Source organism: Alkalihalobacillus sp. R86527 (assembly GCF_042466185.1).
In the GTDB taxonomy this organism is placed as follows: domain Bacteria; phylum Bacillota; class Bacilli; order Bacillales; family Guptibacillaceae; genus Guptibacillus.
Genome location: NZ_JAXHBW010000001.1, coordinates 1,381,964 through 1,438,936 on the forward strand (window position 1 = coordinate 1,381,964; position 56,973 = coordinate 1,438,936).

Genomic DNA, 56,973 nt, shown 5'->3' on the forward strand with positions numbered 1-56,973 from the left:
AAATGAAGTTCGCTACCATGATGTGGATGCGACCATATTTGGTTATGAATATGGGCAAGTTCCACAGATGCCGGCTCTTTATGAACCTGAAAGAATGCTTGTGGAAGCAGCTGAGCGTAGTGCAGAAAAAGTAACGGAGCATCAAGTAGTGAAAGGACTAATCGCAACTGGAGATTCCTTCATGAATGATGCAGTAAGAGTTGATTACGTAAGATCGCGTCTTAAGAATTTGGATGCAGCTGAAATGGAGGCTGGCGCAATCGCTCAGGTTTGTTACCAATTTAACACACCATTTGTTGTGATCCGTTCTCTCTCTGACATCGCTGGAAAAGAATCAAATGTTTCCTTCGAACAATTTCTTGAGACAGCATCGATCAATTCAGCCAACTTGGTATTAAATCTTGTAGAGGAGTTGAAGAATATTGGCTAACAAAATGAACGTAGAAAGTTTCAACCTTGACCACACGAAAGTTGCAGCACCATATGTAAGACTAGTAGGTGTCACAAAAGGGCCTAAAGGCGATGAGATTTATAAGTACGATATAAGGTTCAAACAACCGAATAAAGCACATATGGAAATGGCAGGTCTTCACTCAATCGAACACTTGATGGCAGAAAACATTCGTAACCACTTAGATAACGTTGTAGATATTGGACCGATGGGCTGCCAAACAGGTTTCTATCTAGCTGTACTAAATCATTCTGATTACGATGAAGTACTAGATGTATTAGAAAAGACGTTGAATGATGTGCTCGCAGCTGATGAAGTTCCAGCATGCAATGAAGTTCAATGTGGATGGGCTGCAAATCATAGCCTTGAAGGAGCAAAAGAAATTGCAAACGAAATGCTGTCACATCGAAACGAATGGCATGTCGTTTTTGCTGAATAGAGAGGCATTTTATGGATATTTATAATAATATTCACGAGCTCGTCGGCCGTACGCCGGTCATCGAGCTCCATCATTTTGATATTCCAAAAGGTGTTCGCTTGTTCGCAAAACTTGAGTTTTATAATCCTGGAGGGAGCATCAAAGACCGTCTAGGCCAAGAGCTTCTTCAAGATGCGATTGAAAATAAAAGAGTTGAGCCTGGCGGAACATTTATTGAACCTACCGCAGGAAATACTGGGATAGGACTTGCACTTGCGGCTGTTAACAAAGGGTACACCGTCATGTTTGTGGTTCCAGAGAAATTCAGTATCGAAAAACAAGATTTAATGAGTGCTTTAGGAGCACAAATTGTTCATACTCCAACTGAGTTAGGTATGAAAGGTGCAATTGCAAAAGCAAAGGAACTGCATGATGAGATCCCAAATTCGTATATGCCACAACAGTTCGGTAATCCTGCGAACCCAAAAACATACTACAAAACATTGGGACCAGAGCTTTGGCGTCAGCTTGATTGTGAACTCAACGTGTTTGTAGCAGGGGCAGGTACAGGTGGAACGTTCATGGGAACTGCTCGTTATTTAAAAGAACAGAATCCTAATGTTAAGACTGTAATCGTCGAGCCTGAAGGATCTATCCTTAATGGTGGGGAATCAGGTCCTCATAAAACAGAAGGCATTGGTATGGAGTTTCTCCCAGGGTACATGGACGATGCATATTTTGATAGCATTCATACGATATCTGATGAAATTGCCTTTCAACGAGTTAAAGAACTAGCTGAAAAGGAAGGTTTGCTTGTAGGAAGTTCTTCGGGAGCAGCTTTAGAAGCAGCACTTATTGAAGCAAGAAAAGCAGAAGCTGGAACGAACATTGCAACTATTTTTCCAGATAGTAGTGAACGATACTTAAGTAAAAAGATATACCAGGGAGGCATTTAGAAATGAAGCCGAAAACGAAACTAATACATGGTGGGATAACAGGCGATCCCCAAACTGGTGCAGTGTCTGTACCAATTTATCAAGTAAGTACGTATAAGCAGGAAGCAGTTGGAAAGTTCAATGGATATGAGTATTCTCGTACTGGAAATCCAACTCGTCATGCTCTAGAAGAGCTTATCAAAGACTTAGAGAATGGATATGCAGGATTTGCATTCGGATCAGGGATGGCTGCTATCACATCTGTTATGATGCTTTTCAATTCAGGTGATCATGTCGTCATGACTGACGATGTGTATGGTGGTACCTACCGCGTGATGACAAAAGTATTGAATCGTTTAGGCATTGATTCTACATTTGTTGATACAACGGATATTACTGCTGTTGAACAAGCGATCAAACCTAACACGAGAGCTGTTTTCATCGAAACACCTACAAACCCATTACTAAAAGTAACAGATATTAGTAAGGTTTCAAAGAAGGCAAAAGAGCATAATCTTCTTACGATCGTTGATAACACATTCAATACACCCTATTGGCAAAATCCAATCGAGCATGGTGCTGATATTGTCCTTCATTCTGCTACAAAATATTTAGGCGGACACAGTGACGTGGTTGCTGGATTAGTTGTTGTTAATTCTCAAAGCTTAGCTGAAGAATTGCACTTTGTTCAGAATTCAGCGGGTGGAATCTTAGGACCTCAAGATTCTTGGTTATTGATTAGAGGCTTAAAAACATTAGGCGTGCGTATGGAAGAACACGAGAAAAACACAGCGAAGATCGTTCAATTCCTTAGCGAGCACCCTGATGTGGAGAAAATTTATTATCCTGGATTGAGCACTCATCCTGGGAATAACATCGCAGTTAATCAATCAAGAGGTTTCGGAGGCATGGTTTCTTTCGATATCGGAAGTGCTGAGAAAGCGGATGAGCTGCTTAGTAAAGTAAAATACTTTACACTTGCAGAAAGTCTTGGTGCTGTCGAAAGTTTAATTTCAGTGCCAGCACGGATGACACATGCATCCATTCCGAAAGATCGTCGTGATGAACTCGGGATTACTGAAGGACTAGTACGTATTTCTGTTGGTCTAGAAGATGCTGAGGATTTGATTGAAGATCTTAAGAATGCATTGAGCTAATGTTGAAATCCCCTTATTAAAGGGGATTTCCTTTTATATGGAAATAGTTACATCCCTCTTTATATGCACTTCTATGCTAGAATAGTAGTGTGAGAGGTGATCGCAACATGAAAGAACTTCAAAATAAGATGACAGATTATAAGCGTTTTGCATTTATTTTATTGAGTTTAAGTGTCTTTCTGTATATCGGTTCCTTTCTTCCAATGGAAGGGAAAACTGATGAACGAGTCTTGATATTGACAGGTGGAGGATTTCTATTAGTAGGAATCGCGCTATTTTTCTATTCTCGTGCGATTGCCATACAGAAAAAGCTAAATGATTCTGATACAACAAATGATTAATGAAAAGACCATTCTTATTTGAATGGTCTCAGAGTATCGAGGAAATTTTAAGGACCATCCGCCACGGTAGGGTGGTGATTTCCGCTCCAGGATGCTCGCTTTCCTCGGGGCGGGCGGTGAGCCTTCTCAGCGCACAAAACCATTGCGCCTCCGGGGTCTCACCTGTCCCGCACATCCCGCTGGAGTCGAGCATCCTTCCGCTCCAATCTACATTTAAGTGTATGATTACGAGATAAAAGCAAAGCTTTTAAAAAACGTAGAGAGAATGAAAGCAAATGCCTACTTAATCATTATAGGTGGGAAAGCAAGCGGTGTTCTCCTACGGTATAGGGAGCTCAATAACCAGGGTTTTCTTACAAACCGAGACCATTCTTATTTGAATGGTCTTTTTTAGGTTCTTTTATTCATTAATACGTCATGATTTCTTTTAGACGTCCCTGCCATTTTTCGTCATCAAGGATGATTTGGAAAGAGATGCGTCTGTTTTTTCTGAATGCATCATTAGATGTTCCTTCTACCACAGGTTTAAATTCAGAGTACCCTGTTGCACCAAGGTATTTAGCATAATCCGTTGTTGCGAGCTTTGGATTAGCTTTCATAAGCTCTTTTACTACTGCGACAGATCGATCTGCAGATAACGTCCAATTATCATAAGGGACTTTATCTGTGTGACCTTCGATTAGAATAATATATAGGTACTGACTAATATCTTCTTCTTCTATTAAGCTTGCAAACACGTCTGCAAGTTCATTCAACACTTTTTTGCCCTCTGGACTGACTTCAGCACTTCCTGTATCAAACAATATGTCTCCTTCAACAGAAATCGTATTGTTAGGACCTCTTACAATCTTGTCTTTTCCTACATCTTCTTCTAGTTGTTGTTCAATTAGATCACTAATATGTTTTTTAACATCCGCGACTTTTGCTAGTTCCTGCTTCATGACGGTTTGGTCATAGGCATCATAGATCATTTGGACAAACGCAATGATGGCTACAAAAAGCATGACTAACACAATCATCGCCATCATATCAGCAAAACTGGGCCAGTAATGTTCTTCTCCGTTTTCCGATTGAAAACGCCTCTTTCTGCTTTTCATCGATTATCACCAATGATGCGAGAATGGATTTGTTGTTGAGCAGCAGTTTGTCTTCGAAGGTGATCCTCATATGATCGCAGTTGAAGCTGATAAGACTCAGATAAGTGGTGCTGGATGTCTTTTAATTCACGCGCGAGACCCTGATACAGGGAGTCCATACTAGTTGAAAGTGCTCGTAATTCATGCTGAAGCGGTTGATCTTTTTGCTCTCTTTCCATTTTATACATAATCGGCTCTAGCGCTTCACGCTTAATCTTATCGATTGCCGTAAACCATGCTTTTTCAAGCTGTGACACCGACTCTGCAAAATCCTGTGATGCTCTTCCGTACTGGTTTTGTTTATCTTGATAGCGATAGTACCATTCATCTTGCATCTGGTTGATCCTTCGTTCGAGATCTTCTTGAGATGATTGGTACCTTTGCATCTGCTCATCTAGTCCTCTTAAGTAATGTTGCCCAGTTTCTTCTGCTTTCTTCTGTGTTTCTTTAATTAAGTGATCTGACCGTTGGACTAGTTGTTCGAACTTGCGTTGCCCATTTTCGTGATGCCTCGATAGTGCTTGGAGCTGGGAATCTAATGTTTTTAACTGACCAGATAGCTCTAAAATGCTCTGGTTCACCTTTTCTTGGACACTATCAAGCTGTGTGAAAGACCCTTGTAACTTATCAGAAAATACTTCTAATGTGGATGTGCTTTCTGCAAATTGGTCGGTATATTTTCGTTGTGATGTAAGGATTCCATTAACATCCTGCATAGCTTTTTCTAAACCTGCTGTGAAATGAACCATGTTAGAAGAGAAGTCGCCTAGTGTTTCCTGGAAACTGTCCTCGATTCGACCAGCAAGTCTATCTAAAATACGTTCCATTTCATCATGAGGTTTTTCCTTGCTTAAACTTGCATGTAAATTATGATCTAGCAAAGCTTCACAATCAGATATGATTTTATCAAGGTAATATGCGGTAGTTCTACCACCTGTTAACACACCATTTTGAATCAATGTAAGAAACAAAGCATTTCCGATACCAGCTATACTCGTAACAAAAGCTACGCTCATTCCTTGAAAGGGGCTTGAAATGGCAGCAATGACAGAAGCAAGATCTAAATTTGCATCCTCTGGTTTTTGTGATAAAAAGAGCAGCGTCTCTTGCATTGAAGCGATGGCGATCGTTAAACCAATGAAGGTTCCGAGAATTCCCATGATAATAGAAGTAGGAGGAAGTTGCTGCATAAATCTCATCATTCCACCTGCAGGTACTTTTACTAATCCAAAGATAGCAACAGATTCTTTGTAAAAATGCTTTTCAATTAACGCCTGAGTATTGATAGGAGATATACCAGCCAGATGGTACGCTTTATATTCTTCGATTACCTTCTGAATCCACGGAGCCGCATACGTATTTTCATCGAGCTTCATCTCAGAATTTTCAATATCTCGCAACCACTTTTTCATTTGAATAGCAATTTGAATCGTTGCCGTCACACCAAGAACAGCTAAAAAAATAATGATAGCGAGGACAACAGTCGTCACATTGAGCATGTACTCACCTCCGCTTTGTATAAGTGTATGTCCGGAAAAAGAGAACTTTCATGCTTTCTTCGTTCGTTTTAAATGTCGAAATGAAAAGATAAATGTCACAATATAATATATTTCCGAAATTATCAGGTAATTTAGTAGAAAAGGTTTACAAACCCAAAAGACATCGATATACTAACCTTTGAAATCACTACAATAAAAGGAGGTCGATCCAAATGATGGAAATCACAAAAGCATCTGCAGAAACGAAAATTGAATATTGTAAAATGGTTCGACCGGCGCCTAATTTATAGGCATCCTTTATTATTAATTGGATATAATGCCGCAGGTCGATCTCCTGCGGTATTTTTGATTTGTGCCGTAGGTATATTACCTGCGGCTTTTTTGTGTCCAAAATTCGAGAGGAGGATGAACGATGATTAATATTGGAGTGACGAAAGGAAAAGTGAGGAAAAAGTGGGTCCCCTGAACTATCGAATGAAAGGAGGTCGTTAGCATGGTACCATTCCATTTACTGATCATTACTAGAGTAAAGAGCCTGTTTGAACCAACTCTTTCTTCAGAATGCCATCACCGTAATATCAAAAAGCAACTATCTGAAAACAAGATGAAAGCGAATCTATCTGGTTCAATGTGGTTTTAATCGTAGAAGATAAGGAGAAATGATCATGTTAACGATAAATTTATTATTTATTAGAGTAGGAATTACAATTCAAGAGAAAACAATGGAGGAAGAACTTCATTATCAAAAGGTTAAAGAGAACATGACTAATCGTGTAACTGGCGTAATGGAATAGCAGCCTTGGCTATTCTAACTAGTACAGAAAGGGTCGATTAAATATGATGCATGCTTCAGGAAGAACGATTCAAAAATGGATGGCAGTAGAGAAAGGCTTAACCTGACAATGCTTGAGAAAAGAGGAGGGGTATTAAATGACGATAAATTTATTATTTATCACAATTACCGTCAGATTATCAAAAAATAATAGATCGCTTTACCAAGAGTTAGACGCGAAAAGAAAACGCGAACTAATCGAGGACATAGAGTATAAGAAAAGCGACAATATCCATTATTAAGCAACGAAAGGCAGAACGTTTTAGTTCTGTCTTTTTGGTAATATTATAGAGAAAGAAAGCAATTTCGTTTTGAAACTAAGACAGTGGGTATTGATAAGTACAAGACATTGTATAAGAATAAGGATACTGGATGAAAAAACGGTTTAACTTTACGCCAATTATCAAATTTAGGAGTGAGATACTTGAGAGAACTACAGAAACAGATCGTTAACGAATTAGGTGTTCAACCTTCAATCGATGTTAAAGAAGAATTAGAAAAGCGAATTTCGTTTTTAAAGAATTACATAAAGAAGAGTGGTACGACTGGTTTTGTGCTCGGCATATCTGGAGGACAAGATTCTTCTCTAGCAGGGCGTCTCGCTCAGCTTGCAGTAGAACAACTGAGAGAAGAAGGTACGGATGCATCGTTTATTGCAGTTCGTCTTCCGTACGGAGAACAAAAAGACGAAGATGATGCCCAGGCGGCACTTAAATTTATACAGCCCGACAAAACCGTTACGATTAATATAAAACCAGCCGTTGATGCTTCTGTTTCAGCTTATTTAGAGGCGACAGGAAACGATCTAACTGACTTCACGAAAGGTAACAACAAAGCTCGTGAGCGTATGATATCCCAATATAACATTGCTGGTGACGAGAAAAAACTAGTCATCGGAACAGACCATGCTGCTGAGGCAGTAACAGGCTTTTATACTAAGTTTGGTGATGGTGCATGTGATATCGCACCGCTGTTTGGTCTTAATAAAAGACAAGGACGTGACATGCTTGAACACTTGGGTATGCCAGACCACCTTGTTGATAAGGTACCAACAGCAGATTTAGAAGATGATCGTCCTGCACTTCCTGACGAAGAAGCGCTAGGTATTAGCTATAAACATATCGATGAATACTTAGAAGGAAGAGAAATTCCTGAAGATGCGGCAAAAACGTTAGAAAGTCACTACTTAAAGACAAAACATAAGAGAAACCTACCACCTACTATTCATGATAATTGGTGGAAGTAATTTATAAGGAAAGAGACCTGAATAAGGTCTCTTTTTTTTCATATAACTATTTAATAATAGGACGGCTTTGTATCGTATAAAGTGTTATATGAAAGGCAAGTATGTACATGAAAACACTCCATCATAAGTGTGATTGAAGGTAACCATCTGTAAATCACGTAAGATAGTCAATTTTGATTAAAAAAGATAAAGGGGTAAAGAAATTGGGGGTATCAGAAGATTACTATTACGCACTCGTAGAAAGTATCTTAAATGACCTTTCTTTAACAATTAACGTTAAAATTGAAAGGCATTTCCCAGGCAACAGAAATATTGGTGGCAAATATTCTTTGAAGACGAAAACGATTACGATGTATCTTGAGGAAATTAAAGAACAGTGTAGAGGTGTGCTTGGTACTGAAGAGAGAGTGATTGATTACTTTAAGGTTATTTTAGCGCATGAGATTGGGCATTCGGAAGATAGAGAATTAGAAGAACTTGCTATACGGAAAGAACACACAAAAAGTAACTATGCAAAACACCAGCTAGCATTAAGAATTGAGGAGAATGCTTGGAACTATGCAAAACAAGCTTTACCAGAACTTTCACCATTAATCCAAGTGATCCAAAACCACTCGATGAAGATTTATATGAACAGATCTACCGGATAATTTGACGGAATATTCTGTGTACAAAGTTGTGATAAGCTGATAAAATAAAACAAACTAATAATGATTTCATTGCCTTAGCCAACATTTGTAAAGGTGTGAAGGACATGAAAATAATCAAGACATATTATCCTAGAGTTAAGATAATCGAGGTATTTATGGTTCTTGTTTATTGTGTTGTTGTCGCATTTGGTACGGTACTACTGTGGGTGAAGGGTGATTTATCTATTGAAAGATGGCGGACATTTATGTTGATCGGTCTCATTTACATTGCATTCTGCATTTTGTTGAGTTTCTGTATACGTACTCAACGAATCGAGCTTACTGAGAAAGGAATGCAACACAAACTTTTTGGATTAAATCGAAGAGTTGTGTCTTTTTCTTCTGTGAAAAGAGTGACATTTGGAAAAGTAAATGGTTCCATTGTAATCGCGATCGAAAAACATTACGATAAGAAATTAACGTATGTTCCATATCTTCCATTTGAAGAAGATTGGGACGAAATCAGCTCATATATTAAACAAAAGAATAGTGAAGCCATAATTGCTATATAAACGTCCAGGAGGGCGTTTTTTGTTATATGCACTATAACACGGTAACACGTTATGATCTCCACGAATACACTGCCATAAGTGAGGTGGGGCATGGATGGAATGGTTTGAGATTGTTGGTGTGGCTTCAATAGTAACCGGACTTACGTTTATTCGTATTAAATATGGACGGAATTCTAGACATTATCGTTACATGAGAGAAGAATATATGTCAGAGAAATGGCCAAAAGAAAGAAAAGCTCATCGAGATTAGTGAATTTATGCTAATCAGGTGAGCTTTTTACTTTTTTAGGTATATAGAAATGGACAGACACAGTAGCCTCGCCTCACACATAAACTTAAGTTAAGGTGTAAGCCCACCATATGGGAGGTGAGTATGTGTCGTTACTGGCAGCACTTGCTTACTTGTGTAAGGAAGTTCTTTTCTTTGTCTCTTTTGTGAAAAACAATGCTTTCCCACAACCCTTATCCAAAAAGGATGAAAGAATGTATTTAGAATTGATGGCAAAGGGAGATGAAGAAGCTAGAAATCGATTAATCGAGCACAATTTACGTCTTGTAGCCCATATTGTAAAGAAGTTTGAGAATACTGGGGAAGACCCTGAGGATCTCATCTCCATCGGAACAATCGGTTTGATCAAAGCGATCGAAAGCTATTCGACCGATAAAGGAACAAAGCTTGCAACCTATGCTGCTAGGTGTATTGAAAATGAAATCTTAATGCATCTACGCGCTCTTAAGAAAACGAAAAAGGATGTTTCCCTACATGACCCAATTGGTCAGGACAAAGAAGGGAATGAAATTTCTTTAATCGATGTATTGAAGGCAGAAACAGAAGATATCGTCGACCTGATACAATTAAATATGGAAAAACAAAAGATTTATGATTATATCCATATATTGGATGAAAGAGAAAAGGAAGTTATTGTAGGCAGGTTTGGATTAAACCTCGAAAAAGAGCTAACCCAACGAGAGATTGCAAAAAAGCTAGGTATCTCAAGAAGTTATGTGTCAAGGATTGAAAAGCGAGCGTTAATGAAGCTCTTCCATGAGTTTTATCGCAATCGTAAAGAAAAAGGAAACGGAGCATAGGCCTGCCATTTGGCGGGTTTTTCTTATGTTTCAAAAGTTGGAAGGGGAATAGAGACGATAAGAATACGAGCTTTACCTATAATGTGAGCAAAGGGAGAAGGGTGGGAGTGGTAAGTCAAAGGTGTTGGAATACCATACTCTCAGTCGAGGTGCTAAGGGAAAGCGTATAGATAAAAGAAAAGTCTCAGATTATAAATCCGAGACTATCCGACAAAATCGAATAATTGAAGTTTATTCGACTGGTTCACTATTTGTGTTGTATGTGGTCAAAACTTTTCTAGTCCAAATTTTATATCCTTCCCCATTCAAATGAAGTCCGTCATACGTATAATTCTTGTTTAGCTGACCATACTTCAAAAACTCAGGGTGTAAGTCTATATAATGATAGTCGTGTAACAAAGCAAGGTTCTTGATCTGCTCATTTAACTTACTAATATCTTTGTTGCGAACGTTGTGATTCGTCAGTTTTTTATTAATCGGAAGAAGACTCTGTACGTAAACAGTGGTATTTGGAGAATTTTTTTTGAGCGTATCAAGAATATACTTATAGTTGGTTTCGATTTTATCGATGGATTGACCAGCAATCATGTCATTGATTCCAATCATCAAGTACAAACGATCTGGATTAGCATTTGTGATTTCTTCTATCCTATTGATAACTCCAGTGGTCGTATCTCCAGCTATCCCTCTGTTTAATACCTGGTGATCACTTAATGCTTCTCCCCATTCGTAATAATCCGTTAAGCTATCTCCTAGAAAAATTGTTTCGCTTTCCTCATGTTTATAAGAATCATATATACTTTTTTTCGTTTGATAATATTTTGTGTAGTAAGTTATATTCTTCTTCTTAGATTCTGAATCGTTTTCTGGCATCTCATTCGCATTCGTTCGAATGAAATTCGTTTGATTTTCTGCGATTAGAAGTAGTATCGCTAATGTGCAAGTAATCAAGGTAAGGATTACAATTCTTTTCTTCAACGTCATCACGCTCCTATTGAGTACGATAGCCATTATACCCTTTCTTCATCCAACTGAAAGGAAAAAGTATTATTTTTTAATAAAATAGTAAAAAAAACCCCCATATAGGGGTTTTATAAAGTAATATTTGATTCTCTTTTTAGAAAATCGACTTCTTTGTAATACGAATCTTTAACGAGAAGATTAGGACCGAGGCATTTAACAGCTGGGCAATGACAGCTTACTGATTCAGCAATCTTACTGTCTTGCCATTTCCTATAAGCGTCGTTTAAGTTTGTATGTTGAATGTTTCCTAGAGGAGGTGTGTCTCCGAAATCTGTAACGATAATATCACCATCAAAAATATTCATATTGAGGCGTGAGCGGCCATCTGGATCGTTTCGAACCGTAACATTAGGTTCAGCATATAAACGCTCCAAAAGCTTTAAATCCTCAGGATTCGAACTACAAGGATAGAAGGGTAGTGTTCCGAATAGTAACCATACGTTTGGATCTCTATGATCCAACAGTCTATGGATACCTTCTCGAATCTCTTCTAGCGAGGCTATGTCAAGGTCCGAAGCAAAGTCTGAAGGATACATGGGGTGAATCTCATGTCTTTGACACCCCATCTCAACGATTTGTTGGTGGATCGCTTCTATATTTGGTAATGTTCGTCGGTTTATCATTGTTTCGGCAGAAACCAAAACACCATTTGAAGTTAGGTCCTTTGCATTTTCAACCATTCGGTGGAAATATGCCTCACGTTGTTGTAACGTTGGCTTCTTTTCCATTACTGCAAACCCTATGTCTGTGAAATCATCTATGCTTCCATAGTTATGAGAGATATGTAATACATCAAGATATGGCAATATTTTATCATATCGTTTTCGATCTAAAGTTAGGTTCGAATTAATTTGTGTTTTTGCTCCTCTTTCATGTGCGTACTTGAGAAGAGGGGCAACGTAGTTTTTAACTGATTTCATCGATAGCATAGGCTCTCCACCGGTGATACTTAAGGCTCTAAGATGTTCTACTTCATCTAAACGCTCCGTTAAGAGCTGAAGAGGTAAAGGATCTGGATCTTTTGGTTGCAGGGTATATCCTACAGCGCAGTGCTCACATCTCATATTACAAAGTGTTGTTGTAGTTAATTCGATGTTTGAAAGGACCTGTGTCCCGTGTTCTTCTACGTCCATATAAGCTTCCCACGGGTCATTAGTGGGGGTAATGGTTGTTCTCATCATAATCGACCCCTTTATTAAATAGATAGCTATTATGCCTTCTTTCATTGTAGAACAAGATGGTATATAAAAATAGCCACATCAAGGAATTCAGAAAACTCCGCTAATCCCTATACAACAATGACAAACTCTACATAAACTATCTTATCTAGGGGGAGTAGGTATAAATGAGAGAAGGAGGGGGAACATGAGTTACGGTTATGGTTGCGGATACCCGGGGTACGGATACCCATATCCACCGTATCCTTATCCAGGCTACGGCGGGTACTTTGCATTAATTGTTGTTCTTCTTGTATTGCTACTTGTTATTGGCGGCGGTTATTACTACTACACGAATTTTTACGGCAGAAGATACTAATAAAGTAGACCTATCTTTTTATAACAAAAAAACAAACACCTGAGGTTACCCTCTTGTGTTTGTTTTTTTTGCTGATGAACGCAAATCATCTCTTGTAGTTTTCTCCCAAAGTGGAACTCCTTTTTGATAGGCTGCTCTAGAAATCATATGACCTGAAACTGGAGCTGTCATTAGGATGAAAATAATACCTAGCACCAATTTCCCACTTACCATATGCTGTTCTGTTAAAAAGTAGAGAAAAGCAGCAATCAAAATACCGGCAACGCCTAAAGTAGCACTTTTTGAAGCTGCATGAAGGCGTGTATATACGTCAGGTAGACGAAAGATACCAAGGGCCCCAGAGAAAAGAAAAAACGTTCCGATGATCAATATGATACTAATCACGATTTCTTTCAATGATAACACCCTTTTCTAAGAATTTGGCGATTGCAACAGTACCAATGAAAGCAAGAATACCTATTAGAAGGATAATATCATTGAAATACTGCGTTTCAAGTTTTATAGCCAGAATACCTGCGATCGCCATCAGGTTGATTCCAATCGTATCCAACGCTACCGCACGATCGGGATTAGATGGTCCTTTAATGGCTCTGTATAACAAGAAAAGTGTTGAGATGGCAATTACGACTATACATAGAGTAGATACCGTTGATAAAAGTGATGTCATCTCGTCACCTCCATGATCGCTTTTTCAAAGGTGCCTTTAATTTCCTCGATGACCTCGTCAGCATCAGGTGCATCCATAGCATGTACGTATATGAACATATTGTCTGGTGCAACGGAAACAGAAAGAGTTCCTGGCGTCAAAGTGATTAAATTAGCAAGCATTGTAATTTCCCAATTCGTTCTCACTTCGATTGGAACAGCGATGATTCCTGGTTCCATATTAAGTTTCGGGCTATAGACAAGTTTCACAACTTGTATGTTTGCCATAATAAGTTCTTTCATAAATAAAAACAATAGCTTGATGATCGACCACAGTCGGTAGAAATAGAATCGATCTGGAATAAAACGTTCCATAAGTAACAACAGGACGATTCCTGATAGATACCCGATGAAGAATGTGCTGAATGAATAACTCTCAAACAAAAACATCCATAATACAGCAATAATCAGATTGATTATAATTTGAATTGACATGCCATCTACTCCTTCATCACCGAATCAATATAGTTGATTGGATCAATAATCTGATCTCCAATCGATTGAATGGTTGGGTAAAAGAATTCTGCACCAATTCCAAGCAGTACAGTAAAGAACAGTAGAAATGCAGCGGGCATGACCTTATTTCGAATAGAAATGTTCGGGACCTTTTCGAGTTTGTCTTCTCCCCAGAACCCTTTGATAAAGATTTTCATAATCGATATAAGAATAAGTAAACTGGTTAAAAGGCCAATGACAGCAACTGTATAATGTCCTTCTTCAAACGCTCCTCTTAAAATAAGTAGCTTTCCTACGAATCCGCTGAACGGAGGTAGACCCGCTAGTGCAAGGGCAGCGATAAAGAATAGCCAGCCCAGTAAAGGTTGATGTTTGATTAATCCACCCATTTTTCTTAAGTCAGATGTACCACTGTACGCAGCCATAGCACCCACTAGTAAAAATAATGCTGCTTTAATGATCATATCGTGAACGAGATAGTAAATAGATCCTGCAAGCGCAGTAGTCGAAAACACGCCAATACCGAGGATCATATAGCCTACTGCTGGAATGATGTTATAGGCTACTATCAGTTGAATATTGTTTGTTGATAAAGCACCCACAACACCGAAGATCAATGTAACCGCAGCTAATATAATGAATAGCTGATGTGTAAACGTAAGCTCATACACGAAAATAAGTGAAAACACTCTTAATATTGAATATACCCCTACTTTTGTTAATAAAGCCCCAAATAAAGCTGAGATAACGGTTGGGGGTACAGTATACGATTTTGGGAGCCAGAAATATAACGGAAATAACGCTCCTTTTGTTGCAAAAACAACTAATAACAAAATAGCGATCGTTGTAAGAATTCCGCCCTGTTCGACTTCACCAACTCTTTCCGCTAATTGAGCCATGTTCACGGTTCCAACCACTGCATAGAGGAAGGATACGGTCGTGACAAACAATATTGATGAAAATAAATTGATAATAATGTATTTAAAAGACTCTCTAAACTGTTCTTTCGTTCCTCCAAGAACAATTAATCCATAAGAAGCGATGAGTAAAACCTCAAAGAACACAAACAGGTTAAACAAATCACCAGTAAGGAAGGCACCACTCACACCAGCAATTAAAAGCTGGAAGAGTGGATAGAAGTAAAACCGCTCGCGTTGTTCATCAAGTGAATGAAACGCATAAAAAGCGCAGGCAGTTGCAACGATATTTGCCGTTACGACAAGTACCATTGCAAGAGGGTCTGCAACAAGAACGATCCCATAAGGGACTGTCCAGTCACCTGCTTTTAATACCATCGTTCCATTTTGAACGACTTCATAGGCGATTGTCGACACAGCGATTAAGTTTACAATTACCATCACTTTCGTAATCATTCTTACGACAGGAAGCTTACTGTTGAAAAACACAAGAAATATTCCGGTCAAAAGTGGAAGTAATATTGGCAATATGACTAAGTTACTCATGGTCGTTTCCCCTTAATTTCTCCATATTATCTGTTCCGTTAGTTTGATAAGCTCGATACGCTAGCACAAGAAGAAATGAAGTTACGCCGAAACTGATAACAATTGAAGTTAAGATTAACGCCTGTGGTAGCGGGTCGACATAATTTGTTACGCCTTCAGCTAAAATGGGGGGGTTTCCGCGATTAAGCTTCCCCATCGTAATAATGAAAAGGTGAGCACCGTGTGACAATAACGCAGTTCCTATGACGATTTTGAGTATTTGTTTTTGAAGCATCATATAGATTCCTGCTGTGAATAGTAATCCAGCCAGCACGGACATAATTATTTCCATTATTCATTTCCTCCCTTCTTGCCGGGACGTAGTTTAATCATAGTGAAAATACCGATAGCAGCGAGTCCGAGTACGAGAATTTCAAGCATTGTATCAAGACCACGGAAATCCACTAGTATGACGTTAACAATGTTGTCTCCTCCGCCAAGTTTGTATGAATTCTTGATGAAGTAGTCGGAAATTGGCTCGAACATTTTCGAACTGTGAGAAGCAATTCCAATTAGTGTTACGATCAGGCCAACCGATATTGAAATAACCCAGTTCACAACATTCGTTCTTGGAGAAGATTTCTCTTTATCAAGGTCAGGAAGGTGATAGAAGCAAAGTAAAAACAATGCTACTGTAACCGTTTCTACAATGAGTTGAGTTAAAGCTAAATCAGGAGCTCTGAAGAACACAAACAATAGTGACAATCCATATCCTACGATCCCTAATACAAGAATAGCAGCTATACGATTATTCATAAATATTGTTCCGAAAGCTGCAACCGCCATAACGACCGCAATCATTACTTCAGGAAGTGCAATCGGTGCAAGATCATCCAACGATAGTTTAAAACCACCTGTCACACTCATCGTGATCACTAGAAGTGCAACGAAGAAGGTAAGGATGTATACGAGATAATGTCTTAATGAGCCAGTCATATAAGCGTTGGTAACTTTCTCAGATCCTTTAACCATACCGTTCATTAGAGCATCAAAAACTTTTGCCGCAGACATTTTACCTGGTAAAACATCATATACGCGCTCCCACTTTGTTCTAGTCAAGTAGAGGAGGGTTCCAATGATCAACACAGCTAAACTCATGTACAACTCAGGATTATCGATTCCATGCCAGAATTTGATATGAGGGTCGACTACTAAATTTGTAATCGAATCAACCATTGGTGCTAATAGCGTGTGTCCAAAGAAATTAGGAACAATTGCAATGATAATGATTAATGCAACTAAAATCATCGGCGAGATCAACATACCGATTGGTGCTTCATGAGGCTGTTTCTCTAGTGTATCCCTTTGCTTTCCGGTGAAGGTACGGAAAAATATCATAACAGAATAGATAAACGTAAATATACTTCCTCCAACTGCAAAATAAGGGAAGAAAGGTGATACGGCCTCAACGATAGGTGAAGCATGTTCAAAGTGAAGAGAAGATTTGAAAAACATCTCTTTACTCAAGAATCCGTTCAATATTGGTAACGGGAAACCTGCCATTGAGAAAGTTCCAAAGAGTGCAAGAGTAGCGGTAATAGGCATGAAAGTAAATAATCCACCAAGTCGGCGAATATCACGCGTTCCCGTTTCATGATCAATAATACCTGCCACCATGAACAGACTTCCTTTAAAAGTAGCATGGTTAAGAATATGAAATACTGCAGCTAAGATAGCGGCTTTTGTACCGAATCCAAGCATAGCCATGATCATACCTAGCTGGCTAATCGTTGAATAAGCAAGAATTGCTTTAAGGTCCGTTTTGCGCACCGCCATATAAGATCCCCAACATAAAGTCAGTAAACCAAATCCACTAACAATGAGAAAGAAGAGGTCAGTACCTGCAAACACAAGGCTTAATCTTGCGACAAGATAGATACCTGCTTTTACCATTGTTGCAGAGTGTAGAAAAGCACTTACTGGAGTTGGTGCTTCCATCGCATCAGGAAGCCAGGTGTGAAATGGAAATTGAGCAGACTTCGTAAAGGCTCCTAATAAGACTAGGATTAAAATAAATGTAAATAGTGGGGAATTGACAATGAGATCAGCATTTTCGATGATTCCTCTTATGCTAGTCGTCCCCGTTATGTCTGCCATAAGTATAAATCCGCCAAGCATCGCAAGGCCACCAAACACTGTAATGACCATTGACTTCAAAGCACCAGAAGTTGATTTTTCACGCTGGTACCAGTAACCGATTAATAGGAATGATGAAATACTTGTGAGCTCCCAGAATGTGTATAACACAAACAAATTATCTGAAAGAACCACACCAAGCATAGCGCCCATAAATAAAAGAAGATAAACATAAAAATGGCCAAGTTTTTCCGCTTTACTTAAGTAATAGATGGAATACAGAACAACGAGCGATCCGATTCCAGTAATCAGAAGCGCGAAAAATAGGCCAAGACCGTCAATATAAAATGTCACATTGACACCGAGTGAAGGAATCCACTCAAATGTTTTAAGCGTATGTACTCCCTTTAAAACATTATGAATAAAAGTTGAAAAATACCCGAATAACACAATCGGAACTGCTAGAACAAACCATCCTAAGTGGACCTGTTTGACGCCCCGATAAATAAACGGGATGAAAAACGCTGCCAGAAAAGGAAGCAAGACAGCTGCATGAAGCATTCTATAAAACCCTCCCTAATTAAAGCTCAATATGAAAAAGTTCAAATGAACTTATTTTGCAATATCTCAATTGTAATCAAAAATCGACTCATTTTTCAACTTTTCATGCTCGAAAAATAACTTTACCGTATAAGTTTTCCAAACAACGCCAATTCTATTTGCGAAAGGAGACATCTAATGATAAAATCCATATTTATTCTTATACTCATTATGATTGGCGTAGCAGGTTGCGAATCGATATACAAAAGTAAGGATCTTTCCCCTTATGGTTCGAGAGAATATTATCGAGTAGTTGAAATGGAGCCTATAGGAGCGGCAATTTGGGAGGATACGAATTTATCTAATACGTTAGAATCCATTAAGGGACAATTGAAGAACGAAACAATGGTCAAGGACGTCATTGTATTAACGCATAACGAACAAGTTGTTGTTGCTCTTAAGCCTTACGCTTATGATAGAAGAACAATAGGAGATGTGCTTTCTAAATACAATGGTTGGTTTGAAGATCAAGGATTGAATGTGGCACTACTCACAGCTCCAAGTCATTATCGCAAAGCAAAACAAATGAAGAGAATTGACGAGATGAATAGTGATATGTGGGAATCAGAGTGGGGAAGTTTTTTTAGTGAGTGATCAAACAAAAAACCAACCTCACATAGTCAAGGTTGGTACATTTACATTCTAATAAGAGATATCTTTTCATTCAGGCTTCTTCTTTCGATCTCTTTTTGTATTAATTTAATAAAGTCGCTGCTAAGTTTAAGCTCTCTCGCTTTTACATAGGACTCGATCAATAAATCGTCTGATAATTTCTCCAACAAAGCACCTCCTAATAAATAGGTTATTTTAACCGGTCATTCCGCATATAGTGTATGTGGATCTTTTATTTGCAGTTAGCTTACCATGTATGCAGAATCAGAACAACCGTTCCGTTATCCACAGTTAATAGTGGATAAATTGTGGGTATATTGTTTATATACTTCAAATATTCAATAAACTTGTGGTGGATTATGTGCATAAGGTTATCCACAGGTGAATGAGTTAACAAATTTTGTCGAAAAGTTTTAGTGCTCATTCAATATTTCTTACAACTGGTATGTAAATAAGGTAGTTGTACCTCTTGAAAATATTGATACAATAGGAATGTCATAAATACTAGGAGTGTTGCAATTGTTGAATTCTTTGTTACCTAATGAACATGTAGAAGATATATACCATATTAAACCTGAAGTTCTTAAAGAACGAGGGGTCAAAGGTATCATTACTGATTTGGATAATACGCTTGTCGAATGGGACAGGCCTGATGCTACACCAGAATTACTAAAGTGGTTTAGGCAGATGAGTGACGAAGGCATCATGGTGACGATTGTTTCAAATAATAATAAAAACCGTGTAGAGAAGTTTGCTTCTCCTACAGAGATCCCATTCATCTACGAAGCAAAAAAGCCGATGACTAAGGCGTTTCGTAAGGCTTTAAAAGATATGAAGATCGAAGCTGATGATGCTGTGGTAATCGGAGATCAAATATTTACCGATGTACTTGGTGGTAATAGAATGGGTCTTCATACTATACTTGTTGTTCCGGTAGCTAAAACTGATGGTGTTTTCACAAGATTTAACCGAAAAATGGAAAGTGCCTTTCTTTCTTGGATGAAACGCAAAGGGAAGATAAAGTGGGAGGAATAAGGTTGGAAAACAATAGAATTATTTGTGCCGGATGCGGTGTCAATATACAAACGGAAAATAAAAATGAATTGGGATATGCCCCTCCATCAGCTTTAAAACGCGACGTTGTGATTTGTCAACGTTGTTTTCGATTAAAGCACTATAATGAAATACAGGATGTATCTTTGACCGATGATGATTTCTTGAAGATACTCAACGAAATCAGTCAAACTGATGCCCTAATCGTGAAGATTGTTGATATCTTCGACTTTAACGGTAGTTGGTTACCGGGTATTCAGCGATTTGCAGGTAATAATCCGGTATTACTTGTAGGAAACAAAGTAGATCTCTTACCAAAGTCAACAAACAAAACAAAGTTGATTAAGTGGATGCAAGGCAGTTCAAGAGAGAATGGTTTAAAGCCTGCCAATGTGAAATTGATGAGTGCATCGAAGGGTGACGGGGTAATGGAAGTTGCAACTGAAATCGATCAGTTACGACAAGGAAGAGATGTTTATATCATTGGTTGTACAAATGTAGGTAAATCTACTTTCGTAAACAGATTAATCCAGGAATTTGGCGGTGATGCTGATCAAATGATTACAACGAGCCAATTCCCTGGAACAACTCTTGATCTCATCGATATTCCTCTTGATGATGGTAACACGTTGTATGATACTCCAGGCATCATTAATCACCATCAGATGGCTCATTATGTTGATGCTGAAGAATTAAAGCTTATCAGCCCTAAGAAAGAAATCAAGCCAAAAGTATTTCAATTGAATGAAGGACAAACGCTGTTCTTTGGTGGGTTGTCCCGATTAGATTTTGTTGAAGGCGGACGTGAGTCGTTCATTTGTCATGTTTCAAATGATTTATATATTCATCGAACCAAAACCGAGAAAGCAGACAACCTTTATCAAGATCAACTTGGAGAGATCCTATATCCACCAGGAGAAAAAACAAAGTTAGAGCTTCCTAAACTAGTTGGTCACGAATTTAAAATTAAGGAAGATAAGATGGATATTGTTTTCTCAGGTCTAGGATGGGTAACCGTTTCTGGTAAAGGATCAACGGTGAAAGCTTATGCTCCGGAAGGGGTAGGCATTTCAATTCGAAACTCACTAATATAGGAGGATTGCTATGGGGAAGCTTTTTGGACTAGTTGGCCAACCTCTTGGCCACTCGATGTCTCCTATCATGCATAATACTGAATTTAAAGAGCTTGGCCTACCTCATCACTATCAACCATTTGAGTTGCGTGAAGATGAGCTTGAAGAAGGTATTAAAGCATTGAGGTTGCTCGGAGTAGAAGGATTTAACGTAACGATCCCTCACAAAGTGTCAATCATACCTATGTTAGACGAAGTCGAACAAGAAGCGATGGAAATTGGCGCTGTAAATACGGTTTATCGTAGAGGAGACCTTTTAATTGGAGCTAATACCGATGGACAGGGGTACCTTCAATCATTGCTGAAGCTAACGGGTGAAGATAGTCTTATAAACAAAAAAGTATTGGTTGTTGGTGCAGGAGGAGCAGCGAGGGCTGTGGCAGTCTCTATTTCTAGATCTGGGGTAGGTTCATTGACGATTGCGAACAGGACCTTAGATAAAGCTGAAAAGCTAAGTAGCGTTTGCCGTCCTTATGCCACAGTTGACGCAATTTCTCTTGAAATACTGAATTCGTCACTTGAATCCTACGATATTGTTATTAATACAACATCAATCGGGATGAGCCCTGAAATAAACAATGTGCCTTTGCCTGTTCAAAATGTAAGAGAGGGTGTAGTAATGAGTGATTTAATTTATAATCCACTCGAAACGCTCTGGCTTAAACAAGGAAGAGAGCAAGGTGCGATTACGTCGAATGGCCTCTCGATGTTCGTGGAGCAAGGTGCGCTTGCATTTGAAAAATGGTTAGGGATCAAACCTGATCGATCTAGAATGAAAGAAACGGTGTTAAAAAAGTTAGGAGGACAACAATGTTAACAGGTAAGCAAAAAAGATTTTTACGTTCAAAAGCCCATCATTTAAACCCGATTTTTCAAGTTGGTAAGAGTGGTGTGAATGAAAATATGGTGCAGCAAATCGAGGAAGCTTTAGAAGCTAGGGAACTAATTAAGGTAAGCATTCTGCAGAATTGTGATGAGGATCGCAATACAGTAGGACAAGAACTTTCTAGTGAGACTGGCTCTGAGCTCGTTCAGATTATCGGTAATACGATCGTCCTTTATAAAGAATCAACAGAGAACAAAGAAATCATTCTTCCATAATGGTAGCAAATAAGATGAGAGTTGGTCTCTTAGGAGGAACGTTTGATCCACCGCATATCGGGCATTTAACACTAGCTCAGGGAGTTCTTGAAGAATGTCAGTTGGATGAAGTGTGGTTCATGCCTACTCACCTTCCCCCTCATAAAAATGGGAAAGTGAGCGATAATCATCATAGAGCTGAAATGGTGCAGCGAGCAATAGAAGGAAACCCTTCATTTAAAATCTCGTTGGTTGAGTTTGAAAGAAGTGGGCGTTCTTACACGGTAGATACAATTGAAATATTAAAGAAGAGTTATCCCGACATTGATTTTCATTTCATTGTTGGAGGCGATATGATCGAGGATTTACCGAACTGGCATCGTATTGAAGACCTTTCGCGTATGATCTCTTTCATTGGTGTCAACCGCCCTGGTTATAAGCCAGGGAGAGAAACTAAGAATGTAAGTTTAGTTGATGTACCTCAGATTGACGTTTCCTCCAGTATAATTAGGAACGCAATAAAGTTTGGTAGGAGTGGACGGTACTTGCTAACTGATTCAGTCCGAAATTATATTGTGGAGAAGGGATTGTATGATGAATAGAGACGAGGCACTCCAGTTGGTTAAGCCACACCTAACTGATCATCGGTATGAACACACAATCGGTGTTACCGATACAGCTATCGATCTTGCGAAAATGTATGGCGCGGATGTTAAGAAAACAGAAATTGCTGCTATTTTTCATGACTATGCTAAATTTCGTCCAAAAGATGAAATGAGGAAGATTGTGAAGGAGTATGGTTTATCTGAAGACCTGCTAGATTACTCTACAGAGCTTCTTCATGCCCCTGTGGGTGCGATTCTTGTGAAAAATGAAATTGGTATTAACGATGAAGATATACTTAATGCGATTCATTATCATACCTCCGGACGTCCTAACATGACAATCATTGAAAAATGTGTTTTTCTAGCTGACTATATTGAGCCAGGAAGAAAGTTTCCAGGTGTAGAAGAAGTTAGAGAATTATCAACAGTAGATCTTGATAAAGCAATCGTTCAATCACTAAAAAATACGGTGAACTTTTTGATGAAGAAAAATCAACCTGTTTATCCGGCAACGTTCGATACGTACAATGATCTTGTAAAAGCTTAGGTGAAGAGAGAAGGGAGAAACAAATGGAAGAAACGAACATGATTACGATGGCCGCCAAAGCAGCCGATGATAAACGAGCAGAAGACATAATCGCATTAAACATGAACGGTGTTTCTTTAATCGCAGATTATTTCTTAATCTGTCACGGTAATTCAGAGAAACAAGTCCAAGCGATCGCTACAGAAGTGAAAAAGCAGGCTCTTGAACAGGGGATGGATGTTAAACGACTTGAAGGCTATGATCAAGCACGTTGGGTGCTAGTCGATTTAGGTTCTGTTATTGTCCATATCTTCCATAAAGACGAGCGAAATTATTATAATTTAGAAAAGCTATGGGGAGATGCTCCACATCTACCTTTAAATGAAATATTAGCGTAAAATGGATTCTTACGAACAGTTTTCATATGTCTATGATCGGCTTATGGCTGATGCACCTTATGATAAGTGGACGGAACTAGTTTTGAACGAGTGCTCTTCAGGAAAAGTATTAGACTTAGGTTGTGGTACTGGTGAGTGCTCTTTAAAGCTTGCTGATAAAGGATTTGATGTTACTGCTGTAGATCTTTCAGAACAAATGCTGTCCGTTGCATACGAAAAAGCAACCAGAAATAATTTGAATGTGCGGTTTATTCAACAAGATATGCGTGAGTTAGAGACGGCTGATCAATATGATGTGGTAACAATCTTTTGTGATTCGTTAAACTATATTACGGACGAGCAAGGCGTTAAATCCACATTTACTAGAATATATGACCACCTAAAACCTGGTGGTGTTTTGCTCTTTGATGTACACTCAATGCATAAAATCACTAATCTTTTCGTAGGACATACATTCGCTAGCAACGATGATGATATCTCATATATTTGGAATAGCTTCTCTGGGCAGGAAAGGGGCTCTGTGGAACATGACTTAAGCTTCTTTCTTGAGAACGAGGAAGGATTGTATGAGCGGTTTGATGAAGTGCATCTACAGAGAACATTTGTTGTTGAGGAGTACTCTGCATGGTTAAGTGACTTAGGATTCAGGAACATTTGCATTACTGCTGATTTTTCGGATCATTCTCCGACGGAAACCTCTGAAAGAATATTCTTTAAGGCATGTAAAAAAGGTTGATTTCAATTGAAATCAACCTTTTTTGTGTTCTATAAAAGGAGTTATCCAACAGAAGGCGAATATATGCTTACTGTCGTCACCACTTAATTTTGTCTAGTTTCTTCTTTGAACTGGGTTTTGATCCCTTTTCGGTCTTCATCGAACTTTCTGTGCGTACTTTGTATCACATGATTAAACATGTCTCCAGTTTCGTTTTCGAGCACCTTTAATCCTTCTCCAGTTACTCCTCCTTTTACTGTAACCTTCTTCTGAAGAGTTTCCAACGAGAAATAATCTTTTTCTAACAGTTTGCCCATCCCAATTAGCATTTCTGTAGTTAGTATTGTGGCCTGTTCTCTAGAAATTTCTGTTTCAGAAACTGCGCCATCAATAAACTTCTTAATTAAGTAACTTAAGAAGGCTGGACCGCAGCTTGCGAGGTCAGAAGAAACTCTAGTAACTTCCTCTTCTGTTTCAATGGGGGTCGAGATCTGTGACATCAGATACATTAGTTTTTCTTTATTCACTTCTGAGCATCGATTGCTAAATGTTACAAGTGAAGCACCACTCAGAGCTCGATTGGTGATACTTGGGATTGCTCTCGCGACATCACATGATACAAACGTTTCTAGCTCCCTGACTTGTATAGGGCTCGTTATGGATACCACAAGTTGATCTTCTTTCAACTCATTTCGGATGCTTTTTAGCAAGGGAAAATATTCATGCGGCTTAACACAAATAAAGATGATTTCCGAGTTTCGAATGATTTCTTCTGCGTTTTGAGCTACTTGTATTCCTTTATACTGCTTCTTTAAAGAATGCGCTTTTTTACTTGTGCGATTAATGATAATAAGCTGTGAAGGCTTTACTGCGCATGAGTCAATAAAGGAAGATATTAGGATCGTGCCCATATTTCCGGTCCCAATCACCCCGATTTTCAATTCGCTTCCCCTCCTTCCACACGCATTTCTCCTAAATAGATATGTCGCTGTAACACATTTTATGTTTCTTGATCATTTTTTCGAAAGGAATGTGAATTAGTTTGGAGTTCCTGAAAAGCCTCTCTTCTCGTGAAAAAGCAATTATTGGAATAGGATTATTAGCAGTAGTTGTTTGTATTTGTGTAATCTATCTATCTTCTCAAAAGGCAAAGGACGATTTATTTATAGAAGAGGCAGTGGTTGAAGAAAGTGTTGAAGGTGAAGAAGAGATTCAGAAGGTCGAACCTGAATACATTTTGATTGATGTGAAAGGAGCAGTCGTTAAACCAGGTGTCTATGAGCTTAAAAGTGATGCTAGGGTAAAGGATATTATCACTAGAGCAGGTGGTTTTTTGGAAGAAGCTGACCAAACCCAGCTAAACTTAGCAGGTAAATTGGTAGATGAAATGATGATATATGTTCCTGTTAAAGGAGAAGGAGGGGAAGGTTCTCAACTTTCTCCCATTGATTCAAATGATGGCTTGATTTCCATTAACAAAGCCACTCTTTCTGAGCTACAGGAGCTTCCTGGAATAGGTCCAGCAAAAGCTGAAGCGATACTTGCCTATCGAGAGGAAAAAGGTGGATTTACTTCGATAGAAGACCTAACAGAAATAAGTGGTATAGGAGAAAAGACCTTTGAGAAATTAAAGGATTTAATTACGGTAGAATAAGGTGGATTGACGACAGAGAGCAAATCGCTCAAACTTAGCAATAGAATAAAGAACTTAGGGGGTATAAAATGGACCGAATTTCGTGGGACCAGTATTTCATGGCTCAGAGTCATTTGCTTGCATTACGAAGTACGTGTACGCGATTAACAGTAGGCGCTACCATCGTTAGGGACAAGCGGATGATCGCAGGTGGATACAATGGATCTGTATCAGGAGGAGTTCATTGTATCGATGAGGGCTGCTATGTTATAGATAATCATTGTGTAAGGACGATTCACGCAGAAATGAATGCAATTATTCAATGTGCAAAATTCGGTGTTCCAACAACCGGGGCAGAAATTTATGTTACCCATTTCCCTTGTATTAATTGCTGCAAGGCAATCATCCAAGCTGGAATTAAGTCTGTTATTTATGCAACAGATTATAAAAACCATCCATATGCGATTGAATTATTTGAAGATACAGGAGTGCAAGTTCGTCAGGTGGAATTAGAAGAAATGATCCTTGATACGAACAGTCAAGAAAAACTTGATCTAACTGCGGAATTGCTTGCAAAATTAGCTGATGCAGGGGTAGCTTCTGATGAAGTAAGACCTTTATATGAAAAAGCTTCAAGCCTCTATAGTAAGATGTGAGAGGTAAACTTTGGCTGATTTCAGCAGCTGCGTTAATCGGAATAACGACTAGAGAATCAATTTATTCATTGTTAATGTTAATCATTCTTGTCATTTGGTGTGCGAGGAAAGCTCCTCGCCTAACCTTTTACGTTCTTGTAACGTTTTGTTGTGCCTACTTCTACATGGGTATTATCGATAATGAATACAAAACAGGCTTGTCTGGTGAAGAGAGCATTTTAAAAGGTGAAATCGATTCGATTCCCGTCCTGGATGGCTCTAAGCTGACATTCGAATATAAAACGGTTTCTAATGAGAAAGTAATGGTGAATTATTTTATAAGCTCAAAAAGTGAAAAGGAAACCCTGAACACTCTGTCGGTAGGTTCTTTTTGTACCCTTTCTGGAGCATTAGAGCCTCCTGCATTGCCAGGTGCTTCATCACAGTTTAATTATCCACGATACCTTAAACAAAAACATATAGTTTGGGTTTATCAGCTTAATAAAAAACCCCAATGTAAGCCCCCTGCTAACCTCGGTATAAAACAAATAAGACAGAAAGTATTGTTTGACATTAAAAACCACTACCCTGATGAATTAAAAGGAATTGCATCCTCGTTATTAATCGGAGAAAAGAACTTAATGGATTCTGAAGTGGAAAAGGCATATAGAGAGCTTGGATTAAGCCATGTACTAGCTGTTTCAGGCTTGCACGTTGGTGTCATCAGTGGAATTGTTTTCTGGGGATTTATTCGTCTCGGTGTGACGAGGCAACGTGCCTATGAGGTACTATTCTTCCTGTGCCCTATTTATATGGTTTTCGCAGGAGCGGCACCATCAGTGATTAGAGCGTCACTCATGATGATGATGATCTTTTTCCTTCTTAGACTACGCCTCATGCCAAATCCTCTAGATGGTATTTCTGTTGCATGCTTACTTATCTTAATCCAAAACCCCTATGTCGCTTATCATATTGGATTTCAACTATCATTTCTTGTCTCATATGCTCTGATTATTTCTTCGAGCCTTCTTCTTAAACGGTTAACTACACCCTTCTCACAATTGTTAGGCGTATCATTGATCGCCCAGCTCATTTCACTTCCACTCGTTTTGTATCACTTTTATGAAATATCTCCTCTTAGCTTACCTTTAAATATTTTATATGTTCCAGTAATATCTGCTGTCATTCTTCCGGCTGTTTTTATATTGGCTATCCTGCGATTATTACACCTTACACCTCTTTTTTATGTGCTTTCAGAAATGCTTGCAGCGATTGTCGACACCATTCATACGATATTGGTTTGGTTAAATCATTTGAACTTCACCCTGATTTTTGGTAGTCCGTCAACCTGTGCATTAATTTTGTTTTTTGGTTCTTCCTATACTGTCCTTTTGTTATGGGAGAAAAATAAATTCATTAAAGGAATTTTCATATGGATAGTAATTATGTTCGTTTTATATATGCTGCCTTTCTTAAATCCATATGGAACTGTAACGTTCTTAGATGTTGGGCAAGGAGATTGTATCATCATCAAGTTACCTTTCCAAAGGCAAGTCATTATGATTGATACGGGAGGAACCCCGGTCTTTGGAGAAATCCAAGAATGGGAGGAAAAGAAAGATCCTTTTGAAGTAGGTGCAGACCTTGTTGTGCCGTATTTGAAATCGAAAGGCATCCGCACAATCGATATTCTTTTGTTAACTCATGGCGATTTCGATCATGTAGGGGGCGCAAGAGGGGTTTTGAATGAAATGAACGTAAAGAACGTGATTGTAGACCGAAGTGATGAACAAACGATTTCGGAACAAGAAATCATCTCCGTAGTGAAAGAAAATGGAGGTAACATTATAAAAGCAAAACAGGGAATTTCATGGCGATCTGGAGATGCGTTTTTTTCCATACGGCAGGTCCTGGATACAAAAGAAGAAAACGATGGGAGTATCGTCTTGTTTGCAAAAATAGGTGAATACAGATGGCTATTTATGGGTGATTTAGAGGGAGAGGGAGAATATGAATTGGTCAAATCCAATCACAAGAAAAAAGCTGACGTCCTCAAAGTTGGCCATCACGGTAGTGACACATCGACCTCAGAAGAATTAATAAAAGCTGTTCAACCAAAAATAGCAATCATATCATCAGGGGAAAACAATCGATATGGTCACCCAGACCCAGTGGTGATTGAGCGTCTGCAAAAATCAGGGGCGAACATTATGAGAACTGATGAGAGCGGATCGATCACATACACTTATTTCGTTCGTAAAGTAGGGAAGTGGAGAGTTCATCAGAATGAAAAATAGACTGCCTGAAGGCAGTCTATTTAGCTGATTGCTTTAATTGCGACAGCTGTGAAGAAAATGATGGAAAAGAATAGAAATGGTACAACAAACCCAACTGCAGATTCGACCGCGTCATTGGACTTATGCTGAACATCTTTTTCAAACTCGTTCATTAGCCTTCCCTCCTGCTTCCCTGTTAGTATAATCAATCAACTACCTTCGTAGTCGTTATGTATGAAGGTGTTTTACAGGTGCATTTCAATAAATATTGTAACATGTTTTATTTAAGTTGTCTTTATAGGGATAGAGGATATGTGTCATTTTGAAGAATATTGGATTTAGAATGAATTCGCTCCCTTTCCTGTAAAGAGTTGTCACCTATACTTTATCTTTGCATAGGATATCCTAACTACTACAACAGAATATCGTTGGTGGGCGGGAGTCCTAGGCCCCTCTCACTAGCGTTTACTATAAATGGGAGGCTGGTGACTGTAGCCGGCTTCCCTTTTATGCTTGCCAACGACGAAGTCACCGATTAGGATAGAAATGGACAAACGAAAATTGAGGTGTACAGAATATGTCCGTTTCGGAAATTAAAAAGAAAATAAAACAAGGTAATCTTGATCCAGTTTATCTATTGATGGGTACGGAAGCTTTTCTAATTAATGACCTTGTAAAGTTAATTATCGATAAGGGACTTCCTATGGAAGAAAGAGAATTTGGACTAGCTACATATGATTTGAATGAAACCCCGGTTCAAGAAGCAATAGAAGAAGCGGAAACGATGCCTTTTTTAGGAGAGAAAAGAGTGGTGCTGTTAAAAAACCCTTCTTTCCTCACGGCAGTCAAAGACAAGAGTAAAGTAGAGCATAATCTTGACGCGTTAATGCAGTATGCTGAAAATCCTTCACCGTTTACTATTCTCATTATAGAAGCACCTTATGAGAAATTAGATGAGCGAAAAAAATTAGTGAAATCATTAAAAAAAGCAGGAGCATTTGTTAAGGCGGAAGCGTTGGAAGATCGTCATCTAGGCGATTGGCTTCAACAGAGAGCGAAAGAACTTCATGTAGCTTTAGATAAAGCAGGAGAAGAGCGATTAGTACAGCTCATCGGTAGTCACCTTATGTTATTGCAACAAGAAATCGATAAGATGGCTCTTTATGTGGGAGAAGGCGGAACCGTTAACGAAGAAGTTGTTGATTTACTTGTAGCTAGAACGCTCGAGAATGATATTTTTGCACTTATTGATCGCATTGTAAGAAAAGATTTGAATACAGCTTTTCGTATCTTGTATGATTTGTTGAAAATTAACGAAGAACCGATCAAAATTTTATCACTGGTCGGAAGACAATTTCGAATTATTTATCAAGTGAGTGAGCTTGCTAAAAGAGGATATGGTCAAAAACAAATGGCTTCACAGCTGAAGTTGCATCCGTATGCAGTTAAGATTGCACATCAACAGAGTAAGTCCTTTAATGAGGAGCAGCTGCTGTATATTTTGGACCAAATTGCAGAAACAGACTACGAAATGAAAACAGGGAAGATGGAGAAGAAATTGCTATTAGAATTGTTGCTAACAAAAATAAAAAGCATATAAAAAAAGCTGTTGGGGAAATCCCCAACAGCTTTTAACATTTTAAGAAATTAAGCGGAAATCTCGTTATACATTTTAGCAAGACGAGACTTTTTACGTGCTACTGAATTCTTATGGATGATTCCTTTATCAGCAGCTTTATCAATGCGCTTAGAAGCTTCACTTAGAGCTGTTTGAGCAGCTTCTACGTCTTTTGCTTCAGCTTTGTTTTCAAAGTCCTTGATAGCAGAACGCATTGCAGATTTGATCGCAATGTTATGTGTGCGACGATCTGAAGAAGTCTTAACGCGTTTAACCGCAGATTTAATATTTGGCATACCTTTCACCTCCTTGCAAGGCTTCACAATTCCATGTCATATCCGTGCATAGAACAAAAAACATTCTATCAAATAGATCGCTTAAATGCAATAGAGAATGAAAAGCTGTTACAAAGGAAAGGCTAACATTTAAAAGATGGAATTAGAGGTGAGCTCATGGATCAGCTTGATTTAGATATGTACCAAGTGAGAACAGATTTAGCGGTTGAAGCTCAGGAAATGGTGAAAGAAAAAAAAGCAAAACAAATGGAATCCGAAAAACCAAATGAGCTAAATGGTGTAATCGTAAAGGAAAGAGATCAAGAAGGTGTGAAAATTACAACGGTAGAGGTTACCGAAGAAGGCGAAAAAGAAATCGGAAAAAAACCAGGACATTATATCACATTCGAAGTCCAGGGAATCCGAAGGAAAGATTCCGCACTCCAAGAGACGGTGCAAAAGGTTTTTGCACAAGAATTTGCAGCATTTATTGATCAACAAGGCGTGAAGAAAGATGCGAGTTGCTTGATCGTCGGATTAGGAAATCGGCAAGTTACACCAGATGCCTTAGGTCCTCATGTTGTATCTAATTTATTGATTACAAAGCATTTGTTTGACTTACAACCAGAGTCTGTATCAGAGGGCTTCCGTCCAGTAAGCGCCATTACTCCTGGAGTGATGGGGATAACAGGTATCGAAACGAGTGATATCATCCATGGTGTGATCGAAAAAACCAAGCCTGATTTTGTCATAGCAGTTGATGCACTAGCATCTCGTTCAATCGAACGTGTAAATACGACTATACAAATTTCTGATACTGGAATCCACCCCGGCTCTGGAGTTGGAAATAAGCGAAAAGAGTTGAGTTTTAACACGCTGGGCATTCCTGTAATCGCAATCGGAATTCCAACTGTGGTCGATGCAGTTTCGATTACGAGTGATACGATTGATTATATATTAAAGCACTTCGGAAGAGAGCTTAAAGAGAAGGATAAGCCTTCTAAATCACTGGCGCCTGCTGGTATGACGTTCGGAGAAAAAAAGACGTATACAGAGGAAGACTTACCTGATACAGAAAAGCGTCAAACATTTTTGGGTATGGTTGGTACGTTAGAAGACGGAGAGAAGCGAAATTTAATCAGAGAAGTACTAGCTCCAATGGGTCATAATCTAATGGTTACTCCTAAAGAAGTAGATGTGTTTATTGAAGATATGGCAAATGTTATTTCAGGTGGTTTAAACAGTGCGCTTCATACCGAAGTTGATCAAAACAATAGTGGAATGTATACGCATTAAGTCATAATAAAGCGCGATGTGCATACGAATAGGGAATAGGACAAGCATTCAAACGGAAGGGGTATGGCTATGGTAGCCTTTTTTCTAAAGTGCTTTCTGCTGATCTCTTTATTATTGTTCGGCGTTTTACTTGGGATGGAACAAGCCTCAAAGAATATGAATGCTATGCAAGGAAGTGATGATACAGGTGCGTTTCAGCTTTCGAAAGCACCTGACGGAGTTGAGGCAGAAATTCTAGGGACTTCTATTACAAATGAAAATCTGGAAGAAAAACAACAAATACTTGAAGATGCCAATGAATTCAATGTTTTGGGTGATTTAGGGACTAAAATCAGTAGTGCCATTTCATCGATTATACAAACATTGCTTTCATTTACATTTACACTTGTGACAGAATTTCTTTCCCTTTTCAAATAAAGTTGAACATTGTTTTATTTAAAGAGAAGATACGAAAACTAGCGTAAATCGTAAAATAAGTCGCTGATGTGGCTTATTTTTTTTGATATAGAACCATGTAGTCGTATTGCTAATTGATTATGGACAGCGGTATTGCTATAATCTATACTAGCGTAGTTTCGCCTTTAGGAGTGATTGTAGATGAACCGTGACCAGAAATTAGAAAGACAGTCGAGGATTCGTAACTTTTCCATCATTGCTCACATTGACCATGGAAAATCAACGTTGGCCGATCGAATATTAGAAAAAACCGGCGCCCTCACTGATCGAGAAATGAAAGACCAAACGCTTGATGCGATGGATCTTGAACGTGAAAGAGGAATAACAATTAAGCTGAATTCCGTCCAGCTTACTTATACAGCGAAAGATGGAGAAGAATATATCTTTCACCTTATAGACACACCTGGACATGTCGACTTCACGTATGAAGTATCGAGAAGTCTTGCCGCATGTGAAGGTGCTTTGTTAATTATAGACGCTGCTCAAGGAATTGAAGCACAAACACTTGCGAACGTATATCTTGCTTTAGACAATGACCTGGAAATTCTCCCTGTTATTAATAAGATTGATTTGCCTAGTGCTGAGCCGGAGCGTGTCGCTCAAGAAGTTGAAGATGTAATCGGACTTGATACATCTGATGCGGTTCTCGCTTCCGCGAAGAAGGGCATTGGTATCGAGGACATTCTTGAGCAAATTGTTGAGAAGGTACCGGCACCACAAGGTGATCCAGAAGGTCCTTTACAAGCACTAATTTTCGATTCGCTTTATGACCCTTACCGTGGTGTAGTGGCATACATACGAATTACGGAAGGTTCTGTGAAGGTAGGAGAAAAAATTCGAATGATGGCTACAGGTAAAGAGTTTGAAGTGACAGAACTCGGCGTGTTTACACCGAAGCCTGTGGCTAAGAAAGAGCTCTCGGTTGGGGACGTAGGCTTTTTAACTGCTGCTATTAAAAATGTTGGCGATTCTCGTGTAGGTGACACGATTACTTCAGTTAAAAATTCTGCAGACAAGCCACTACCGGGTTACCGACGTATGAATCCAATGGTTTACTGTGGTCTTTATCCAGTTGATTCTGCTGAATATAACGACCTTAGAGAAGCGCTTGAACGCCTAGAGCTTAACGATTCTTCACTTCAATACGAAGCTGAAACATCCCAGGCATTAGGGTTTGGCTTCCGTTGTGGGTTCCTTGGCCTTTTGCATATGGAGATCATCCAAGAGCGTATTGAGCGTGAGTTTAACATTGATTTGATCACAACAGCTCCAAGTGTAATTTATCAAGTTAAGTTAACAGATGGTGAAGAGAAGATCATCGATAATCCAGCATTGATGCCGGATGCACAAACAATAACTGAAGTTCAAGAGCCATTTGTAAAGGCAACGATTATGGCTCCTAATGACTATGTTGGTCCAATCATGGAACTATGTCAGGGGAAACGCGGAGACTTCATCGATATGCAGTACCTAGATGAGACGCGTGTAAACATCGTTTACCATATCCCGCTCTCTGAAATTGTTTACGATTTCTTTGATCAACTTAAATCAAGCACAAAAGGTTATGCATCTTTCGATTATGAGATGATGGGCTATAAGCCTTCTAACCTTGTCAAAATGGATATCCTTCTCAACGGTGAAACGATTGATGCACTATCAATCATCGTCCATAGAGATTTCGCATATGAACGCGGAAAGGATATTACAGAAACGTTGAAAGACTTAATTCCTAGACAACAGTTTGAAGTTCCAGTTCAAGCATCGATTGGACAGAAAGTTGTTGCTCGTTCAACAATTAAAGCAATTAGGAAAAATGTTTTAGCCAAGTGTTATGGCGGGGACATTTCTCGAAAACGTAAATTGCTTGAGAAACAAAAAGAAGGTAAAAAACGAATGAAGACTGTCGGTAAGGTTGAAGTGCCTCAAGAAGCCTTCATGGCTGTTCTTCGTCAGGATAATACAAAGAAGAACTAACCCGTTCTATTTGATGAAGGTAATCGATTTTTATAGTATAGGTTAAGGAGACCGCAGAGCTTTCTGCGGTCTTTAGATTATTTTAGAAAGCAGTGATTAACATGGTAAACGCTGTTTATTTGCACATCCCATTTTGTGATTATATATGTCATTATTGTGATTTTAATAAAGTATTTATGCAGGGACAACCTGTAATAGAATATCTCGAACATATGGATAGTGAGATGGAACGCACTTTAGAGCGGTTCCCGACATCTTCAATCAACACTATTTTTGTAGGTGGAGGCACACCGACTGCACTTAACGAACAGCAGCTAGAGCAATTTCTTCATTCTGTCTCTACCAAGTTCTTTCCTTACACAGAAGAAGGATTAGAGTTTACGATGGAAGCCAATCCTGGGAGTGTTACCCCGCGTAAACTTGAGATTATGAAGAAGTATGGTGTTAACAGACTTAGTATAGGAGCACAGGCATTTCAAAATTCGCTATTAAAACGTCTTGGAAGAGGTCATAATGTAGATGAGATTAGCGATATTGTAACGATGGCAAAACATGCAGGGTTCGAAAACCTTTCCCTTGATTTGATGTTTGGGCTGCCTGAACAAACGTTAGAGCAGCTTTCCGATTCGATTGAACGAGCGGTTGATTTGGGTATTACCCATATTTCTTCCTATTCTCTTCAAGTCGAAAAGAAAACAGTGTTCTACAATCAATGGAGAAAAGGGGAGCTACCTCTCCCAACTGAGGAAGCTGAAGCTGAGATGTATTCAGAACTGATTCGTCGCCTAGAAGCACATGGATTAAAGCAATATGAAATAAGTAACTTCGCTTTGCCTGGTTACGAGAGTCAGCATAATATCACCTATTGGAAAAACAACGAATACTACGGTATCGGTGCTGGAGCGCATAGTTATGTTGATGGTGTGAGGCGTGCGAATGCGGGACCACTCAAACAATATATGTCTCGGATCGATGAGCATGGGTTCCCTTATGTGGATGAAAACGAATTAACAAAAGGGGAGAAGATGGAAGAAGAAATGTTTATGGGACTCCGTATGAGACAAGGCGTATCAAAACAAACCTTTGAAGAAAAATATGGCACGCCCGTAGAGAGTGTTTTTGGTGAACAGATTGAAAAGTTAGTGTACAAGGAACTTTTAAAGGATACTGGAAGTCATATCGCTTTAACAGAACAAGGATTTTTCCTGGGAAATGAAGTTTTTCAGGAGTTTCTTGCTGTTTGATCCTTCTTATGAATTGCAACGGCTGGATTCGTTAAGGGGCTAGATCAGTTTGGTTTTCTTGCTTCTTTAACTACCCGTAACGTAATCATTGACAACTAAAATAATTTTCTGTTACCTTATTATTAGATTTAGCACTCAAGGAAACAGAGTGCTAACAGAGGTGATGAGAGGATGTTAACTGAACGTCAACTGTTTATTTTGCAGATTTTGATTGATGATTACATTCGAACTGCTGAAGCTGTAGGATCACGTACGATTTCAAAACGAAAAGAAGTATCGTTTAGTTCAGCTACTATTCGTAATGAACTTGCAGATCTTGAAGATATGGGGTATATCGAGAAAACTCACAGTTCTTCGGGGCGTGTACCTTCAGAAAAAGGCTATCGCTTCTATGTAGACAATCTTCTATCACCGCCAGTTTTATCAAACAATGATGTGAAAGATATTCACTCTCTTTTTGCAGAGAAAATGGTCGAGGTTGAGAAAGTTATTCAGCAATCTGCTAAGATTCTTTCTGAACTAACACAGTATACATCTATCATTCTGGGCCCTGAAGTTTTCGAGACGAAGCTTCGCCAGGTTCAAATTATCCCTCTCTCAAAAGAGACGGCGGTTGTAGTCCTGGTAGCTGATAGTGGACATGTAGAGAACCAAACCATTACAATACCACCATCAGTAAGCATGTCCGATATTGAAAAAGTCGTTAACATTATGAATGAACGTCTTAAGGATATCCCGTTGGTATCACTGAAATCGACCATGATGCAAGAGATGGCTACAGTTTTGAAAAAACATATAGAAAATTACAATCAAGTCAATACAATGCTTGATAATCTTTTTCTCTATACCAACGCAGAAAAAGTGTACTACGGCGGAAAGACAAACATTCTAGCCCAGCCTGAATTCAAAGATGTAGAAAAAGTAAGGCTGTTATTAAATACCTTTGAGCAGGATGATTTGATGTATAATATACTTCGTCCTGAGAAGAAGGGAATTGAGGTTAGAATCGGTCAGGAGAATGATCTTGAGGCGATGCAAGAATGTAGTATCGTTACTGCAGATTACTTTATTGAGGGTAAACGAATGGGATCTCTCGCTCTGCTAGGACCTACGAGAATGGAATATCATCGTTCGATGAGTCTTTTAGGTTTTTTGGCAAATGACCTTACGAGTACATTGACTGAGAGATATCGAAGTTTCAAACACTGGTAATTTGGTAATAGTGAAAAAGGTGGGAGATTCGGTTTCTTCCATCCTTTTCTATGAATATAAATGTAAATTTTGATGGGGAGGTGAAATTCGTGGAAAAGCAGAACAGTCATCATGAGGAAGAGATTGTAACTGAAGAAACTGAAAATCTTGAACAAGAAGTTGAAGAGAATCAGGAGTCAGAGGTTGTCGAACCTGAAATGAATGAAGATACAGAGCTTGAAAGCTTGCAAAAACAAGTGAGTGAGCTTGAAAATAAATATTTGCGTACTCAGGCGGAATATGATAACTTCCGTCGTAGAACACGTGAAGAGCGCAGTGCTGATGCTAAGTATCGTTCTCAAAAACTTGCTGAAGAACTTCTACCAGCAATCGATAATTTTGAACGTGCGCTTGCTGTTCAAAGCGATCATGAAGAAGTGAATTCTCTACTAACTGGCATGGAAATGGTCTATCGTCAGTTGAAGGATGCTCTTGTAAAAGAAGGTATTGAAGAGGTAGGATCACAAGGGGAAGAATTTAACCCTCACCTACATCAAGCAGTTATGCAAGTGGAATCAGATGAGTATGATTCCGATGTCATTGTAGAAGTATTGCAAAAAGGGTACAAATTGAACGATCGCGTTCTTAGACCCGCAATGGTGAAAGTAAGTTCATAAATACATATGAAGAAATAGGAGGTAGAAACAATGAGTAAGATTATTGGTATTGATCTTGGAACAACAAACTCTTGTATTGCTGTTATGGAAGGCGGCGAAGCAACGGTTATCCCTAACCCAGAAGGTAACCGTACAACACCTTCAGTAGTAGCGTTTAAAGATGAAGAAAGACTAGTAGGTGAGGTTGCGAAGCGTCAAGCAATCACTAACCCTAACACGATTCAGTCAATCAAACGTCACATGGGTACAGACTACAAAGTAGACGTGGAAGATAAATCCTACTCTCCACAGGAGATTTCAGCAATCATTCTTCAGAAGCTTAAGTCGTATGCAGAAGACTATCTTGGTGAAGGAGTAGAAAAAGCGGTTATTACTGTGCCTGCTTACTTCAACGATGCTGAGCGTCAAGCTACAAAAGACGCTGGTAAAGTTGCTGGTCTAGAAGTAGAGCGTATTGTAAACGAGCCGACTGCTGCAGCACTAGCTTATGGTCTTGATAAAGAAGATGAAGACCAAACAATCCTAGTATTTGACCTTGGTGGCGGTACGTTTGACGTATCTATCCTTGAACTAGGCGGAGGCGTATTTGAAGTTAAGTCCACTGCTGGTGACAACCGTCTTGGCGGTGACGATTTTGACCAAGTTATCATTGATCACCTAGTTGCTGAATTTAAGAAAGATACTGGCGTAGACCTAGGTCAGGACAAAATGGCACTTCAACGTTTGAAGGATGCTGCTGAGAAAGCGAAGAAAGACCTTTCTGGAGTAGCTCAAACTCAAATTTCTCTACCATTTATCACAGCAGATGCTTCTGGTCCTAAACACCTTGAGCTTAACTTGACTCGTGCTAAATTCGAAGAACTTTCTTCAAACCTTGTAGAACGTACAATGGGACCTACTCGTCAGGCTCTTAAAGACGCTGGTATGTCACCTTCTGAAATTGACAAGGTTATCCTTGTAGGTGGTTCTACTCGAATCCCTGCAGTACAGGATGCAATCAAGAAAGAAACTGGTCAGGATCCACATAAAGGCGTTAACCCTGATGAAGTAGTTGCACTTGGTGCTGCTATCCAAGCTGGTGTAATTGCTGGTGATGTGAAGGACGTTGTTCTTCTAGACGTAACGCCACTTTCACTTGGTATCGAAACAATGGGCGGCGTATTTACAAAGCTGATCGAGCGTAATACGACAATCCCAACTAGTAAGTCACAGACGTTCTCAACTGCTGCTGACAATCAGCCTTCAGTAGACATTCATGTTCTACAAGGTGAGCGTGAAATGGCTCAATATAACAAGACTCTCGGTCGCTTCCAGCTGACTGATATTCCTCCAGCTCCACGAGGAACGCCGCAAATCGAAGTATCATTTGATATCGACAAAAACGGTATCGTGAACGTTCGTGCGAAGGATCTTGGTACTAACAAAGAGCAATCCATTACAATCAAATCATCAACCGGTCTTTCTGATGATGAAATTGAAAACATGGTGAAAGATGCTGAAGCGAACGCTGAAGAAGATAAGAAACGTCGCGAAGAAGTTGAAACACGTAACGAAGCAGATCAGCTAGTATTCACAACTGAGAAAACTCTGAAAGACCTTGAAGGTCAAGTAGAGGAAGAAGAAGTGAATAAAGCTAACGAAGCTAAAGACAAAGTTAAGGCTGCTCTAGAGAATGATGACATCGAAGAAATTCGCTCTGCTAAGGACGAACTTCAAGAAATCGTTCAAGCTCTAACGACTAAGATGTATGAGCAAGCTGCTCAAGCTCAACAGGCTCAGCAAGGTGAAGGCGCTGGTTCTGAAGAGAAGGAAGATGAGAATGTCGTTGACGCTGAGTACGAAGAAGTAAACGAAGACGATAAAAAGTAATAAATAAGATAATGAAAAAAGTCAAAGTCAAGCTTATCTCGGCTTTGACTTTTTTCTTAATGTAAGCTGATTTTTAGCAATAAATGGTTAATGCCGTCTATCGATCAATTGATTATATTAAGTGTGCGAGTAGCATTCTGCATACTATCTGATTCTTTCGATACAGTATTGCAGTCAGTATAAAATCAATGGTAAGATAAAGGTTATGTGAAGAGAGTCGGGAGTGGATACGATGAGTAAACGAGATTATTATGAGGTGTTAGGCGTAAGCAAGGATGCCTCCGAAACAGAGATGAAAAAAGCTTATCGAAAGCTTGCTAAACAATACCACCCGGATATCAACCAGGAACCGGGGGCAGATGAAAAATTTAAAGAAATTACTGAAGCGTATGAGGTGCTAAAAGATCCTCAGAAAAAGGCTCAATATGATCAGTTTGGTCATACCGATCCTAATCAAGGTTTTGGTGGAGCCGGTGGAGCTGACTTTGGAGGCTTTGGTGATATTTTCGATATGTTCTTTGGTGGCGGTGGTCGACGGAATCCAAACGCACCTAGACAAGGCGCTGATCTTCAATATGCCATGACATTGACGTTTGAGGAAGCAGCATTCGGAAAAGAAACGGATATTTACATTCCTAAAGAAGAAGATTGTTCAACATGTGATGGATCAGGTGCAAAACCTGGAACGACACCTGAAACATGTCACTATTGTGGTGGTAATGGACAGTTGAACGTTGAGCAGAACACACCGTTCGGACGTGTTGTAAATCGCAGAGTATGTCACCATTGTGAAGGCACAGGAAAGCTCATTAAAGATAAATGTAAAACTTGCCGAGGTAAAGGTAAAGTTGATGTTAAGAAGAAGATTCATGTTAAGATGCCTGCAGGTATCGATGAAGGCCAACAAATTCGCATCACCGGGAAAGGTGAAGAAGGCGTTAATGGAGGACCTCCAGGAGACCTCTTCGTTGTGGTCTATGTAAAGCCACATGAATTTTATGAGCGTAACGGTGATGATGTTCATTGTGAAATGCCTATTACATTTGCTCAAGCGGGACTTGGCGATGAAATCGAAGTTCCAACATTGCATGGTAAGGTCATGCTTAAAGTCCCTGCTGGAACACAAAGCGGCACGAACTTTAGGTTGAAAGGCAAAGGAATTCAAAATGTGCGTGGTTACGGACAAGGTGATCAACATGTGAAAATCCAAGTTGTTACGCCAAAACATTTAACAGATCGCCAAAAAGATCTTCTGCGTGAATTTGGTGAAATATCTGGCCAAGTACCAGAAGAACAGCATGAAAATTTTTTCGCTAAAGTGAAAAAAGCGTTTAAAGGGGAATAACAAAGGAGAAAGCTGGTAACAGGAAGCAGGTCTAGTGAATAGACCTGCCTGTTTCCTTTCCGAGAAAAAAGGATCCAAAGAGGAGTGGAAATGAATGAAATGGTCTGAGATTAGCATTCATACAACAAATGAAGCAATAGAAGCGGTATCGAATATATTGCATGAAGCCGGTGCAAGTGGGGTGGTTATAGAAGACCCTATGGACCTTGTGAAAGTTTGGGATACCTCATTCGGAGAAGTCTACCAGCTCAATCCAGATGATTACCCTGAAGAAGGCGTTATTCTGAAAGCGTACATACCAGTAAATAGTTTTCTTGGTGAAACGGTTGAACAAATCAAGGAAGCGATCAATGGTCTGCTTGTGCATGACATAGACCTTGGACGTAACACTGTACAAATCAGTGAAGTTAATGAAGAAGAATGGGCTACTGCATGGAAGAAATATTATAAACCCGTCAAAATATCTGAAAAAATCACAATTACTCCAACCTGGGAAGATTACACTCCAGTGAACACGGATGAGATCATTATTGAATTAGATCCAGGAATGGCTTTTGGAACAGGAACCCACCCGACTACAGTCATGTGTGTTCAGGCGCTAGAAAGAATAATTGAACCTGGACAAAAAGTAATCGATGTAGGTACTGGATCTGGAGTATTAAGTATTGCCGCTGCAAGCCTTGGAGCAGACACAGTCGAGGCGCTAGATCTTGATGAAATTGCCGTTAAGAGCGCGTATTTAAATGCGAAGCTTAATAAGATTCACAATAAGATCGATGTCAGACAAAACAATTTACTTGATAACGTAGAGGATACCTACGATGTGGTTGTCGCAAACCTCCTTTCAGAAATCATAGTACGTTTTACTGACGATGTAGCGAGAGTACTTAAACCTGGTGGAGCATTTATTACTTCAGGTATCATCACTGCGAAAAAACAGGAAGTAAAACAATCGATCGTTGATCAAGGGCTTATTATCGAGGAAACCCTTCAAATGGAAGATTGGGTCGCGTTCATAGCTAGAAAGCCTTTCGAGTAAGGAGTTTAATCGATGCAAAGATATTTTATTCTTGACTCAACGATCAATGAAGAAGTTGTAGATATAGTCGGAGAAGACGTGAAGCACATAGGGAAAGTCATGCGGATGGAAGTTGGAGATGAAATTATTGTCTGCTCTTCTACTGGTCAGTCCGCTATATGTGAGTTAACAAGCATCAATCAAAATCAAATTCAAGCTAGGCCTGTTCGTTGGTTGGATGAAGACAAGCAGCTCCCTCTCCGTGTTACGGTTGTTCAAGGATTGCCAAAAGGTGATAAACTAGAGACCGTCATTCAAAAGGGGACGGAGCTTGGTGCTGATAATTTCATTCCTTTTAAAGCAGAGAGATCTGTTGTAAAATGGGATAAGCAAAAAAGCGAAAAAAAGCTACAGCGTTTAAACAAGATTGCTAAAGAAGCCGCTGAGCAGTCTCATCGCACAACAATACCTGATATTAGTGAGCCTTGTTCAATTTCACAGCTCATTGAAATGAGCGAGCCTTTTGACCATAAGGTAATTGCTTTTGAAGAAGAGGCGAAAGCTGGTGAGTCTGCTAAGCTTGTTCAAACGCTTCATCAAGCAAACAAAAATGACCGATTCATAGTTGTGTTTGGTCCCGAAGGTGGACTCTCTGCCAACGAGGTAGAGAAACTCGAGAAAGCTGGTTTTTCTTCTTGTGGTCTTGGTCCACGTATTTTACGAACAGAGACTGCTGCATTATATGTTCTAGCAGCTATTTCTTATCATTTTGAATTAATGAGGTGATCCTATGCCTTCAGTTGCATTCCATACATTAGGTTGTAAAGTGAATCATTATGAAACGGAAGCGATTTGGCAGTTATTTAAAGAACAAGACTACGAGAGGGTCGAGTTCGATCATGCTTCGGACGTATATGTTATCAATACGTGTACTGTTACGAATACAGGCGATAAAAAAAGTCGTCAGGTAATACGGAGAGCGATCAGGAAGAATCCTGATGCAGTGATTTGTGTAACTGGTTGTTATGCTCAAACATCTCCTGCAGAGATAATGGCTATTCCTGGCGTTGATGTAGTAGTTGGCACTCAAGACCGTGTTAAAATGCTCGATTATATCGAACAATATAAACGTGAGAGAGAGCCAGTGAATGGAGTAAGTAATATCATGAAAGCTCGAGTTTATGAAGAATTAGAGGTTCCTGCATTTACGGATAGAACTCGAGCATCATTGAAGATTCAAGAGGGGTGTAACAACTTTTGTACATTCTGTATTATTCCTTGGGCGAGAGGACTATTACGTTCTAGAGAACCAGAGGCAGTAATTGAGCAGGCACAACAACTTGTGCAAGCAGGGTATAAGGAAATCGTTCTTACAGGTATCCACACGGCAGGTTATGGTGAAGATCTCAAGGATTATAACTTTGCTCAGTTGTTACGTGATCTGGACGCGAAGGTAGATGGCTTGAAGCGAATTAGGATCTCTTCTATCGAAGCTAGTCAAGTGACTGATGAAGTAATCGAGGTATTAGATTCTTCAAGCAAGGTTGTTCCGCACCTTCATATCCCGCTTCAATCCGGATCGAATACAGTTCTTCAGAGAATGAGAAGAAAGTATACGATGGAGATGTTTGGTGAGCGTCTAGAGCGCTTGAAGAAAGCACTACCTGGACTTGCGATTACTTCTGATGTAATCGTCGGGTTTCCTGGTGAAACGGACGATGAATTTAAGGAAACCTATGATTTTATTTCTAAACACAAGTTCTCAGAACTTCATGTGTTCCCGTTTTCGAAACGTACAGGAACTCCGGCAGCAAGAATGGATGATCAGGTTGATGATGAAGTGAAGAATAAACGAGTTCATCAATTGATTGAGCTATCTAATCAGCTTGCGAAAGAGTATGCATCACAATATGAAGGAGAAGTATTGGAAGTAATTCCCGAAGAAAAATTCAAAGATTCTCCTGATTCTAACCTATACGTAGGGTATACTGCTAATTATATGAAAGTAATCGTTGAAGCGTCTGAAGAGATGATCGGTAAGATCGTTAAAGTGAAAATCACTAAAGCTGGATACCCTTATAATGAAGGACAGTTTGTTAGAGTGATGAGCGAAGAAGAACCAGCTTCAGCTATTGCATCTTTATAATAACAAGGATTGTCGAACTCCTTAAAGTTCGGCATACATAAGATTTGGAAGGATGAAATGAAATGAACCAAAAACTAGCAAACATGATTGATCACACAGCACTAAAGCCAGACACTACTCGTGCGCAGGTAGAAAAACTTTGTGAAGAAGCGAGAGAATTCAATTTCGCATCAGTTTGTGTAAATCCTACATGGATTACACTTGCAGCAGATATGCTTAAGGGTGCTGAAGCAAAAGTATGTACAGTAATTGGTTTCCCTCTTGGAGCAACAACTACTGAGACGAAGTCATTTGAAACAAAAGATGCAATTGAAAAAGGTGCAACAGAAGTAGATATGGTTATCAACATCGCTGAATTAAAAGCTGGAAACGATGACTATATCGTAGAAGACATCAAAGCAGTTGTTGAGGCTGCAAAAGGTAAGGCGCTTGTAAAGGTAATTATCGAAACTTGCCTTCTTACGGATGAAGAGAAAAAGCGTGCATGTGAGCTTGCAGTTAAAGCTGGAACAGATTACGTGAAAACTTCCACAGGTTTCTCAACTGGTGGCGCAACAGCTGAAGATATTAAGCTTATGAGAGAAACTGTTGGACCTGAAATCGGAGTTAAAGCTTCTGGTGGCGTACGTGACCTTGAAGGTGCACAAGCAATGATTGATGCTGGAGCTACTCGTATCGGTGCGAGTGCTGGTGTGAAGATCGTACAAGGTGAAACAGCTGACACTGACTATTAAGACTGAAACCCCAACCGCTAGTAGCGGTTGGGGATTTTTTTTATGAGATGGCTTTGCCGCCATGTAATTTTTCAATTGTATTAGCAAGAATCCCAGCTAAAGGAAGAAATAGTAGAGATGAGAATACATTAAATAAGATCGAAACATGAGCAAGCTGGACATCTGGTAGGGTGGTAACATATTCAACCATTCTACTAAACACCTCGATTAAAGGATAAAACAACATTACTCCAAGTACGTTGATCCAAATATGTGCATAGGCAGATAACTTTGCTTCTCTGGAACTGCCAATACTAGCGAGCCAAGCAGTAACACATGTGCCGATGTTTGCTCCGTATAGGATTGCTATAGCAGAAGGTAATGTAAGGAGATCTTGATTTATGAAGCTCATCGTAATTCCTGTTGTAGCTGAGCTCGATTGGATTAATGCAGTTAGAATCGTTCCGATCCCTATGCCGTAGAGCAAGCTTGTGTTCGTTTCATTTATAATATGTTCAAAAAAGGATAAAGACGAAAGCGGGATAGACATCGCTTCAAGCCCATGCATTGCCACAAAAATACACCCGAGTCCAAATAATACGGTGCCGACGCTAAAAAGAATTTGTTTTCTAATTTGTAGCAGAATGAATCCCGCGATTAAAAGTGGTAAGGTGAACTGATCAGGGTTTAGCGTCATAAGTTCAGCAGTAATCGTTGTCCCGATATTCGCCCCGAGGATAATCCCGATTGATTGTCGAAAAGTTAACAGTTTCGTGGCGATTAACCCCACTGTAATGACCATGACAGCTGAACTACTTTGAATGAGAGCTGTTACCAGCATACCCATTATAAGGCCTCGTAATGGGGTTGCTGTCATCGATGTTAACACTCTCTCCACCTTATGCTCTGAAAACGTTTGGAGGCCGATGCGAAGAATCGCCATGCCAAATAAAAAGATACTTATAAAAACAATGAACGATGCCACATAGGGACTCATAGGTTTCGCCATCTCCTCTCCATAAAAAGTGTATGGACAGGATAAGAAACACATGCTATTTTTTTATAAACATAAAAAATCAATTAAAGAAATGTTGATAAACCGTGCGGCATGTATTATAATTGCAGGTGACATGTCTTTGTTAGAAAGTCATGTGTTATGATTGTGTATGTTTTGGAGGGAGGGATAGAGATGGCGGAAACTCGCGTGCGTAAGAACGAGTCGATCGATGATGCTCTGCGTCGCTTCAAGAGAACGGTTTCTAAAGAAGGCACTTTGGCTGAAGTTAAGAAGCGCAAGCACTATGAAAAGCCAAGTGTAAAGCGTAAAAAGAAATCTGAGGCAGCAAGGAAAAAGCGTAAGTTCTAAGAGAGGGTGTTAGGTCAGTGAGTCTAAATGACCGTTTAACAACAGATATGAAAGTAGCGATGAAGAACAAAGAAAAACAGAAACTCTCTGTTATTCGTATGGTGAAATCTTCACTTCAGAATGAATCCATTAAATTGGGTCATGAACTGACGGAAGAGGAAGAACTTACCGTTCTCACTCGCGAAGTTAAGCAACGCAAAGACTCCCTCCAAGAATTTGACAAAGCTGGTCGAAGTGATCTTGTGCAGAATCTCGATGAAGAGCTGTCGATTTTAACTGCCTACCTGCCGAAACAATTGTCTGAAGAAGAAGTTGACCTGCTAGTTAAGCAAGTGATTGCTGAAACTGGTGCTACTTCCAAACAGGAAATGGGTAAGGTAATGGGTGCGCTTATGCCTAAAGTTAAAGGTAAAGCGGACGGCGGACTTGTAAATCGCCTTGTACAAAAGAACTTATCATAAATATGATCAAGCTAAAACACGTCCTGTATAAGCAGGGCGTGTTTTTTATGGATGATATGTTAATTCCTGCTAGCAATTCTATCTTCCTTTTGTCATACTTAATTTAAATTGCATACATATTTTGAAACCTAGCTGTGTGTTGAACCGTATATAGAGAAAGCTTGAAAGGAGGGGTCGCTATCAAAAATGTCGCCATCAAGCTATTCGGCATCACAGCTTTACTATTGGTTATCGGATTCTTGTTCGTTGGAAACACGGCAAACGGGCAAGGCGAGGGAGAAGTTGTTTATTTCATACCTGTTGAGCAGGAAGTAGAACGGGGACTTGAAGCTTTTTTAAAACGATCGATCGAAGATGCTGAAGAAGCAGGCGCGGATCATATCGTTTTGGAAATCGATACACCAGGTGGAGCAGTAAATGCAGCAGATAATATAGGGAAAATCATTAAAGCTACAGAAGTACCAATCACTGCTTATATATCTGACCGGGCGCTTTCAGCAGGAGCTTACATTGCGCTAAATGCAGATCAGATCATAATGGAGCCAGGAGCTTTGATGGGTTCAGCAGCTATTATTGATCAATCGGGTAATGCAGCTGGTAAAAAAGCAGAGTCTTTCTGGCATGCAGCAATGAAGTCAGCAGCAGAGTTAAATGATCGAGACCCAAAATTTGCGCTTGCAATGGCTGATCCAGACGTGAATTTACCAAAATACAATGCTCCAAAGGGCGAATTGTTAACCCTTAATGATGTAGAAGCTAACGAAATTGGTTACTCAGAAGGTTCAGCTGAAGATCGAACACAGTTATTAGAAAAACTAGATCTTCCGGATGCAAAAGTTATGGATGTTGAAGTCAGTATAGCTGAAAAGATAGCTAGGTTTGTTACGAATCCGATTATTATTCCAATCCTTTTGTCGATCGGTAGTCTCGGTCTCGTTCTAGAACTGTATTCTCCTGGGTTTGGTATACCTGGTTTTATGGGAGCTGGGGCTTTATTACTATTCTTCTTCGGACATATGATTGCTGGTTTTGCAGGATGGGAATCCATTTTGTTATTAATTACTGGTATAATATTAATTCTAGTGGAAATATTTATACCGGGTTTTGGCATATTCGGTGTACTAGGTGCTCTAGGGATAGTAGCCAGTATTGTACTCGGGTCCGGTCAGTCGCTACAGTATGTATTAGTTGCCGTACTCTTAGCAGTAGCCATTACAATCGGTGGATCATACTTCTTTATTAAATTATTTGGCTATCGAGGTTTTTTCAAGAAGATTGTCCTTTCTGATTCTACGAATTCAGAACAAGGCTATGTTTCAAACGTTTCACGAAATGAGCTGATTGGTAACGAAGGAACAACGGTCACTCCACTACGCCCTGCTGGTATAGCAGACTTCGGTGACGAACGGTTGGACGTAGTGACAGAGGGTGGGTATATACCAGTTGGTATAAGTGTAACAATTACTAAAGTCAACGGGTCACGTATTGTCGTTCGAGCCGTTAACAAATAAAAAGAATTACAGGGAGGAAAATAATGGATACAGGTTCATTAGGGTTAATTATTATAGTAGGTCTTGTGATTATTGGTCTTGCGATCTTATTCACATTTGTACCAGTTATGTTATGGATTTCAGCACTTGCGGCTGGAGTAAGGGTAAGTATTTTCAATCTAGTTGGAATGAGACTTAGACGTGTTATTCCATCACGGGTTATTAATCCCCTTATCAAGGCTGTGAAGGCAGGACTTGATCTGAATACGAATCAATTAGAAAGTCACTACTTAGCAGGTGGTAATGTTGACCGAGTTGTTAATGCATTAATAGCAGCTCACCGTGCTAACATTGAACTTAGTTTTGAGCGTTGTGCAGCGATTGATCTTGCAGGTCGTGATGTACTTGATGCAGTACAGATGAGTGTTAATCCTAAAGTGATCGAAACGCCGTTTATTGCTGGTGTTGCAATGGATGGTATCGAAGTTAAAGCAAAAGCAAGAATTACAGTACGTGCAAATATTGATCGTCTAGTAGGTGGAGCTGGTGAAGAAACAGTTATTGCTAGGGTTGGTGAAGGGATCGTAAGTACGATTGGTTCTTCTCGCGACCATAAGAAAGTCCTAGAGAATCCAGACATGATTTCTCAAACAGTCCTTGCAAAAGGTTTGGATGCTGGAACAGCATTTGAAATTCTCTCGATCGATATTGCCGATATTGACATTGGCAAAAACATCGGGGCAGTACTGCAAACTGACCAGGCAGAGGCAGATAAGAATATTGCTCAAGCGAAAGCGGAAGAACGCCGTGCGATGGCTGTTGCTCAAGAGCAAGAGATGAGAGCAAGAGTTGAGGAAATGAGAGCGAAAGTTGTAGAAGCAGAAGCAGAAGTGCCAATGGCTATGGCGGAAGCACTGCGTTCTGGTAACATTGGTGTTATGGACTACATGAACCTGAAGAATATTGAAGCTGATACTGATATGCGCGATATGATCGGAAAGTCAGATCAAGATGAAGATGAGGATGATCGCTAACCATCCTTTCAACAGATGGAGGTGACGATGTTGGAGGGTATTATTGAATTACTGTTAAATAACATCGTTTTCGTAATTATAGCAATTGGAGGGATCTTGAGCTTCTTCAAAAGGATGGGTTCTGAAGAAGAGGAAAAGAAGCGTTCTGACTCCAAGGGTGAAGTTCAAAAGCGGTACAGTCAAGGTCATAAACCTTATTCACAGTATGATGATTCACCTGAACCTAGCTTCAACGATATGAAACCAGAGCAGTATGAAGCATACGAGGAAGCTTTGGAACGAATTTCTTCTAGAAGAGATTCATCTGATGAGCTTAAAGTATATAAGCAAAAGTCTTCTAACAAAAGTGAAATTGGTGGTATTTCAATTAAGAAAAGGGATGTGAAGAAAGGGGTTATTTGGTCAGAAATTTTAGGACCGCCTCGTTCGAAAAAAGCACATCCTTCCATGATGAAGATGAAACAAACTTACAAAAGATAATAGCAAGGCGAATTTCGTCTCTTAAAGCCGTCGAGAAAATCTCGACGGTTTTTTTTATGAAAAAGGATAAGGGTTACTTTTATGAAAAAGTGATAGTTTGGCTATGTCTATCATAAAGATGAGATGAAAGGGGGAGTATCCATGGCAAAATGGAGGCATGGCCTAAAAGGATGGTTAACGAGTAGATTAAAGCTTCCAGCTGACGCAGTCATGGATTTACCGCGCATCACGATGGTTGGACAGCTCCACATTTACATAGAGAACCATCAGGGTGTCTTGAAGTTTTCTAATGAAGAAGTGCGGCTCCTCCTAAAACAGGGTCAATTGTTAATTAAAGGGAAAGACTTCATGCTAAAAACCATATTGCCTGAGGAGATATTGCTAGAAGGCAAAATCGAGCATGTTTCCTACCTTGAGAGACCTGAAGATATGTAGGGGCTTTCAAGACCCGGACTGAATACAGGGGGTCAATGATGAAAGAATACATTCGAGAGATTTTTTCAGGGTATGTTCGAATTAAAGTTGTGGGCAGCTATACAGAGCTGTTTATTAACAGGTGCATTGAATATGGTATTCCAATTTGGGATATTCGCCGATTGGATGATGTAACGATCTTATTATCATTGTATGTTTCTGATATTAGAAGGATAAGACCGCATCTGAAGAGGACGAGATGTAAGGTAAGAATCCATGAACGTAAAGGTTTCCCTTTCATTGTTCAAAGGGTACTTTCATCTCGAGGTTTTTTGGCGGGAGCGATCGGATCCGTTCTATTGATTTTAATATTATCAAATATGGTATGGGGTGTCTCGGTTAATGGTGCCACTCCAGAGGTTGAACATAAACTTAGAAAAGCAGCATATGAACTAGGAGTGAAGAAAGGAAAATTTATTTTTCAGTTGCCAACCAACCAGGAATTACAGCAAGAGCTTTCAGAAAGTTTGCAAGAAGTTACGTGGATAGGGGTTAAGCGGAATGGAACATCTTATCATTTTCAAGTTGTTCAAAAACAACTTCCGGAAAAAGAGCCAGCTGCAAGCCCGAGGCACATTGTTGCGAAGAAAAAGGCTATAATCACGAAGATGTATGTTGAAGAGGGGCAAGCCAAGGTGAAAGAAAATGCATTTGTGAAACCTGGTCAGCTTCTAATTTCGGGGTTCATTGGGAAGGAAGAAAAGAGTCAACTTGTTCCTGCTAGAGGAGAAGTTTTCGGGAGGACATGGTATGTGTCAACAGTGTCAATACCGCTTAATTCTTCTTTCGTCACACATACCGGACAATCAAAGACTAATCATTCACTTGGAATATTTGGATTATATGTTCCAATTTGGGGTATAAAAGCACCTGATTTTAAGAATTATGAAAGTAATGAACGCGAAACAAATTTTCGTTTCTTGAAATGGCAATTACCGTTCTCTATTTTATCCAATCAAATGTTGGAGACGAAAGAGGTCGAACGAACATATACAGATAAAGAAGCGGTCGACGCTGCACGTATCGTTGCTAGAGAGGACATAAAAGATAAAACGGCGGATAATGCAGAAATTAAAACAGAAAAGATTTTGCACGAGAAGGTAGAGAATGGTAAAGTAAACGTAAAGATACACTTTGAAGTGATAGAGGAAATTGGAAAAAATATACCTATTGTTCAAGGAGATTGAGGTCTATTGACAGAACGATTTGTTGACTTATCCATGCAATTAGAAAATTCAAACGAAGCTCAAACTCTATTTGGCCCAGGAGATGAGCATCTCAAAATAATTGAAGAAGCACTCCAGGTTTCGCTGGTTACACGTGGTGAAGGCATATCAGTCAAAGGTAGCGATGATGCAGTTGAGATGGTTAAGGACGTTATGTCCACCCTTCAGTCACTCATAAAGCGAGGAGCGAGTATATCAGGCAGAGATGTCGTGTATGCCTGTCAACTTGTGCAGCAGGGAATGATTGATCAACTCCTAGAGCTATATCAAGAAGAAATCACGACAAATGCAAAAGGTAAGCCTATTAAAGTGAAGACGTTGGGACAACGTCACTATGTGTCTGCCATGAAGAAAAATGATCTAGTTTTCGGAATAGGCCCGGCAGGTACAGGTAAAACGTATTTAGCTGTTGTTATGGCAGTAGCAGCATTGAAATATAATCAAGTAAAGAAAATCGTGTTAACACGCCCTGCGGTTGAAGCAGGTGAGAGCCTTGGCTTTTTACCTGGTGATTTAAAAGAAAAGGTTGATCCTTATTTGCGTCCTTTGTATGACGCTTTGCATGATGTGTTGGGAGTCGAGCAAACCACGCGTTTAATCGAGCGAGGAACGATTGAGATTGCTCCTTTAGCATATATGAGGGGTAGAACTCTTGATGATAGCTATGTCATCCTTGACGAAGCTCAGAATACAACATCGCAGCAAATGAAAATGTTCTTAACGAGGTTAGGGTTTGGTTCTAAGATGGTGATCACCGGTGACATTACTCAGATCGACTTACCGAAAGGAAAAGAATCAGGCCTAGCGGCAGCTGAAAAGATTTTGAATCGAGTGAAAGATGTTTCTTTCATTTATCTTCAGCAAACGGATGTCGTTCGTCATCCTCTCGTCCAAAGAATCATTGATGCATACGAGCATAAAGAGAATTAATCACACAGCTACCTGAGTTCTACACAAATAGAGCTCAGGTAGTTTTTGTATTAAAGAATCGTTAACGTTCTTTAATTTTCCTATTCTCGTCCTTTTTTGGACGAATTCTGATAAAATATGAGAAGGGTACAAGCTCTAAGCGTTAATACTGTGAGGTGAAGCAGTTGATGTTTACGAAGATTAAAAGCTTTCTCAAGCATAATCTCCGTCTTCTTGAAGGTGGTCATATTACGAAATGGTCGTTATACGCTTTTGCTGCAATCGTTATGTATGTAACGATGCTTTCAAACGTTATGCCAGAATCATTAAATATATCTCTTTATTCAAGAGCTAACCATGATATTGCTTCACCGATTACAATAGAAAATAAGAAAGCAACGGAAGAAGCACGTTCCAAAGCTGCTCAAATTGAAGGCAAGTATGTTTACAGGGATGAAGTGTTGCAAGGTCAAGTAGATAATCTAAATGACTTGTTTTCAGGAGTAGAAGAGGTAAAGAAGCCTGAAGAAAATCAGAATGATAGTAAAACGATCGAGGAACAACTAAACGAACTAAGAACACTCTTATCGACTTCTATGGCGGAAGATATCAGCGATGAGACTCTTAAGCCATTCTTAGAAGCAGAACTTACTCAAATTAGTTTAATCAAGGAACTTACTTTATCTGAGGTTATGGAAGTGATGACAGATAAAGTGTCTATCGACAACCTAGAACAAGCACAAAGTGATGTTGAAACTAGGCTATCTTTAACATCCTTGCCTAAAGATCAAAAACAAGCAATGATTACTGTCGCTCAACAAGCGATCGTTCCTAACTACTTCCTTGATCCAGAGTTAACGGAGCAAAGTAGGCAGGAAGCTATAGAATCCGTTCAGCCTGTCATGATTCGTGAGGGACAAATTATTGTAGAAGAAGGGATGATCATTAACAGGGAAGTAATGGACAACCTAAGACTTGCGGGGTTGCTTGATGACGGATTTGATCCGATTCCATATATCGGTCTAGCATTATTAGTCTTATTGCTTTCAGGTTATTTGTATTACTTCGTCCAAGATATCGAAGATCGTGTGAGAACGAAGAACACTAACCTTTTCATCATCGTACTGGTTTTCTTTAGTACGTTGCTCGTTCTTAAACTCTCTAGTTTGCTTGGAACGATCGAGCTTCCAGGTATAGCATATATCGTACCAGCAGCATTGGGATCGATGCTTATAAAGATGTTGTTTAATGAGCAGATTGCAATCGCTTCCAGTTTGTTGTTTGCTGTTTGTGCAGGTGTGTTTTTTAATGGGGAAATCACTGGACCTATGAATGCATCGCTTTCATTTTATGTCCTGATGAGCTCATTATCTGGAGTCTTTTTTTTAGGGAGAAGGAACTTACGGTCGAATATCTTAAAAGCCGGATTACTCGTTTCATTGATAAACATGCTTTCTGTGGCTGTATTATTAATGTTGAAGAATGGACAATATGGCGGGGGAGAAATCGGCTACCATATGATTTTTGCATTCCTATCAGGGTTTCTATCATCCGTTCTGACACTAGGATTGATGCCATTCTTTGAAGCCGGTTTTAGAATTGTCTCAACAACGAGATTAATCGAGCTTTCAAGCCCGAACCACCCTCTTTTAAGAAAAATACTTGTAGAAACCCCGGGTACTTATCATCATAGTGTAATGGTAGCGAATTTATCTGAAGCTGCTTGTGAGGCGATTGATGCAAATGGATTACTTGCAAGAGTTGGGGCATATTATCACGATATTGGAAAGACAAAGAGACCACATTTTTTTATTGAAAATCAGATGAATATGGAAAATCCCCATGATAAAATTGCTCCACAGTTGAGTAAAACCATTATCATTTCACACGCAACAGATGGAGCAGATTTGTTAAGGAAGTATCGACTTCCTAAGGAAATAGTGGATATTGCTGAACAACATCATGGTACAAGCTTGTTGAAATATTTTTATTATAAAGCGCTAGAACAATTAGATCATGGAATTCCCGAAACCGATTTTCGCTATCCAGGACCTAAGGCTCAAACAAAAGAAGCTGCAGTTGTTGGCATAGCCGATTGTATTGAAGCTGCTGTCCGATCCATGCAAAAACCTAGCCCTGATAAAATTGAGACGCTCGTTAAGAAAATCATTACAGAACGCCTGGAAGATGGACAGTTTGATGAATGTGATTTGTCATTACGAGAACTTGATATTGTAGCGAAAACGATTCTAGAAACACTTAACGGAATCTTTCATAGTAGAATTGAATATCCAACAGAATTAAAAAAGAAGGTGACATCATGAGCGTAGAAGTTGAGTTTTTTGACGAAACGAACAAAATAACAGAAGAACAATTTAACATGATGAAAGAACTACTTATGTTTGCAGCAGAAAAAGAAGAAGTAGAGAAAGCCAGTGAAGTATCAGTTATGTTTGTTGATACGGACCGTATTACTGAAATTAATCGAGAGTACCGTGACAAGGATTACTCTACTGATGTCATATCGTTCGCACTTGATGATGGGGAAGAAGATCAAGTTATCGTTGGGGAAGGGTTTCCTCATTTACTAGGTGAAATTGTGATATGTGTTGAAAAGATTTCAGAACAAGCGAACGAATATGGTCATAGTTTCGAGAGAGAGCTTGGCTTCCTAACGGTTCACGGCTTTCTTCACTTATTAGGCTACGATCATATGAATGAAGAAGACGAAAAAGAAATGTTTAATAAACAGAAGAATATCTTGGAGCAATATGGGCTTTCGCGTTAGGAAATCCAGGCTTTCACGTTTTTTAAATAGTTTTAAGTACGCATTTCAAGGTTTCGTTTATTTGGTTCGCAATGAGCAAAACTTTTTGTTTCACATAATAGTAGGAACGATTGTAGTAATAATGGCATTTGTCCTTCACTTTTCAGTAGTAAAGATGAGCATACTACTTTGTGTAATCGGAATCATGTTAAGTATTGAAGCGCTTAATACCGGTATTGAAAGAGTTGTTGACTTAGTTACTGAAGAGGAGCACCCGATGGCTAAGGTTGCGAAGGATGTATCAGCGGCTGCAGTCTTTCTTTTTGCAATTATTTCGGTTATAATCGGATTCCTTCTCTTTTTTGAACCAATCATACGTTTGTTACAGTCATAAGGAGGCTACTATACATGGATAAAAAGATGTTAATAGAAGAGGCAAGAAAAGCGAGAGAGATGGCCTATGTGCCATATTCAAAATTTAAAGTAGGAGCTGCTTTACTTTCAGAGGATGGAACTGTTTTTGGTGGATGTAACATTGAAAACGCAGCATACAGTATGTGTAATTGTGCTGAACGAACTGCACTTTTTAAGGCTTATTCAGAAGGACACACGAAATATAGTGCGATTGCTGTAGTGGCAGATACGAATAGACCAGTACCTCCTTGTGGAGCGTGTCGACAGGTTATATCTGAACTATGTGATCCCTCTATGCAGGTGATCCTTACAAATTTAGATGGACAAATCCAAGAATTAACGGTCAGTGAATTACTTCCTGGCGCATTTTCACCGGAGGACTTAAATGAGTAAAGAAGAGTTTAAATCTGGCTTTGTTTCAATTGTAGGACGACCTAATGTTGGAAAATCAACATTATTAAATCAAGTGATTGGTCAAAAGATTGCAATTATGAGTGACAAAGCTCAAACCACACGTAATAAAGTACAAGGCGTCTATACATCAAATGATTCCCAAGTTGTGTTCATCGATACTCCCGGAATCCACAAACCTAAGCATAAACTAGGCGATTTTATGATCAAAATGGCTCAGAGTTCTCTGAATGAGGTTGATCTTATTCTATTCGTAATCAATGCGGAAGAAGGTTATGGAGCAGGAGATCAGTATATTATAGAACGTTTACAAAACGTTGAAAGTCCTGTTTTTCTAGTTATTAATAAAATTGATCAAGTTCATCCTGACGAGCTCTTTCCATTGATCGATTTTTATAAAGATAAATATTCATTTGCCGAAGTTGTGCCTATTTCGGCATTGCAGGGTAATAACGTGAATACTCTACTCGATCAGGTTATCGCTTACATGGAGGAAGGTCCGCAGTATTATCCAAGTGATCACGTTACAGACCATCCTGAGCGATTTATTGTTTCTGAACTTGTTAGAGAGAAAGTGCTTCATTTAACAAGAGAAGAAATTCCGCATTCTGTTACCGTCGTAACAGAACAAATGAAACAAAGAGAAGGTTCAGATGTTATCGATATTCATGTGACTGTAGTGGTTGAGCGATCTTCCCAAAAAGGCATTATTATCGGTAAGCAAGGAAAGCTTCTTAAGGAAATTGGAAAGAGAGCAAGAAAGGACATCGAAGCATTACTTGGTTCTAGAGTTTACATGGAGATCTGGGTCAAGGTTGTGAAAGACTGGAGAAACAAAACGACCTCTCTTAGAGACTATGGCTATAAAGAAGACGATTATTAAGATAAAATTTGTCAAATATTCCATCACATAAACAAACATAACCAGGGTCAAGCTAGTTAGTAAGAGGGAAGCTTTTTAAAATTGAAAGGTGGGATCTGAGTTGTTGGAGTTTACCTGGAAAGTGTTTTGTGAAACAGGGAACATCGATACTTATCTTCTTTTAAAGGAAATGGAATGCCTGGATACTGAAGATTCTGAGCCACTGATAGAAACCGAAGAGGTGCCTCGACTTACTTGACGTTATGGTGGAATGATTGACAAGGAATGGGTTGGTGAAACTCCTTGTTGAAAAAAGTTGAAGGTATTGTAATAAGAACAGTTGATTATGGAGAAACCAACAAAATAATTACTCTTTATACAAGGGAGA

69 protein-coding genes (2 of these 69 only partly in view) are annotated in these 56,973 nt (G+C 39.3%); 54 read left to right on the top strand and 15 right to left on the bottom strand.

The features are described from left to right. The 5 genes from mtnN to SJY16_RS06960 form a co-directional block, all read left to right on the top strand. Positions 1-430, top strand: partial view of a 5'-methylthioadenosine/S-adenosylhomocysteine nucleosidase gene (gene mtnN / locus SJY16_RS06940; protein ID WP_377888378.1) — the 3' portion only. The gene continues 275 nt to the left of window position 1, outside the view; only the last 430 of its 705 coding nucleotides appear in the window; its start codon lies beyond the left edge, outside the window; the stop codon is at positions 428-430. Beyond that, positions 423-890, top strand: coding sequence for an S-ribosylhomocysteine lyase (locus SJY16_RS06945; protein ID WP_318246481.1), 468 nt, complete (start codon positions 423-425; stop codon positions 888-890). The genes mtnN and SJY16_RS06945 overlap by 8 nt, the downstream gene beginning before the upstream one ends. Positions 891-901: 11 nt before the next feature. Then, positions 902-1,825: a PLP-dependent cysteine synthase family protein gene (locus tag SJY16_RS06950; protein ID WP_377888379.1), complete on the top strand. Its 924-nt coding sequence runs from the start codon at positions 902-904 to the stop codon at positions 1,823-1,825. A 2-nt stretch (positions 1,826-1,827) separates the two neighbouring features. Further along, positions 1,828-2,961, top strand: a complete 1,134-nt coding sequence (locus SJY16_RS06955; RefSeq protein WP_377888380.1) for a bifunctional cystathionine gamma-lyase/homocysteine desulfhydrase — start codon at positions 1,828-1,830, stop codon at positions 2,959-2,961. A gap of 107 nt (positions 2,962-3,068) precedes the next feature. Continuing rightward, on the top strand, positions 3,069-3,302 hold the full coding sequence (locus SJY16_RS06960; protein WP_377888381.1) for a YrhC family protein: 234 nt from the start codon (positions 3,069-3,071) through the stop codon (positions 3,300-3,302). Positions 3,303-3,709: 407 nt separating this feature from the next. Here the strand turns inward: SJY16_RS06960 and SJY16_RS06965 are convergent, their stop codons facing one another. Beyond that, a complete protein-coding gene (locus tag SJY16_RS06965) occupies positions 3,710-4,399 on the bottom strand; it encodes an OmpA/MotB family protein (protein WP_377888382.1) in 690 nt (229 codons plus the stop codon). After that, entirely contained in the window at positions 4,396-5,937 is a 1,542-nt protein-coding gene (locus tag SJY16_RS06970; protein WP_377888383.1) for a hypothetical protein, read from the bottom strand. The genes SJY16_RS06965 and SJY16_RS06970 overlap by 4 nt, the downstream gene beginning before the upstream one ends. A 493-nt stretch (positions 5,938-6,430) precedes the next feature. Here SJY16_RS06970 and SJY16_RS06975 point away from each other — a divergent pair, with 493 nt between their 5' ends. From SJY16_RS06975 to sigK, 8 genes are all read left to right on the top strand, one after another. After that, positions 6,431-6,577 carry a hypothetical protein gene (locus SJY16_RS06975; RefSeq protein WP_377888384.1) on the top strand — a complete coding sequence of 49 codons (147 nt, stop codon included), beginning with the start codon at positions 6,431-6,433 and terminating at the stop codon, positions 6,575-6,577. Positions 6,578-6,602: 25 nt separating this feature from the next. Beyond that, positions 6,603-6,731, top strand: a complete 129-nt coding sequence (locus SJY16_RS06980) for a hypothetical protein (protein ID WP_377888385.1) — start codon at positions 6,603-6,605, stop codon at positions 6,729-6,731. Positions 6,732-6,867: 136 nt separating this feature from the next. Next, entirely contained in the window at positions 6,868-7,011 is a 144-nt protein-coding gene (locus SJY16_RS06985) for a hypothetical protein (protein WP_377888386.1), read from the top strand. A 182-nt stretch (positions 7,012-7,193) separates the two neighbouring features. Beyond that, entirely contained in the window at positions 7,194-8,015 is an 822-nt protein-coding gene (gene nadE / locus SJY16_RS06990; RefSeq protein ID WP_377888387.1) for an ammonia-dependent NAD(+) synthetase, read from the top strand. Positions 8,016-8,218: 203 nt separating this feature from the next. Continuing rightward, positions 8,219-8,665: a hypothetical protein gene (locus SJY16_RS06995; protein ID WP_377888388.1), complete on the top strand. Its 447-nt coding sequence runs from the start codon at positions 8,219-8,221 to the stop codon at positions 8,663-8,665. Between the two features lie 104 nt (positions 8,666-8,769). Further along, positions 8,770-9,216, top strand: coding sequence for a hypothetical protein (locus SJY16_RS07000; RefSeq protein WP_377888389.1), 447 nt, complete (start codon positions 8,770-8,772; stop codon positions 9,214-9,216). 94 nt (positions 9,217-9,310) lie between these two features. After that, complete coding sequence (locus SJY16_RS07005) at positions 9,311-9,466, top strand: hypothetical protein (protein ID WP_377888391.1); 156 nt, start codon at positions 9,311-9,313, stop codon at positions 9,464-9,466. A gap of 125 nt (positions 9,467-9,591) precedes the next feature. Next, on the top strand, positions 9,592-10,305 hold the full coding sequence (sigK, locus tag SJY16_RS07010) for an RNA polymerase sporulation sigma factor SigK (protein ID WP_377888392.1): 714 nt from the start codon (positions 9,592-9,594) through the stop codon (positions 10,303-10,305). Between the two features lie 231 nt (positions 10,306-10,536). Here the strand turns inward: sigK and SJY16_RS07015 are convergent, their stop codons facing one another. Both SJY16_RS07015 and yfkAB read right to left on the bottom strand, forming a co-directional pair. Continuing rightward, entirely contained in the window at positions 10,537-11,283 is a 747-nt protein-coding gene (locus SJY16_RS07015; RefSeq protein ID WP_377888394.1) for a GDSL-type esterase/lipase family protein, read from the bottom strand. A gap of 113 nt (positions 11,284-11,396) precedes the next feature. Then, complete coding sequence (gene yfkAB, locus SJY16_RS07020) at positions 11,397-12,509, bottom strand: radical SAM/CxCxxxxC motif protein YfkAB (protein WP_377888395.1); 1,113 nt, start codon at positions 12,507-12,509, stop codon at positions 11,397-11,399. A 184-nt stretch (positions 12,510-12,693) separates the two neighbouring features. Between yfkAB and SJY16_RS07025 the strand changes: the two genes are divergently transcribed. Further along, on the top strand, positions 12,694-12,864 hold the full coding sequence (locus SJY16_RS07025) for a sporulation protein YjcZ (protein WP_377888396.1): 171 nt from the start codon (positions 12,694-12,696) through the stop codon (positions 12,862-12,864). 45 nt (positions 12,865-12,909) lie between these two features. Here the strand turns inward: SJY16_RS07025 and mnhG are convergent, their stop codons facing one another. Genes mnhG through SJY16_RS07055 form a run of 6 tightly spaced genes read right to left on the bottom strand, consistent with a single transcriptional unit; the run spans position 12,910 to position 18,164 of the window. Further along, entirely contained in the window at positions 12,910-13,269 is a 360-nt protein-coding gene (mnhG, locus tag SJY16_RS07030) for a monovalent cation/H(+) antiporter subunit G (RefSeq protein ID WP_377888397.1), read from the bottom strand. Next, positions 13,241-13,531 (bottom strand): Na(+)/H(+) antiporter subunit F1, encoded by a 291-nt coding sequence (locus SJY16_RS07035; RefSeq protein ID WP_270179365.1) that lies wholly within the window; start codon positions 13,529-13,531, stop codon positions 13,241-13,243. The genes mnhG and SJY16_RS07035 overlap by 29 nt, the downstream gene beginning before the upstream one ends. Then, positions 13,528-14,004 carry a Na+/H+ antiporter subunit E gene (locus SJY16_RS07040; RefSeq protein ID WP_377888398.1) on the bottom strand — a complete coding sequence of 159 codons (477 nt, stop codon included), beginning with the start codon at positions 14,002-14,004 and terminating at the stop codon, positions 13,528-13,530. Before SJY16_RS07040 ends, SJY16_RS07035 begins: the two co-directional genes overlap by 4 nt. A 5-nt stretch (positions 14,005-14,009) precedes the next feature. Then, positions 14,010-15,488, bottom strand: coding sequence for a Na+/H+ antiporter subunit D (locus SJY16_RS07045; protein WP_377888399.1), 1,479 nt, complete (start codon positions 15,486-15,488; stop codon positions 14,010-14,012). Beyond that, the gene (locus tag SJY16_RS07050; protein WP_377888400.1) at positions 15,481-15,819 is read right to left on the bottom strand and encodes a Na(+)/H(+) antiporter subunit C; all 339 of its coding nucleotides are present in this window, start codon (positions 15,817-15,819) and stop codon (positions 15,481-15,483) included. Before SJY16_RS07050 ends, SJY16_RS07045 begins: the two co-directional genes overlap by 8 nt. After that, on the bottom strand, positions 15,819-18,164 hold the full coding sequence (locus SJY16_RS07055) for a Na+/H+ antiporter subunit A (RefSeq protein WP_377888402.1): 2,346 nt from the start codon (positions 18,162-18,164) through the stop codon (positions 15,819-15,821). Before SJY16_RS07055 ends, SJY16_RS07050 begins: the two co-directional genes overlap by 1 nt. A 177-nt stretch (positions 18,165-18,341) precedes the next feature. Between SJY16_RS07055 and SJY16_RS07060 the strand changes: the two genes are divergently transcribed. Beyond that, entirely contained in the window at positions 18,342-18,797 is a 456-nt protein-coding gene (locus SJY16_RS07060; RefSeq protein ID WP_377888403.1) for a hypothetical protein, read from the top strand. 41 nt (positions 18,798-18,838) lie between these two features. Here SJY16_RS07060 and sda read toward each other — a convergent pair whose 3' ends face one another. After that, positions 18,839-18,982, bottom strand: coding sequence for a sporulation histidine kinase inhibitor Sda (gene sda / locus SJY16_RS07065; protein ID WP_377888404.1), 144 nt, complete (start codon positions 18,980-18,982; stop codon positions 18,839-18,841). Positions 18,983-19,337: 355 nt separating this feature from the next. On the opposite strand from sda, the gene SJY16_RS07070 reads away from it, so the two are divergent. From SJY16_RS07070 to SJY16_RS07105, 8 genes are read left to right on the top strand one after another with little or no spacing between them, the layout of a single operon-like run. Next, positions 19,338-19,850, top strand: a complete 513-nt coding sequence (locus SJY16_RS07070; protein ID WP_377892100.1) for a YqeG family HAD IIIA-type phosphatase — start codon at positions 19,338-19,340, stop codon at positions 19,848-19,850. A 2-nt stretch (positions 19,851-19,852) separates the two neighbouring features. Then, complete coding sequence (yqeH, locus tag SJY16_RS07075; protein ID WP_377888406.1) at positions 19,853-20,962, top strand: ribosome biogenesis GTPase YqeH; 1,110 nt, start codon at positions 19,853-19,855, stop codon at positions 20,960-20,962. Between the two features lie 10 nt (positions 20,963-20,972). Further along, entirely contained in the window at positions 20,973-21,818 is an 846-nt protein-coding gene (gene aroE / locus SJY16_RS07080; protein ID WP_377888407.1) for a shikimate dehydrogenase, read from the top strand. Beyond that, positions 21,812-22,102, top strand: a complete 291-nt coding sequence (gene yhbY, locus SJY16_RS07085) for a ribosome assembly RNA-binding protein YhbY (RefSeq protein ID WP_377888408.1) — start codon at positions 21,812-21,814, stop codon at positions 22,100-22,102. The genes aroE and yhbY overlap by 7 nt, the downstream gene beginning before the upstream one ends. Positions 22,103-22,116: 14 nt before the next feature. Next, positions 22,117-22,683, top strand: a complete 567-nt coding sequence (locus SJY16_RS07090) for a nicotinate-nucleotide adenylyltransferase (protein ID WP_377888409.1) — start codon at positions 22,117-22,119, stop codon at positions 22,681-22,683. Beyond that, a complete protein-coding gene (gene yqeK, locus SJY16_RS07095; RefSeq protein WP_377892103.1) occupies positions 22,676-23,233 on the top strand; it encodes a bis(5'-nucleosyl)-tetraphosphatase (symmetrical) YqeK in 558 nt (185 codons plus the stop codon). The genes SJY16_RS07090 and yqeK overlap by 8 nt, the downstream gene beginning before the upstream one ends. Before the next feature lie 23 nt (positions 23,234-23,256). After that, positions 23,257-23,610 carry a ribosome silencing factor gene (gene rsfS / locus SJY16_RS07100; protein WP_377888410.1) on the top strand — a complete coding sequence of 118 codons (354 nt, stop codon included), beginning with the start codon at positions 23,257-23,259 and terminating at the stop codon, positions 23,608-23,610. Position 23,611: 1 nt separating this feature from the next. Beyond that, positions 23,612-24,346 (top strand): class I SAM-dependent DNA methyltransferase, encoded by a 735-nt coding sequence (locus SJY16_RS07105; protein WP_377888411.1) that lies wholly within the window; start codon positions 23,612-23,614, stop codon positions 24,344-24,346. A gap of 83 nt (positions 24,347-24,429) precedes the next feature. Here SJY16_RS07105 and comER read toward each other — a convergent pair whose 3' ends face one another. Next, positions 24,430-25,266 carry a late competence protein ComER gene (comER, locus tag SJY16_RS07110; protein WP_377888412.1) on the bottom strand — a complete coding sequence of 279 codons (837 nt, stop codon included), beginning with the start codon at positions 25,264-25,266 and terminating at the stop codon, positions 24,430-24,432. A gap of 101 nt (positions 25,267-25,367) precedes the next feature. Here comER and SJY16_RS07115 point away from each other — a divergent pair, with 101 nt between their 5' ends. The 3 genes from SJY16_RS07115 to SJY16_RS07125 all read left to right on the top strand — a co-directional run bounded on the left by SJY16_RS07115 (position 25,368) and on the right by SJY16_RS07125 (position 28,890). Next, positions 25,368-25,979 carry a helix-hairpin-helix domain-containing protein gene (locus SJY16_RS07115; RefSeq protein ID WP_377888413.1) on the top strand — a complete coding sequence of 204 codons (612 nt, stop codon included), beginning with the start codon at positions 25,368-25,370 and terminating at the stop codon, positions 25,977-25,979. A gap of 68 nt (positions 25,980-26,047) precedes the next feature. After that, complete coding sequence (locus SJY16_RS07120; RefSeq protein WP_377888415.1) at positions 26,048-26,614, top strand: ComE operon protein 2; 567 nt, start codon at positions 26,048-26,050, stop codon at positions 26,612-26,614. Beyond that, a complete protein-coding gene (locus SJY16_RS07125) occupies positions 26,611-28,890 on the top strand; it encodes a DNA internalization-related competence protein ComEC/Rec2 (protein WP_377888416.1) in 2,280 nt (759 codons plus the stop codon). Before SJY16_RS07120 ends, SJY16_RS07125 begins: the two co-directional genes overlap by 4 nt. A 20-nt stretch (positions 28,891-28,910) precedes the next feature. On the opposite strand, the gene SJY16_RS07130 is transcribed toward SJY16_RS07125, so the two are convergent. Next, positions 28,911-29,042 (bottom strand): YqzM family protein, encoded by a 132-nt coding sequence (locus SJY16_RS07130; RefSeq protein WP_224878506.1) that lies wholly within the window; start codon positions 29,040-29,042, stop codon positions 28,911-28,913. Between the two features lie 404 nt (positions 29,043-29,446). Here SJY16_RS07130 and holA point away from each other — a divergent pair, with 404 nt between their 5' ends. Then, the gene (gene holA / locus SJY16_RS07135) at positions 29,447-30,469 is read left to right on the top strand and encodes a DNA polymerase III subunit delta (RefSeq protein ID WP_377888417.1); all 1,023 of its coding nucleotides are present in this window, start codon (positions 29,447-29,449) and stop codon (positions 30,467-30,469) included. A 47-nt stretch (positions 30,470-30,516) separates the two neighbouring features. Here holA and rpsT read toward each other — a convergent pair whose 3' ends face one another. After that, positions 30,517-30,783 (bottom strand): 30S ribosomal protein S20, encoded by a 267-nt coding sequence (gene rpsT, locus SJY16_RS07140; protein ID WP_377888418.1) that lies wholly within the window; start codon positions 30,781-30,783, stop codon positions 30,517-30,519. 156 nt (positions 30,784-30,939) lie between these two features. Here rpsT and gpr point away from each other — a divergent pair, with 156 nt between their 5' ends. The 12 genes from gpr (at position 30,940) to deoC (ending at position 44,712) form a co-directional block, all read left to right on the top strand. Further along, positions 30,940-32,058, top strand: a complete 1,119-nt coding sequence (gpr, locus tag SJY16_RS07145) for a GPR endopeptidase (RefSeq protein WP_377888419.1) — start codon at positions 30,940-30,942, stop codon at positions 32,056-32,058. A 69-nt stretch (positions 32,059-32,127) separates the two neighbouring features. After that, positions 32,128-32,475, top strand: coding sequence for a DUF3679 domain-containing protein (locus tag SJY16_RS07150; RefSeq protein ID WP_377888420.1), 348 nt, complete (start codon positions 32,128-32,130; stop codon positions 32,473-32,475). Positions 32,476-32,655: 180 nt separating this feature from the next. After that, positions 32,656-34,488 (top strand): translation elongation factor 4, encoded by a 1,833-nt coding sequence (gene lepA / locus SJY16_RS07155; RefSeq protein WP_377888421.1) that lies wholly within the window; start codon positions 32,656-32,658, stop codon positions 34,486-34,488. Positions 34,489-34,589: 101 nt separating this feature from the next. Continuing rightward, positions 34,590-35,732, top strand: a complete 1,143-nt coding sequence (gene hemW / locus SJY16_RS07160) for a radical SAM family heme chaperone HemW (protein ID WP_377888422.1) — start codon at positions 34,590-34,592, stop codon at positions 35,730-35,732. 171 nt (positions 35,733-35,903) lie between these two features. After that, positions 35,904-36,944 carry a heat-inducible transcriptional repressor HrcA gene (gene hrcA, locus SJY16_RS07165; RefSeq protein WP_377888423.1) on the top strand — a complete coding sequence of 347 codons (1,041 nt, stop codon included), beginning with the start codon at positions 35,904-35,906 and terminating at the stop codon, positions 36,942-36,944. A 50-nt stretch (positions 36,945-36,994) separates the two neighbouring features. Continuing rightward, entirely contained in the window at positions 36,995-37,600 is a 606-nt protein-coding gene (grpE, locus tag SJY16_RS07170) for a nucleotide exchange factor GrpE (RefSeq protein ID WP_377888424.1), read from the top strand. Positions 37,601-37,630: 30 nt separating this feature from the next. After that, positions 37,631-39,469, top strand: coding sequence for a molecular chaperone DnaK (dnaK, locus tag SJY16_RS07175; protein ID WP_377888426.1), 1,839 nt, complete (start codon positions 37,631-37,633; stop codon positions 39,467-39,469). Positions 39,470-39,701: 232 nt separating this feature from the next. After that, positions 39,702-40,814 carry a molecular chaperone DnaJ gene (dnaJ, locus tag SJY16_RS07180; protein ID WP_377888427.1) on the top strand — a complete coding sequence of 371 codons (1,113 nt, stop codon included), beginning with the start codon at positions 39,702-39,704 and terminating at the stop codon, positions 40,812-40,814. Positions 40,815-40,908: 94 nt separating this feature from the next. Further along, positions 40,909-41,853: a 50S ribosomal protein L11 methyltransferase gene (gene prmA / locus SJY16_RS07185; protein WP_377888428.1), complete on the top strand. Its 945-nt coding sequence runs from the start codon at positions 40,909-40,911 to the stop codon at positions 41,851-41,853. A gap of 12 nt (positions 41,854-41,865) precedes the next feature. Then, entirely contained in the window at positions 41,866-42,618 is a 753-nt protein-coding gene (locus tag SJY16_RS07190) for a 16S rRNA (uracil(1498)-N(3))-methyltransferase (RefSeq protein WP_377888429.1), read from the top strand. A 4-nt stretch (positions 42,619-42,622) separates the two neighbouring features. Further along, entirely contained in the window at positions 42,623-43,978 is a 1,356-nt protein-coding gene (gene mtaB / locus SJY16_RS07195; RefSeq protein ID WP_377888430.1) for a tRNA (N(6)-L-threonylcarbamoyladenosine(37)-C(2))-methylthiotransferase MtaB, read from the top strand. A gap of 62 nt (positions 43,979-44,040) precedes the next feature. Further along, positions 44,041-44,712: a deoxyribose-phosphate aldolase gene (deoC, locus tag SJY16_RS07200; protein ID WP_377888431.1), complete on the top strand. Its 672-nt coding sequence runs from the start codon at positions 44,041-44,043 to the stop codon at positions 44,710-44,712. A 40-nt stretch (positions 44,713-44,752) separates the two neighbouring features. Here deoC and SJY16_RS07205 read toward each other — a convergent pair whose 3' ends face one another. Next, positions 44,753-45,700: a Na/Pi symporter gene (locus SJY16_RS07205; RefSeq protein ID WP_377888432.1), complete on the bottom strand. Its 948-nt coding sequence runs from the start codon at positions 45,698-45,700 to the stop codon at positions 44,753-44,755. A gap of 180 nt (positions 45,701-45,880) precedes the next feature. Here SJY16_RS07205 and rpsU point away from each other — a divergent pair, with 180 nt between their 5' ends. The 15 genes from rpsU to recO form a co-directional block, all read left to right on the top strand. Beyond that, positions 45,881-46,057, top strand: a complete 177-nt coding sequence (gene rpsU, locus SJY16_RS07210) for a 30S ribosomal protein S21 (RefSeq protein WP_224593651.1) — start codon at positions 45,881-45,883, stop codon at positions 46,055-46,057. A gap of 17 nt (positions 46,058-46,074) precedes the next feature. Then, positions 46,075-46,518, top strand: coding sequence for a GatB/YqeY domain-containing protein (locus SJY16_RS07215; RefSeq protein ID WP_377888433.1), 444 nt, complete (start codon positions 46,075-46,077; stop codon positions 46,516-46,518). Between the two features lie 194 nt (positions 46,519-46,712). After that, positions 46,713-48,029, top strand: a complete 1,317-nt coding sequence (locus SJY16_RS07220) for an NfeD family protein (protein ID WP_377892104.1) — start codon at positions 46,713-46,715, stop codon at positions 48,027-48,029. Positions 48,030-48,052: 23 nt separating this feature from the next. Next, positions 48,053-49,042 (top strand): flotillin-like protein FloA, encoded by a 990-nt coding sequence (gene floA, locus SJY16_RS07225; protein WP_377888434.1) that lies wholly within the window; start codon positions 48,053-48,055, stop codon positions 49,040-49,042. 27 nt (positions 49,043-49,069) lie between these two features. Then, positions 49,070-49,522: a hypothetical protein gene (locus SJY16_RS07230; RefSeq protein WP_377888435.1), complete on the top strand. Its 453-nt coding sequence runs from the start codon at positions 49,070-49,072 to the stop codon at positions 49,520-49,522. Positions 49,523-49,663: 141 nt separating this feature from the next. Continuing rightward, positions 49,664-49,957 (top strand): sporulation protein YqfC, encoded by a 294-nt coding sequence (yqfC, locus tag SJY16_RS07235; protein ID WP_224878487.1) that lies wholly within the window; start codon positions 49,664-49,666, stop codon positions 49,955-49,957. A gap of 35 nt (positions 49,958-49,992) precedes the next feature. Then, positions 49,993-51,183: a sporulation protein YqfD gene (gene yqfD / locus SJY16_RS07240; protein ID WP_377888436.1), complete on the top strand. Its 1,191-nt coding sequence runs from the start codon at positions 49,993-49,995 to the stop codon at positions 51,181-51,183. 6 nt (positions 51,184-51,189) lie between these two features. After that, complete coding sequence (locus SJY16_RS07245; RefSeq protein ID WP_377888437.1) at positions 51,190-52,152, top strand: PhoH family protein; 963 nt, start codon at positions 51,190-51,192, stop codon at positions 52,150-52,152. Between the two features lie 167 nt (positions 52,153-52,319). Further along, positions 52,320-54,455, top strand: a complete 2,136-nt coding sequence (locus SJY16_RS07250) for an HD family phosphohydrolase (protein WP_377888438.1) — start codon at positions 52,320-52,322, stop codon at positions 54,453-54,455. Next, on the top strand, positions 54,452-54,919 hold the full coding sequence (gene ybeY, locus SJY16_RS07255) for an rRNA maturation RNase YbeY (RefSeq protein WP_377888440.1): 468 nt from the start codon (positions 54,452-54,454) through the stop codon (positions 54,917-54,919). The genes SJY16_RS07250 and ybeY overlap by 4 nt, the downstream gene beginning before the upstream one ends. Continuing rightward, entirely contained in the window at positions 54,903-55,292 is a 390-nt protein-coding gene (locus SJY16_RS07260; RefSeq protein WP_377888441.1) for a diacylglycerol kinase family protein, read from the top strand. Before ybeY ends, SJY16_RS07260 begins: the two co-directional genes overlap by 17 nt. A gap of 14 nt (positions 55,293-55,306) precedes the next feature. Then, positions 55,307-55,705: a cytidine deaminase gene (locus SJY16_RS07265; protein WP_224878481.1), complete on the top strand. Its 399-nt coding sequence runs from the start codon at positions 55,307-55,309 to the stop codon at positions 55,703-55,705. After that, entirely contained in the window at positions 55,698-56,606 is a 909-nt protein-coding gene (era, locus tag SJY16_RS07270) for a GTPase Era (RefSeq protein WP_377888443.1), read from the top strand. Before SJY16_RS07265 ends, era begins: the two co-directional genes overlap by 8 nt. Before the next feature lie 100 nt (positions 56,607-56,706). Then, positions 56,707-56,844 carry a YqzL family protein gene (locus SJY16_RS07275; protein WP_224878479.1) on the top strand — a complete coding sequence of 46 codons (138 nt, stop codon included), beginning with the start codon at positions 56,707-56,709 and terminating at the stop codon, positions 56,842-56,844. 44 nt (positions 56,845-56,888) lie between these two features. Then, positions 56,889-56,973 carry the start of a DNA repair protein RecO gene (recO, locus tag SJY16_RS07280; RefSeq protein ID WP_377888444.1) on the top strand. The gene runs 665 nt beyond the window's last position, so only the first 85 of its 750 coding nucleotides appear in the window; it begins with the start codon at positions 56,889-56,891; its stop codon lies off the right edge, out of view.

Coding starts and splice junctions, on each gene's coding strand:
- SJY16_RS06950 (WP_377888379.1), top strand. CDS start 902: ATGGATATTTATAATAATATTCACGAGCTCGTCGGCCGTACGCCGGTC.
- SJY16_RS06955 (WP_377888380.1), top strand. CDS start 1,828: ATGAAGCCGAAAACGAAACTAATACATGGTGGGATAACAGGCGATCCC.
- SJY16_RS06960 (WP_377888381.1), top strand. CDS start 3,069: ATGAAAGAACTTCAAAATAAGATGACAGATTATAAGCGTTTTGCATTT.
- SJY16_RS06965 (WP_377888382.1), bottom strand. CDS start 4,399: ATGAAAAGCAGAAAGAGGCGTTTTCAATCGGAAAACGGAGAAGAACAT.
- SJY16_RS06970 (WP_377888383.1), bottom strand. CDS start 5,937: ATGCTCAATGTGACGACTGTTGTCCTCGCTATCATTATTTTTTTAGCT.
- SJY16_RS06975 (WP_377888384.1), top strand. CDS start 6,431: ATGGTACCATTCCATTTACTGATCATTACTAGAGTAAAGAGCCTGTTT.
- SJY16_RS06980 (WP_377888385.1), top strand. CDS start 6,603: ATGTTAACGATAAATTTATTATTTATTAGAGTAGGAATTACAATTCAA.
- SJY16_RS06985 (WP_377888386.1), top strand. CDS start 6,868: ATGACGATAAATTTATTATTTATCACAATTACCGTCAGATTATCAAAA.
- SJY16_RS07000 (WP_377888389.1), top strand. CDS start 8,770: ATGAAAATAATCAAGACATATTATCCTAGAGTTAAGATAATCGAGGTA.
- SJY16_RS07005 (WP_377888391.1), top strand. CDS start 9,311: ATGGAATGGTTTGAGATTGTTGGTGTGGCTTCAATAGTAACCGGACTT.
- yfkAB (WP_377888395.1), bottom strand. CDS start 12,509: ATGATGAGAACAACCATTACCCCCACTAATGACCCGTGGGAAGCTTAT.
- SJY16_RS07025 (WP_377888396.1), top strand. CDS start 12,694: ATGAGTTACGGTTATGGTTGCGGATACCCGGGGTACGGATACCCATAT.
- SJY16_RS07035 (WP_270179365.1), bottom strand. CDS start 13,531: ATGACATCACTTTTATCAACGGTATCTACTCTATGTATAGTCGTAATT.
- SJY16_RS07040 (WP_377888398.1), bottom strand. CDS start 14,004: ATGTCAATTCAAATTATAATCAATCTGATTATTGCTGTATTATGGATG.
- SJY16_RS07045 (WP_377888399.1), bottom strand. CDS start 15,488: ATGAGTAACTTAGTCATATTGCCAATATTACTTCCACTTTTGACCGGA.
- SJY16_RS07050 (WP_377888400.1), bottom strand. CDS start 15,819: ATGGAAATAATTATGTCCGTGCTGGCTGGATTACTATTCACAGCAGGA.
- SJY16_RS07055 (WP_377888402.1), bottom strand. CDS start 18,164: ATGCTTCATGCAGCTGTCTTGCTTCCTTTTCTGGCAGCGTTTTTCATC.
- SJY16_RS07060 (WP_377888403.1), top strand. CDS start 18,342: ATGATAAAATCCATATTTATTCTTATACTCATTATGATTGGCGTAGCA.
- aroE (WP_377888407.1), top strand. CDS start 20,973: ATGGGGAAGCTTTTTGGACTAGTTGGCCAACCTCTTGGCCACTCGATG.
- yhbY (WP_377888408.1), top strand. CDS start 21,812: ATGTTAACAGGTAAGCAAAAAAGATTTTTACGTTCAAAAGCCCATCAT.
- SJY16_RS07090 (WP_377888409.1), top strand. CDS start 22,117: ATGAGAGTTGGTCTCTTAGGAGGAACGTTTGATCCACCGCATATCGGG.
- yqeK (WP_377892103.1), top strand. CDS start 22,676: ATGAATAGAGACGAGGCACTCCAGTTGGTTAAGCCACACCTAACTGAT.
- rsfS (WP_377888410.1), top strand. CDS start 23,257: ATGGAAGAAACGAACATGATTACGATGGCCGCCAAAGCAGCCGATGAT.
- SJY16_RS07105 (WP_377888411.1), top strand. CDS start 23,612: ATGGATTCTTACGAACAGTTTTCATATGTCTATGATCGGCTTATGGCT.
- SJY16_RS07120 (WP_377888415.1), top strand. CDS start 26,048: ATGGACCGAATTTCGTGGGACCAGTATTTCATGGCTCAGAGTCATTTG.
- SJY16_RS07130 (WP_224878506.1), bottom strand. CDS start 29,042: ATGAACGAGTTTGAAAAAGATGTTCAGCATAAGTCCAATGACGCGGTC.
- holA (WP_377888417.1), top strand. CDS start 29,447: ATGTCCGTTTCGGAAATTAAAAAGAAAATAAAACAAGGTAATCTTGAT.
- rpsT (WP_377888418.1), bottom strand. CDS start 30,783: ATGCCAAATATTAAATCTGCGGTTAAACGCGTTAAGACTTCTTCAGAT.
- gpr (WP_377888419.1), top strand. CDS start 30,940: ATGGATCAGCTTGATTTAGATATGTACCAAGTGAGAACAGATTTAGCG.
- SJY16_RS07150 (WP_377888420.1), top strand. CDS start 32,128: ATGGTAGCCTTTTTTCTAAAGTGCTTTCTGCTGATCTCTTTATTATTG.
- lepA (WP_377888421.1), top strand. CDS start 32,656: ATGAACCGTGACCAGAAATTAGAAAGACAGTCGAGGATTCGTAACTTT.
- hemW (WP_377888422.1), top strand. CDS start 34,590: ATGGTAAACGCTGTTTATTTGCACATCCCATTTTGTGATTATATATGT.
- hrcA (WP_377888423.1), top strand. CDS start 35,904: ATGTTAACTGAACGTCAACTGTTTATTTTGCAGATTTTGATTGATGAT.
- grpE (WP_377888424.1), top strand. CDS start 36,995: ATGAATATAAATGTAAATTTTGATGGGGAGGTGAAATTCGTGGAAAAG.
- dnaK (WP_377888426.1), top strand. CDS start 37,631: ATGAGTAAGATTATTGGTATTGATCTTGGAACAACAAACTCTTGTATT.
- dnaJ (WP_377888427.1), top strand. CDS start 39,702: ATGAGTAAACGAGATTATTATGAGGTGTTAGGCGTAAGCAAGGATGCC.
- prmA (WP_377888428.1), top strand. CDS start 40,909: ATGAAATGGTCTGAGATTAGCATTCATACAACAAATGAAGCAATAGAA.
- SJY16_RS07190 (WP_377888429.1), top strand. CDS start 41,866: ATGCAAAGATATTTTATTCTTGACTCAACGATCAATGAAGAAGTTGTA.
- mtaB (WP_377888430.1), top strand. CDS start 42,623: ATGCCTTCAGTTGCATTCCATACATTAGGTTGTAAAGTGAATCATTAT.
- deoC (WP_377888431.1), top strand. CDS start 44,041: ATGAACCAAAAACTAGCAAACATGATTGATCACACAGCACTAAAGCCA.
- SJY16_RS07205 (WP_377888432.1), bottom strand. CDS start 45,700: ATGGCGAAACCTATGAGTCCCTATGTGGCATCGTTCATTGTTTTTATA.
- rpsU (WP_224593651.1), top strand. CDS start 45,881: ATGGCGGAAACTCGCGTGCGTAAGAACGAGTCGATCGATGATGCTCTG.
- floA (WP_377888434.1), top strand. CDS start 48,053: ATGGATACAGGTTCATTAGGGTTAATTATTATAGTAGGTCTTGTGATT.
- SJY16_RS07230 (WP_377888435.1), top strand. CDS start 49,070: ATGTTGGAGGGTATTATTGAATTACTGTTAAATAACATCGTTTTCGTA.
- yqfC (WP_224878487.1), top strand. CDS start 49,664: ATGGCAAAATGGAGGCATGGCCTAAAAGGATGGTTAACGAGTAGATTA.
- yqfD (WP_377888436.1), top strand. CDS start 49,993: ATGATGAAAGAATACATTCGAGAGATTTTTTCAGGGTATGTTCGAATT.
- SJY16_RS07250 (WP_377888438.1), top strand. CDS start 52,320: ATGTTTACGAAGATTAAAAGCTTTCTCAAGCATAATCTCCGTCTTCTT.
- ybeY (WP_377888440.1), top strand. CDS start 54,452: ATGAGCGTAGAAGTTGAGTTTTTTGACGAAACGAACAAAATAACAGAA.
- SJY16_RS07260 (WP_377888441.1), top strand. CDS start 54,903: ATGGGCTTTCGCGTTAGGAAATCCAGGCTTTCACGTTTTTTAAATAGT.
- SJY16_RS07265 (WP_224878481.1), top strand. CDS start 55,307: ATGGATAAAAAGATGTTAATAGAAGAGGCAAGAAAAGCGAGAGAGATG.
- era (WP_377888443.1), top strand. CDS start 55,698: ATGAGTAAAGAAGAGTTTAAATCTGGCTTTGTTTCAATTGTAGGACGA.